This window comes from Sulfurospirillum sp. HTRB-L1 (assembly GCF_059415125.1).
In genome coordinates, this window is record NZ_JCAHZR010000002.1 from 1 (window position 1) to 57671 (window position 57671).

57 protein-coding genes, 1 other RNA gene and 1 pseudogene (1 of these 59 running past the window's edge) are annotated in these 57671 nt (G+C 42.0%); 8 read left to right on the plus strand and 51 right to left on the minus strand.

Translation table 11 applies throughout. The features are described from left to right. The 6 genes from AC5SLM_RS02690 to AC5SLM_RS02715 form a co-directional block, all read right to left on the minus strand. Positions 1 to 2065: cytochrome c biogenesis ResB family protein (locus tag AC5SLM_RS02690; protein WP_495249396.1), on the minus strand; the 2065-nt coding region annotated here is incomplete at its 3' end. 206 nt (positions 2066 to 2271) lie between these two features. Then, on the minus strand, positions 2272 to 3279 hold the full coding sequence (locus AC5SLM_RS02695) for a TAXI family TRAP transporter solute-binding subunit (RefSeq protein WP_495249397.1): 1008 nt from the start codon (positions 3277 to 3279) through the stop codon (positions 2272 to 2274). 221 nt (positions 3280 to 3500) lie between these two features. Further along, on the minus strand, positions 3501 to 4523 hold the full coding sequence (locus tag AC5SLM_RS02700; protein WP_495249398.1) for a TAXI family TRAP transporter solute-binding subunit: 1023 nt from the start codon (positions 4521 to 4523) through the stop codon (positions 3501 to 3503). A 45-nt stretch (positions 4524 to 4568) separates the two neighbouring features. Next, positions 4569 to 5015, minus strand: a complete 447-nt coding sequence (locus tag AC5SLM_RS02705; RefSeq protein WP_495249399.1) for a universal stress protein — start codon at positions 5013 to 5015, stop codon at positions 4569 to 4571. Positions 5016 to 5048: 33 nt separating this feature from the next. Then, complete coding sequence (locus AC5SLM_RS02710) at positions 5049 to 7241, minus strand: TRAP transporter permease (RefSeq protein ID WP_495249400.1); 2193 nt, start codon at positions 7239 to 7241, stop codon at positions 5049 to 5051. A 215-nt stretch (positions 7242 to 7456) separates the two neighbouring features. After that, positions 7457 to 8131, minus strand: coding sequence for a response regulator transcription factor (locus tag AC5SLM_RS02715; protein WP_495249401.1), 675 nt, complete (start codon positions 8129 to 8131; stop codon positions 7457 to 7459). 65 nt (positions 8132 to 8196) lie between these two features. Between AC5SLM_RS02715 and AC5SLM_RS02720 the strand changes: the two genes are divergently transcribed. Then, positions 8197 to 9762, plus strand: a complete 1566-nt coding sequence (locus tag AC5SLM_RS02720; protein ID WP_495249402.1) for a cache domain-containing protein — start codon at positions 8197 to 8199, stop codon at positions 9760 to 9762. A 105-nt stretch (positions 9763 to 9867) separates the two neighbouring features. On the opposite strand, the gene AC5SLM_RS02725 is transcribed toward AC5SLM_RS02720, so the two are convergent. After that, entirely contained in the window at positions 9868 to 10347 is a 480-nt protein-coding gene (locus AC5SLM_RS02725) for a hypothetical protein (RefSeq protein ID WP_495249403.1), read from the minus strand. 145 nt (positions 10348 to 10492) lie between these two features. Here AC5SLM_RS02725 and AC5SLM_RS02730 point away from each other — a divergent pair, with 145 nt between their 5' ends. Then, entirely contained in the window at positions 10493 to 11635 is a 1143-nt protein-coding gene (locus AC5SLM_RS02730; RefSeq protein WP_495249404.1) for a sensor domain-containing diguanylate cyclase, read from the plus strand. A gap of 48 nt (positions 11636 to 11683) precedes the next feature. Then, positions 11684 to 12718 (plus strand): threonine aldolase family protein, encoded by a 1035-nt coding sequence (locus AC5SLM_RS02735; RefSeq protein WP_495249405.1) that lies wholly within the window; start codon positions 11684 to 11686, stop codon positions 12716 to 12718. Positions 12719 to 12737: 19 nt separating this feature from the next. Here AC5SLM_RS02735 and AC5SLM_RS02740 read toward each other — a convergent pair whose 3' ends face one another. Together AC5SLM_RS02740 and AC5SLM_RS02745 are read right to left on the minus strand one after the other, a co-directional pair. Next, entirely contained in the window at positions 12738 to 13370 is a 633-nt protein-coding gene (locus AC5SLM_RS02740) for a DsbA family protein (RefSeq protein ID WP_495249406.1), read from the minus strand. After that, complete coding sequence (locus AC5SLM_RS02745; RefSeq protein ID WP_495249407.1) at positions 13367 to 13789, minus strand: disulfide oxidoreductase; 423 nt, start codon at positions 13787 to 13789, stop codon at positions 13367 to 13369. The genes AC5SLM_RS02740 and AC5SLM_RS02745 overlap by 4 nt, the downstream gene beginning before the upstream one ends. 154 nt (positions 13790 to 13943) lie before the next feature. Between AC5SLM_RS02745 and AC5SLM_RS02750 the strand changes: the two genes are divergently transcribed. After that, a complete protein-coding gene (locus AC5SLM_RS02750; protein WP_495249408.1) occupies positions 13944 to 15017 on the plus strand; it encodes an HD domain-containing phosphohydrolase in 1074 nt (357 codons plus the stop codon). Here AC5SLM_RS02750 and AC5SLM_RS02755 read toward each other — a convergent pair. The 31 genes and pseudogenes from AC5SLM_RS02755 to AC5SLM_RS02905 form a co-directional block, all read right to left on the minus strand. Continuing rightward, entirely contained in the window at positions 14992 to 16191 is a 1200-nt protein-coding gene (locus AC5SLM_RS02755) for a DNA polymerase Y family protein (protein WP_495249409.1), read from the minus strand. The genes AC5SLM_RS02750 and AC5SLM_RS02755 overlap by 26 nt on opposite strands. Positions 16192 to 16270: 79 nt before the next feature. After that, a complete protein-coding gene (locus AC5SLM_RS02760) occupies positions 16271 to 17563 on the minus strand; it encodes a DNA recombination protein RmuC (protein WP_495249410.1) in 1293 nt (430 codons plus the stop codon). Positions 17564 to 17569: 6 nt separating this feature from the next. Then, complete coding sequence (locus AC5SLM_RS02765; RefSeq protein ID WP_495249411.1) at positions 17570 to 18160, minus strand: Wzz/FepE/Etk N-terminal domain-containing protein; 591 nt, start codon at positions 18158 to 18160, stop codon at positions 17570 to 17572. Positions 18161 to 18220: 60 nt separating this feature from the next. Then, positions 18221 to 19075 carry an NAD-dependent epimerase/dehydratase family protein gene (locus tag AC5SLM_RS02770; protein ID WP_495249412.1) on the minus strand — a complete coding sequence of 285 codons (855 nt, stop codon included), beginning with the start codon at positions 19073 to 19075 and terminating at the stop codon, positions 18221 to 18223. After that, positions 19072 to 20181 (minus strand): glycosyltransferase family 4 protein, encoded by a 1110-nt coding sequence (locus AC5SLM_RS02775; protein ID WP_495249413.1) that lies wholly within the window; start codon positions 20179 to 20181, stop codon positions 19072 to 19074. Before AC5SLM_RS02775 ends, AC5SLM_RS02770 begins: the two co-directional genes overlap by 4 nt. After that, positions 20169 to 20972 (minus strand): methyltransferase domain-containing protein, encoded by an 804-nt coding sequence (locus tag AC5SLM_RS02780; RefSeq protein ID WP_495249414.1) that lies wholly within the window; start codon positions 20970 to 20972, stop codon positions 20169 to 20171. The genes AC5SLM_RS02775 and AC5SLM_RS02780 overlap by 13 nt, the downstream gene beginning before the upstream one ends. Continuing rightward, positions 20969 to 22090, minus strand: coding sequence for a glycosyltransferase (locus tag AC5SLM_RS02785; protein ID WP_495249415.1), 1122 nt, complete (start codon positions 22088 to 22090; stop codon positions 20969 to 20971). The genes AC5SLM_RS02780 and AC5SLM_RS02785 overlap by 4 nt, the downstream gene beginning before the upstream one ends. Further along, a complete protein-coding gene (locus tag AC5SLM_RS02790; RefSeq protein WP_495249416.1) occupies positions 22083 to 23210 on the minus strand; it encodes a hypothetical protein in 1128 nt (375 codons plus the stop codon). Before AC5SLM_RS02790 ends, AC5SLM_RS02785 begins: the two co-directional genes overlap by 8 nt. Next, positions 23210 to 24262 (minus strand): acyltransferase family protein, encoded by a 1053-nt coding sequence (locus AC5SLM_RS02795; RefSeq protein ID WP_495249417.1) that lies wholly within the window; start codon positions 24260 to 24262, stop codon positions 23210 to 23212. Before AC5SLM_RS02795 ends, AC5SLM_RS02790 begins: the two co-directional genes overlap by 1 nt. Before the next feature lie 8 nt (positions 24263 to 24270). Further along, a complete protein-coding gene (locus AC5SLM_RS02800) occupies positions 24271 to 25275 on the minus strand; it encodes a glycosyltransferase family 2 protein (RefSeq protein WP_495249418.1) in 1005 nt (334 codons plus the stop codon). A gap of 1 nt (position 25276) precedes the next feature. After that, entirely contained in the window at positions 25277 to 26137 is an 861-nt protein-coding gene (locus tag AC5SLM_RS02805) for an alpha-1,2-fucosyltransferase (RefSeq protein ID WP_495249419.1), read from the minus strand. Beyond that, on the minus strand, positions 26124 to 27107 hold the full coding sequence (locus AC5SLM_RS02810) for a glycosyltransferase family 10 domain-containing protein (RefSeq protein WP_495249420.1): 984 nt from the start codon (positions 27105 to 27107) through the stop codon (positions 26124 to 26126). Before AC5SLM_RS02810 ends, AC5SLM_RS02805 begins: the two co-directional genes overlap by 14 nt. 3 nt (positions 27108 to 27110) lie before the next feature. Next, positions 27111 to 28148 (minus strand): sulfotransferase domain-containing protein, encoded by a 1038-nt coding sequence (locus AC5SLM_RS02815; protein WP_495249421.1) that lies wholly within the window; start codon positions 28146 to 28148, stop codon positions 27111 to 27113. Beyond that, entirely contained in the window at positions 28141 to 28725 is a 585-nt protein-coding gene (locus tag AC5SLM_RS02820) for a CatB-related O-acetyltransferase (protein WP_495249422.1), read from the minus strand. The genes AC5SLM_RS02815 and AC5SLM_RS02820 overlap by 8 nt, the downstream gene beginning before the upstream one ends. A 187-nt stretch (positions 28726 to 28912) precedes the next feature. Further along, positions 28913 to 29644: a class I SAM-dependent methyltransferase gene (locus AC5SLM_RS02825; RefSeq protein WP_495249423.1), complete on the minus strand. Its 732-nt coding sequence runs from the start codon at positions 29642 to 29644 to the stop codon at positions 28913 to 28915. 10 nt (positions 29645 to 29654) lie between these two features. Further along, positions 29655 to 30458 carry a hypothetical protein gene (locus tag AC5SLM_RS02830; RefSeq protein ID WP_495249424.1) on the minus strand — a complete coding sequence of 268 codons (804 nt, stop codon included), beginning with the start codon at positions 30456 to 30458 and terminating at the stop codon, positions 29655 to 29657. 9 nt (positions 30459 to 30467) lie between these two features. Beyond that, positions 30468 to 31250, minus strand: coding sequence for a sulfotransferase domain-containing protein (locus tag AC5SLM_RS02835; protein WP_495249425.1), 783 nt, complete (start codon positions 31248 to 31250; stop codon positions 30468 to 30470). Further along, a complete protein-coding gene (locus tag AC5SLM_RS02840; RefSeq protein ID WP_495249426.1) occupies positions 31240 to 32754 on the minus strand; it encodes a lipopolysaccharide biosynthesis protein in 1515 nt (504 codons plus the stop codon). Before AC5SLM_RS02840 ends, AC5SLM_RS02835 begins: the two co-directional genes overlap by 11 nt. A 4-nt stretch (positions 32755 to 32758) precedes the next feature. Continuing rightward, complete coding sequence (locus tag AC5SLM_RS02845; RefSeq protein WP_495249427.1) at positions 32759 to 34474, minus strand: SLC13 family permease; 1716 nt, start codon at positions 34472 to 34474, stop codon at positions 32759 to 32761. Next, on the minus strand, positions 34471 to 35940 hold the full coding sequence (gene cysN, locus AC5SLM_RS02850) for a sulfate adenylyltransferase subunit CysN (protein ID WP_495249428.1): 1470 nt from the start codon (positions 35938 to 35940) through the stop codon (positions 34471 to 34473). The genes AC5SLM_RS02845 and cysN overlap by 4 nt, the downstream gene beginning before the upstream one ends. Before the next feature lies 1 nt (position 35941). Then, positions 35942 to 36853 carry a sulfate adenylyltransferase subunit CysD gene (cysD, locus tag AC5SLM_RS02855; RefSeq protein ID WP_495249946.1) on the minus strand — a complete coding sequence of 304 codons (912 nt, stop codon included), beginning with the start codon at positions 36851 to 36853 and terminating at the stop codon, positions 35942 to 35944. Positions 36854 to 36883: 30 nt separating this feature from the next. After that, positions 36884 to 37474, minus strand: a pseudogene (gene cysC / locus AC5SLM_RS02860) (adenylyl-sulfate kinase); the annotation flags it as partial. Then, a complete protein-coding gene (cysQ, locus tag AC5SLM_RS02865; protein ID WP_495249429.1) occupies positions 37475 to 38272 on the minus strand; it encodes a 3'(2'),5'-bisphosphate nucleotidase CysQ in 798 nt (265 codons plus the stop codon). It abuts the pseudogene before it with no gap. 142 nt (positions 38273 to 38414) lie between these two features. Beyond that, positions 38415 to 39686 carry a Vi polysaccharide biosynthesis UDP-N-acetylglucosamine C-6 dehydrogenase TviB gene (tviB, locus tag AC5SLM_RS02870; protein WP_495249430.1) on the minus strand — a complete coding sequence of 424 codons (1272 nt, stop codon included), beginning with the start codon at positions 39684 to 39686 and terminating at the stop codon, positions 38415 to 38417. An 83-nt stretch (positions 39687 to 39769) separates the two neighbouring features. Next, positions 39770 to 41194, minus strand: a complete 1425-nt coding sequence (locus tag AC5SLM_RS02875) for an RNA/DNA-binding domain-containing protein (protein ID WP_495249431.1) — start codon at positions 41192 to 41194, stop codon at positions 39770 to 39772. A 2-nt stretch (positions 41195 to 41196) separates the two neighbouring features. Then, on the minus strand, positions 41197 to 42165 hold the full coding sequence (locus AC5SLM_RS02880) for a GDP-L-fucose synthase family protein (protein ID WP_495249432.1): 969 nt from the start codon (positions 42163 to 42165) through the stop codon (positions 41197 to 41199). Beyond that, positions 42159 to 42494, minus strand: a complete 336-nt coding sequence (locus AC5SLM_RS02885; protein WP_495249433.1) for a type II toxin-antitoxin system PemK/MazF family toxin — start codon at positions 42492 to 42494, stop codon at positions 42159 to 42161. The genes AC5SLM_RS02880 and AC5SLM_RS02885 overlap by 7 nt, the downstream gene beginning before the upstream one ends. Beyond that, positions 42478 to 42681 (minus strand): hypothetical protein, encoded by a 204-nt coding sequence (locus AC5SLM_RS02890; RefSeq protein WP_495249434.1) that lies wholly within the window; start codon positions 42679 to 42681, stop codon positions 42478 to 42480. The genes AC5SLM_RS02885 and AC5SLM_RS02890 overlap by 17 nt, the downstream gene beginning before the upstream one ends. A gap of 35 nt (positions 42682 to 42716) precedes the next feature. Next, positions 42717 to 43838 carry a GDP-mannose 4,6-dehydratase gene (gene gmd, locus AC5SLM_RS02895; RefSeq protein ID WP_495249435.1) on the minus strand — a complete coding sequence of 374 codons (1122 nt, stop codon included), beginning with the start codon at positions 43836 to 43838 and terminating at the stop codon, positions 42717 to 42719. 1 nt (position 43839) lies between these two features. After that, positions 43840 to 45183: a mannose-1-phosphate guanylyltransferase/mannose-6-phosphate isomerase gene (locus AC5SLM_RS02900; RefSeq protein ID WP_495249436.1), complete on the minus strand. Its 1344-nt coding sequence runs from the start codon at positions 45181 to 45183 to the stop codon at positions 43840 to 43842. Continuing rightward, a complete protein-coding gene (locus tag AC5SLM_RS02905; protein ID WP_495249437.1) occupies positions 45180 to 45488 on the minus strand; it encodes a MarR family EPS-associated transcriptional regulator in 309 nt (102 codons plus the stop codon). Before AC5SLM_RS02905 ends, AC5SLM_RS02900 begins: the two co-directional genes overlap by 4 nt. A 219-nt stretch (positions 45489 to 45707) precedes the next feature. Here AC5SLM_RS02905 and AC5SLM_RS02910 point away from each other — a divergent pair, with 219 nt between their 5' ends. After that, on the plus strand, positions 45708 to 46673 hold the full coding sequence (locus AC5SLM_RS02910; RefSeq protein WP_495249438.1) for an MraY family glycosyltransferase: 966 nt from the start codon (positions 45708 to 45710) through the stop codon (positions 46671 to 46673). Further along, entirely contained in the window at positions 46667 to 48397 is a 1731-nt protein-coding gene (locus AC5SLM_RS02915; RefSeq protein WP_495249439.1) for a polysaccharide biosynthesis protein, read from the plus strand. Before AC5SLM_RS02910 ends, AC5SLM_RS02915 begins: the two co-directional genes overlap by 7 nt. A gap of 582 nt (positions 48398 to 48979) precedes the next feature. On the opposite strand, the gene AC5SLM_RS02920 is transcribed toward AC5SLM_RS02915, so the two are convergent. The 10 genes from AC5SLM_RS02920 to AC5SLM_RS02965 form a co-directional block, all read right to left on the minus strand. Continuing rightward, on the minus strand, positions 48980 to 49393 hold the full coding sequence (locus AC5SLM_RS02920; protein WP_495249440.1) for a hypothetical protein: 414 nt from the start codon (positions 49391 to 49393) through the stop codon (positions 48980 to 48982). Beyond that, positions 49390 to 49527, minus strand: a complete 138-nt coding sequence (locus AC5SLM_RS02925; protein ID WP_495249441.1) for a hypothetical protein — start codon at positions 49525 to 49527, stop codon at positions 49390 to 49392. Before AC5SLM_RS02925 ends, AC5SLM_RS02920 begins: the two co-directional genes overlap by 4 nt. Beyond that, on the minus strand, positions 49524 to 50198 hold the full coding sequence (locus tag AC5SLM_RS02930; RefSeq protein WP_495249442.1) for a hypothetical protein: 675 nt from the start codon (positions 50196 to 50198) through the stop codon (positions 49524 to 49526). Before AC5SLM_RS02930 ends, AC5SLM_RS02925 begins: the two co-directional genes overlap by 4 nt. A 173-nt stretch (positions 50199 to 50371) precedes the next feature. Beyond that, on the minus strand, positions 50372 to 50626 hold the full coding sequence (locus AC5SLM_RS02935; RefSeq protein ID WP_495249443.1) for a hypothetical protein: 255 nt from the start codon (positions 50624 to 50626) through the stop codon (positions 50372 to 50374). An 8-nt stretch (positions 50627 to 50634) separates the two neighbouring features. After that, positions 50635 to 50940: a hypothetical protein gene (locus AC5SLM_RS02940; protein WP_495249444.1), complete on the minus strand. Its 306-nt coding sequence runs from the start codon at positions 50938 to 50940 to the stop codon at positions 50635 to 50637. Positions 50941 to 51061: 121 nt separating this feature from the next. After that, entirely contained in the window at positions 51062 to 51250 is a 189-nt protein-coding gene (locus AC5SLM_RS02945; protein WP_495249445.1) for a helix-turn-helix transcriptional regulator, read from the minus strand. Between the two features lie 305 nt (positions 51251 to 51555). Continuing rightward, positions 51556 to 52785 carry a tyrosine-type recombinase/integrase gene (locus AC5SLM_RS02950; protein ID WP_495249446.1) on the minus strand — a complete coding sequence of 410 codons (1230 nt, stop codon included), beginning with the start codon at positions 52783 to 52785 and terminating at the stop codon, positions 51556 to 51558. Positions 52786 to 52972: 187 nt separating this feature from the next. Further along, positions 52973 to 53342, minus strand: a transfer-messenger RNA (tmRNA) gene (gene ssrA / locus AC5SLM_RS02955). An 11-nt stretch (positions 53343 to 53353) separates the two neighbouring features. Then, on the minus strand, positions 53354 to 54094 hold the full coding sequence (gene trpA / locus AC5SLM_RS02960) for a tryptophan synthase subunit alpha (protein ID WP_495249447.1): 741 nt from the start codon (positions 54092 to 54094) through the stop codon (positions 53354 to 53356). Further along, entirely contained in the window at positions 54091 to 54501 is a 411-nt protein-coding gene (locus AC5SLM_RS02965; RefSeq protein WP_495249448.1) for an Hpt domain-containing protein, read from the minus strand. The genes trpA and AC5SLM_RS02965 overlap by 4 nt, the downstream gene beginning before the upstream one ends. Positions 54502 to 54577: 76 nt before the next feature. On the opposite strand from AC5SLM_RS02965, the gene panB reads away from it, so the two are divergent. Next, on the plus strand, positions 54578 to 55387 hold the full coding sequence (gene panB, locus AC5SLM_RS02970) for a 3-methyl-2-oxobutanoate hydroxymethyltransferase (RefSeq protein ID WP_495249449.1): 810 nt from the start codon (positions 54578 to 54580) through the stop codon (positions 55385 to 55387). Next, on the plus strand, positions 55387 to 56394 hold the full coding sequence (gene ruvB, locus AC5SLM_RS02975; RefSeq protein WP_495249450.1) for a Holliday junction branch migration DNA helicase RuvB: 1008 nt from the start codon (positions 55387 to 55389) through the stop codon (positions 56392 to 56394). Before panB ends, ruvB begins: the two co-directional genes overlap by 1 nt. On the opposite strand, the gene AC5SLM_RS02980 is transcribed toward ruvB, so the two are convergent. Next, on the minus strand, positions 56391 to 57671 hold the 3' portion of the coding sequence (locus AC5SLM_RS02980) for a dynamin family protein (protein WP_495249451.1). It continues 720 nt past the right edge of the window; the window shows 1281 of its 2001 coding nt (coding positions 721–2001); the start codon falls outside the window, past its right edge; its stop codon occupies positions 56391 to 56393. The genes ruvB and AC5SLM_RS02980 overlap by 4 nt on opposite strands.

The window sequence follows — 57671 nt, forward strand, 5'->3', positions numbered from 1 at the left end:
CCACAAGAAGCATCCTAGCTTCCAAGGCTTCCTCGGGGGGAAATTGGGAAATGGCAGCTTTTGGGCTATACCACGTGCGTTCCATGTCATCGATTTTAGGAATGATTCTAAACACATCACCCGTGTAGACCATATACACAACATTTAACCGCTCATCTACTTTTAGCACATCCTTGTCAAACAAGTTGCGTTCAGCGGGTTTTTTACGGTTAGCCAGTTCGGCGTGCTTGGCGAGTTTGTACGCATAATCGCCCGATTGCTCGAAAAAGTCATTAAAAGAGGCATACTTTGCGCCCTCATCAATGTCAAGGATTTTCTTCAATTCAGGATGAGAGAGGCGAATCATGGGCTGGGTTTGCCAAAAAGAAGGAGAGCTCATCATCCCCAAGACTACCTGATTGGCCCCCATGCCCTCATAAGTGTTTTTGCGGTACACCTTGTTAAGCACATCATGGGCGATGGTGTCGATGGGTTTCATCCGTCCATCGGCTCCTTGAACGACGATGGTGCCAAAGTGGTTAGCGTGGGCAAGGTCAAAGCTTTTAAGAAAGGGGAGGTGTTCTTTATACTCTTGGGCGTGTAGGTGCTGAGAAGAGGCGAGAAGTCCTGCAAGGGCAATGATGGCAGTGAGTTTTCTGGCACTACCCATCTCTTTGTTGACAGAACGAACGAGTTCACCAAAGCGGCTTTTGGGGTTTAGGAGGTTAAAGAGTAACCCAACGGCGAGCAGGAAGTAGCCTAGGTAAGTGGGCCATTTGCCAGGGTCTTGGTTGACAGAGAGAATGGTACCTTTTTCATCTTGGTCGTAAGAAGACTGGAAAAAACGAAACCCGCGGTAATCTAACACGTGGTTCATGTAAATGCGCCAAGGCAAGGTAATGTTCTTTTGAGCATCCACCACTTTAACTTCACTAGCGTAAGAAGAAGGGGCGCGAGAACCAGGGTAACGGTCCAGTTGAAATTCGATGAGTTCGATTTTGAAGGGGAGTTCAAAACTCTTAGACCCCCATTCCATTTGAAACAGTTGCCCACCAACCACAGCTTGTGTTGGGTGCCCAGAACGGCCGCGACCATAACCATACAGCGCCACTTCCTTACTCTCTCCCTTGTAGCTCAACCTGGCCACGAGGGCATGAGGTTTAGGTGCTTCATTGGGCTTAGAGGGTTCGTTAACCAAGGTTTCTTTGCCTTTTAAAAAAAGGTCCTTAGGGGTAAAGCTCACATTATTAAAGGTGTAAAGCTGTGAGGTTGCAAGGCTTGTTTCTTCCATGGAAGGGTGTTGCCCTTGGGTGGAGTCGGCCATTTTAAACCACGTGAGCGCATGGGTGGGGCGCATGAAAAATGCCCCATCTTTTTGGTACATGTAAAGAGTAGGTTTTGAAGACTCCACTACTTCATGTTCACTCTTTGCAAAGGCAAACAATAACTCAGGCGTGTCAAAGACTTCACCTTGACGCATGATAATATCTCGCGGTTGTTGTTTATAGCTCACCACAAAGTTAATGATAGGCTCACCGCCCTCATCATTCACAAGGCGGGTCGTGGCATTAGGAATCAGCGCCTTATAGCGCAACGAAGCTTTTTCATTGTCAATAGGCAAATTCAAGCGAAAGCTGTTGACACCAAAAACATCCAACAAAGAGACAAGGTGTTGCTTGTCTGTGCTGTACACTTCACTTTCCTTAAAGGCCCGCAACTGCACAAAAGGCTCCATGGACACCACACGGTTTTCCATCCTTCCTTCTCGAATGTGCAAGGTGCCTTCAAAGCCATAATAGCGGGTCAGCCCAGCACCCAGTAAAATAAATAAAAAACTAGCATGGAAGACAAGGGAGGGAAGTTTTTCTTTTTTGAAGAGTTTGTAGGCAAAAGCACTGTACACTAGCCCTAGCCCCATCCACAGTTGAATCAAGGCAAACCACCACGAAGCATAAATGAGCGCCCATGCACTCTCCGTGCCAAAATCGTTTTCGATAAAAGTGGCAGTACCACAGGCAAAGGCAAAGAGAAGGAGTAAAAAAACCATGGTTGGCATGCCAAACAAGGCTTTGGTAAGTGGGGTCATGAGATTCCTTTAAGGGCCGAAAAATCTGTGGTATAGTAGCTAAGTTTCTTAAATAATTTCTAAATTTTTACTTAAAAAAGCCCCAGAAAGGACCGCTTTATCTGTTTTTTTTGGGATGGCATAGTTGTTGTATTTTGGTTGAAATACAGGCAAAGAAGTGTGTTACATGTAAGGCACCCGACCCTAGCGGGTCGGGTACAGCTAAGCTACTTTTGGCTTTCTGTTAAAGAATGGCCTTTTTCGCTCCAGTACTTTTGTGCTCCCTTATGAACAGGCGTAACCACGCCTAGTAAAGCAGATTCGACTGTCATCGCTTTTGCCGCAGCTGAAACGGAACGCATAAAGTCCAATCCTTTATCCGAATACACTTCGCTCACGGCTTTATACATGAGCTCATCGCTGATGTGACGACCCGCTACCCACAAGGCAGAATCTTGTACCGTCACAACATCATAATCGATACCAGGATAGGTTCCAGCAGGAATAGTCACAGGTGCATAATAAGGATGGTCTACTCCCAAAGTTCCCTTTTGTGCCGCCTCGTGTACTTGCAACATGCGCATTTTATTGCTTGTTGTTGCTTGAATGACGGAAGCATTAGGGAAGCCTGCAAAAACCCATAGGGCATCAATTTGTCGGTCACCAATTGCGGAAGCTCCTTGAGAGTATCCGATAAACTGGGGGTTGATTTTAGTCCAAAGACCAAGGCTCTCAAAGAAACGCTGCGCTGAAGCTGCGGCACCTGAGCCTGCTGGCCCAACTGCCACTTGCTTACCTGCAAGTTGCGCAACATCGGTGATACCAGAATCTTCACGCACGAGCAAATGGGCAGGCGCACCAAACATATACGAAACTACTTGCACGTTGCGGTAACGGTTGGTGTCATTGGTAAGCTTACCGTTAATGCCTAAATACAAGTCACCAGAGTAGACGATACCAAAGTCCGCATCTTTAGAGTTTACACGGCGAAGGTTTTCCACAGAACCCGCTGAAGCTGTATTGGACACTTCAACCTTGTCTAAACTTCGGGACATCAAAATAGAAATGCCATTAGAGAAAAACTGAAAGGTTCCCCCATCTGGACCACCAGAAAAAGCGAGCCGTTGTGTTTGTGCTTGCGCAACTGTACCTGATGCCAACGTTGCAAGTGCAACCGCTGCCATTGCGAATTTACCAACCTTAGTTGGTAGTTTAAACATTTTACCTAGTGTCATTGAAGACCTCCTTAGTGGTTTACATGGTAGATTAAAAACAGAGTAGACCTATTTTTACTGCTCACTCGGGGTGAGTACTAAAACCTTAGAGCCTTTGGCATCGCCAGTTTCAACGCGTGGCTTTACGCCATTTTGGTAGGTCTGCATGAGCGCAAACGTCACGATAACACCTGAATGTCTGTTATTTAATGCCCTCGTTTTACACCTCCTTTATAGTGGTATCAAAATGACCCTGTAAAATTCCCGTTCGCAAACAAGGTATTGAGTCCTTTTTCAGTCCAGTATTTTTGAGCCCCTCGATGAATCGTGGTAACCACACCCGTCAATGCAGTGGGGATGGACATGGTAGTAGCCGAAGGGGTTGTTGCGTGCATAAACCGCAACCCGTACTCAGCATACACATGGCCAATGGCCTCGTACACCACCTCCGCGCTCACGTGACGCCCCGCCACCCACAACGCCGAGTCTTGAAAGGTCATAACATCTCCGGGAATCCCCACATACGTGCCTCCTGGAATCTTAACAGGAATGTAATACGGGTGTTCCGTGTTAAGTACGCCTTTTTTGGAAGCTTCGTACAAATCAAGAAGGCGAATCTTTGTACTACTGGCCACATCAGAAACCGTAGCGTTGGGGAAAGTTGACACAATCCACAGCGCATCCACCTGGCGCCCTTTAAGGGCACTAGCACCTTCAACATAGCCCACGTAATGGGGCTGAATGCGATTCCACAGCCCAAGGCTTTCAAAAAAACGCCTTGCTGTTGCGGCCGCACCCGAACCTGCCGCGCCCACAGCGACCCTCTTTCCTATCAAATGCGTGACGTCTTGAATGCCAGAATCTTCACGCACAAGCAGGTGGGAAGGTGCGCCATACATGTACGCCACCACCTGAGCATTTCGGTAACGGTTGGTGTCATTTTCCAACTGGCCGTTTGAGCCCAAATACAAATCTCCCGAATACACAATGCCAAAATCCGCTTCTCCTGCATTCACACGACGCAGGTTTTCTACCGAGCCTGCCGAAGGTTGGCTCACCACTTGGGTATGAGCAATATATTTGCTCATCAGCGTTGCAATTCCTCCTGAGAAAAATTGAAAGGTCCCGCCTTTGGGGCCTCCTGAAAAAGTAAAATGCTGCTCTTGTGCAACCAAAACAGAAGAAAAGGTTGTCGCAAAAAGCACAGTTGTGATAAAAATCCTACTAAAAATGTTTAATTTTTTATCGTTTTTTTTAAAGACCATCGAAGACTCCTTGCTGCTTTTGATGGGTGTTTACGCTAATTACGCTTAGCGTTCACGCACCGTCAAAACAGGAATCTTGGAGCTTCGTACTACTTTATCAGCCGTCGAACCGACCATGACCTTAAGGCGATCAAGGCCCGTGCGTCCGTGCGTCCCGAGGATAATCAAATCCACTTGATGGATGGCAGCTTGCTCTAAAATAACCTCTTCGCTTTTCCCTACTACAATTTCTGTTGTCGCCTCAATATCGCTTAGGTACTGCTCTTTGAACTCTTGCATCTCTTTCACCGCAGCAAGTTCCACTTCACGAATCAAGGTATCCACCACGTCTGCTGGCATACGCCTTGTGTGCTTTTCAGGAAGTTCTGTGATAACATGCAACAAAATCAGGTGGGCGCCGGAGAGCTTGGTCATTGTTCGTGCCATATCGCTTGCCCGCACAGATCCCTTGGAAAAATCCGTCGCTAAAAGAATTTTTTTGATCTCAGCCATTGGTATTCCTTTTAGTATCTTTTTGATTATTTTTTAGACTATCTTAACGGGCTCAACCTCTTGCGCATCCCGTTGCAGCCACCACACAGCACTAATGAGTGCAATTCCTGCCACGTCCGATAAAAGACTTGGCCAGTATAGCAAAATAGTGGCTAAACCTAGGATAATCCATTCATAAATTTTTGTCTTACGGCGTAAGAAACCCATCGCAAATGCCCCAAAGGCAATGGTTCCAAGGGTTGCAGATAAAAATGCGGTAAAAATCTCAAAGGATGTGCCATCGAGTAATATCCCGGGTACAAAAGCAAATAACAAAGGCATGATGTAAAGCATTTTTGCAAACTTAAAGGAAGTCCACCCTGTTTTCCACGGATCAGATCCCGCGATAGCCGCCCCCGCATAGGCCGCCACGCACACCGGCGGTGTGATATTAGAATCTTGAGATAACCAATACACAATCATGTGCGCCGCAATCACGGAAACCCCAAAGGCTGCCAACGCAGGGACTGCCAAGACCGCCACAATCAAATAGGCTGCGGTTACAGGAACGCCCATGCCAAGTACCAACGAAGCTATCGCAACCAATACTAGGGCATAAAGTAAACTGTCTCCTGCCATAGAAATCACGAGGTCTGAGAATTTTAAGCCCATTCCTGTGAGTGAAATAACCCCAACAATGACCCCAATAACCCCAACCGTTGCCCCAATCATAAGTGTGTTTCTAGCACCCACTTGGATGGCTTCCCAAATCTCACGTGGCCCCATGCGGGTTTCTTTATGCACCCAACTGGTGACAACGCACGAAATTGTCGCCCAAAATGCTGCATTGCCTGCTGAGCGCCCTGTTAGCAATAAGACTGTAATGATTACCAAAGGCAAAGCGTAAAACCAACCGTTCCTTAACACCTCTTTCCAATGGGGAAGTTCCTCTCCTTGAACGCCACGGATGCCATGCTTCTTCGCCTCAAAGTGCACCAAGGAAAAGACCGATAAAAAGTACAAAAATGCAGGTCCGACGGAAAGTATCATGATTTGTGAATACGGAATCCCCGTGAGTTCTGCCATCAAAAAACCACCCGCACCCATAATTGGAGGTAAAAACATCCCTCCAATAGACGCCGCAGGCTCAATAGCTCCTGCCACATGGGGCTTAAACCCTGCCCGTTTCATCATAGGAATGGTAAACGCGCCTGAAGAAACCGTATTGGCAATGGCACTTCCTGAAACAGAACCAAAGAGTGCTGAAGACATAACCGCTACCTTGGCAGGGCCACCAATCGAACGCCCCGCAAGGGCCAAAGGAAGGTCGATGAAAAACTTTCCAGCTCCTGATTTTTGTAAAAAAGCACCAAAAAAGATAAACAAAATCACGTAGGTCGCCAAGACGCTTGCCATGACGCCAAACACGCCATTCGTGGTGATAAACAACGCCGTTGCAACGCGCTCAAATCCAAACCCACGGTGGGCAAAAAGCTCTGGCAAATAAGGGCCAAAGAGGGCAAAACAAATCATCATCACCCCAATTAACGTAATGGACCACCCAAGCACCCGTCGGCATACTTCCATGGAAAGCATAAGGCCGATGATACTCACGAGTTTGTCCAATTGGTTTTCTGCTCCGGCACGGTAATTGAGCGCTTCAAACTGGCTCATCCAGTAAATCACCGCAGCGCCAATCACAAGCGCCATAATCACGTCACTCAAGGTAGGTGCGTGGTGAAAACGGCGGGAGAGCCATTGGTCGATGGGGAGCAAGATAAGCGCAAAGGGAACCATCAACAGCAAGGTGATGCGTAAATCCCCAAAATCTTGTGCGAGGGCCACTTCCAACCCGTCGTATCCCCAAGTTTCTTGAAACAGGATGATTTGGTCATAAAAGGCCACAGGCGAAGTAAATACAAAAAAGCTGCTCACGGCTATTGCCAATAAAACGGCTGAGGATAAAGACATACACCCCACCGCAAAACGCCCACCCGCGGGATAAGCGATGAAAATAAGCACGAAGGTAATGAGCACATATACGCCCAAATGGTACTCTGTGCTGAGCGCTTGGTACCCTGCACCGTAAAAATAGACCAATACCATCACCGCGCTCATGATGGAAGTGAGCCAAAGCCAAGGGCCACTAAGCCTGCGCTCTGATTTGGCGTCTTTTTCCATGAGTTCTTTGACTTTTCGTCGCTCTTCTTCGCCCAAACCTTCTAGTGTTTTATCTAAATCTGCCATCATTGCCTCATTTATATAAAATCATAAACACCTATTGTGCATCAAACCCCAAGGGTGTCCTTTGCTGGTGTGGGATGATTATAAATGAAAGGTATGTATAAATTATGTCATTGGGCGGATTGTTACAAAAATTCCAAAAAGCAGGTAGGCTTAGTTACTAATCGAAACATTTTGAAGATAAACTTTTTAAGTTACCTTCAGTAACAAAGCAGGGATTAAAGGAGGTATCCTACCCCTTGGAGGTTTTTGAGTGTTCCCTTTGGTAGCTTTTTGCGGAGATTCTTCGCCAAAAGCCTTAAGGCATTGGGGCTCATGTATTCCCCCTCCCAAACCCCCTCTTCAATTTCCTCGTAGTGTACAACGCCTTTTTTAAAAGCCAACAATTTAAGCAGTTTGGACTCTTTTTTTGTCAAAACCAAGGGGCCTTCGGGAGAGAAAACCGTATGGGTTGAAAAATTCACTTCCCAACCCTCCTTTAGCACAAGGTTTTCTTTTTTGGGGCGCGAGGCAAGAAATTTCTCCAACGCACTTGCAAGTTTTGTTTCCGTAATAGGCTTGATAATATACCGCACCAAGGAGAGTTCGATGGCTTCTAGCATGTCATTGATTTCAGCATACGCAGAGAGAATGATCACAGGGGTTTGGTCCCCTTGGTTTCGCAAGGCCTTAACAAGGCCGATTCCCCCCAACTTTGGCATTTGCACGTCTGTGATGATTAAATCAGGATGGGACGTTTGCATTATTGCTAAAGCTTCTTCTCCATCTTTGGCAAGCAACACAGACCCAAAAAGCACCTCCAGCATCCCGCCGATGTTGCGCCGAAGACCCGGTTCATCTTCAACATACATCACGTTAATGTGGGAAAGTTGGTGGATAAGTTCAGGGGTCATTGGCGGGGGTCCCGTAGCAGAATTTTGTGTATTATATCAAAAACCCTTTACATGTAAGGAACCCCATGCGCCTTCTTACGCAGAGCAATATCTCCCATGTGATTATCGTTGCTTCCATGCTTATCATCAGCTCGCTTACCTTTTTGACGGGGTATTTTTTCATCTCCAAGCAATACGATACTATGGAAAAAGAGATTGCCGAAACCAAGCACCGCCTTGAGGAACACCGCCTTGATGAGATTAAACGAGAAGTGGACGCCCTCATAGACTACATCGAATTTCGTCGCGCCCATCAGGCAACTGGCGACACGCAAGAAGGGTTACAAAAACATGTTGTTGCGTGGATGTCCACGGTGCGTTTTGGCACGCCAAAGGAAAACTATCTCTTTGCTTACCATGTACACGACCTGCGGGGTGGGGATTTTTTTGCCACCATGCTTGCCAATCCCAACCGCCCAGATTTGGTGGGCGAATTGATTGCCACAGGGTACACGGACGCCAAAGGTGTGCCCTTTCGGCAACTTGCCCTTGAAGGTATTCGGCATCAAGGCACGGCGATTGTTCCTTACATGTACAAAAAACCAGGCTCCGAAATCCTCTCCCAAAAGGTAACTTATTTTCGCCATTATGCCCCATGGGATTGGATTATCGCCGCGGGGGCGTACATGGATGACATTGACGCCCTTTTGGAACAAAAACGCGAAGCGCTCACCCAAGACACCCGCCAAGACATCACCTCTACGGTCGTGATTTTTTTATTTTTTACCTTCATTGCCTACGGGCTTGCCATTGTTTTGGGCAAACAGATTGAGCACTTTTTTACCCAATACCGCGAAGAAGTGTTGGCTAAAACCCAAGAACTCCAAACCCTTAACCAAACCCTCGAACAGCGTGTCCATGAAGAAATCACCAAAAGCAGAGCCCAAGAACAGTTATTTATCCAAAAGTCCAAATTTATCGCCCTAGGGGAGATGATTAGCAACATCGCCCACCAATGGCGCCAACCCCTCACGGAGCTTTCCGCCTTGCTCATGGGGCTTAAATTTCACTACCTGAGCCAAACCCTCAACCCTACCCTCATCCAAGAAAAAAGCAAAGAAGCTGAACACCTCATCGACTATATGTCGCAAACCATCGATGATTTTCGCCATTTTTTTGCCCCCGATAAACAAAAAACGGTTTTTGCTATCATTGCGCGCATTGAATCTGTCCTTACCATTTGCCATGCTTCTTTGAAAAACCATCATATCCACCTCGAAGTAAAAGCGCCAAACGACGCGTACGTGCGGGGCTTTCAAAGCGAATACGAACACGTGTTGCTCAACCTCATCACCAATGCCAAAGACGCCTTGCTACTCACCAAGCCCAAAAACCCCACCATCACCTTAGAATTAACCGTAAAAGAAGGGATGGTTTCCTTACATGTAAGGGATAACGCAGGGGGCATTAGCGTCGAACCCATTGAAAAAATCTTTGAACCATACGTTACCACCAAGTCTAGTTCACAGGGCATTGGCATTGGGCTTTACATGTCAAAGATGATTATCGAGAACAATATGCAAGGAAGCTTGATAGCGCGAAACAGTGGTGAGGGTGCGGAGTTTGAAGTGAGACTGAAAGAGGAAGTGTAACGAGGAGGTGGCCCTTGCCCCTCCTCTATTTTCTAAGGAAGTTCTTATAACGCTTGCTGTCGTTGATGTAAGTATACGCCCTGGCGGTTAACGAGCGGTAAACGCTTAGTCAAAGGCAATGGTTTCGCTTTGAGGCACAGAAAAAACCTGGCGCTCTAGGGTGCGTTTTTGTGATTTTTGGGCAGGTTGTTGGGACGGTTGGGGCACAAACTGGGGTGCGGACGTTCCTTCAAGAGTGTACAGCTGAACAAGCTTTCCTTGCCCAATGTGGGCGTACACCAACGCGCCTACTCCTGCCAAAGGTGCTGTGTGCGTAAAACGGGCATGGGGAAGCTTAGCATTTGTGGTGTCTGTGCCTTCCACTTCGTACTCCCAAAGGCCCGAGCGGGCATCTTGAGTGACTTTGCGAATGACACCTTTGACATAGCCGTGCGAGAGCACTGCTTCGGCCTTGGGTGTTTCGTGTTGCACAACAGGAGGGGAAGCGGGACTCACCACGCGTACTTTTTCCTCAAAAAACGGGGTTTTTTGAAACCCACATCCACTTAAAAACACAACGGCCATGAGCCCTAAAAACGTTCGCATTAAAAGCCTTTTTTTTCGCAAGCTTACCATATTTTTTCTCTTTTTTTGGGCTTTTAAGGACTTTTTGATTATGATGGTTCGCCTGTTTACGCGGGGCATCACATGCAAACTTTAAAGACGGTAACACTAAAAATATGGGGGCACAGTGAAGCATTGGTTTTTTAATCAAAAAATTAACACTATCATTGTCCTTGCCCTGTTTTTTACCCTACTCCTTACCATCATCCTTAGCGCGTTTCTCCTCTTTAGCATGCAACACAAAGAATACCAAAACGCCCTCAAACAAGACCACCGCAACATCACCGCCCTCTTGGGTGCTAGTTTGCAATTTCCCCTGCTCTACGACTCAAAAGAGATGGCAAAAGAGGTAATCGATGCTTTCTTGCAAGATGAACGGATGGTGGGGGTCAGCGTGTGGAATAAACAAGACCATCAGCCCTTTTACCACACCTTTCTTTCTGAGCGAGTCAAGGGCACACTGTACACCCAAACCATCCCCATCATCGCCGATTCGGTGCGCATTGGGGAGGTTGCGGTCAAGCTCTCTTCTGTGACCATGGACAAAGAACTCCGCGAACTTTTTCGCACGAACACGACGTATTTTTTTATCCAGTTTTTGATGAGCCTTTTTTTACTGCTTTTGGTCTTTTACTTTAAGATTACCAAACCCCTTAAGCAACTCATCACGTTTATCCACGCCATCGGAGACCACCCCATCAGCACCCGTCAACTGTGGCCTTATAAAGACGAGATTAGTGAAATCGGGCGTGCTTTTGAGCAGGCAAAACACACTATTAGCACCGTTTCAATGCGTGACCCGCAAACGGGTGTTTATAACCACTACATGCTCACCAAGCTCTTGCAAAACCTTTTTAACCAATCCCGCCAAACCAAAACCCCGCTCACCCTCGTGCTCATTGAGATTGGTAACTTCAAGCAAGTCAACGAACACCACGGGCACCTTAAGGGAGATGCTCTTTTACTAGGCCTCACGCAAGACATTGCACGGCTAAAAAGACAAGAGCATTACCTTGGCCGTTGGGGCGGAAACACCTTTATGCTGGTATGTCCCAACGAAGAATGCCACCGTATTGAGCCGCTTATTGTCTCTTTGAACCACCATTTTGAACGCACCTTGTACGTCGATAAAATCAGCGTTTCGTGCTCTTTTGGCATTGCTCAAACGCACCCTTTGGACGAAAGTGTCGAAGAGGTTGTGCGGCGCGCTAACTTAGCCATCAATAAGGCCAGAACTAGCCAATACAGCCCCATCATCACTGAAGAATAATCAAGGGATTTCGTGGCATAATGCGCCCCAAAAAAAGGAATCCCCCTTATGCAACAACTCCACCAAGAACAATTTGCAAGCGACAATTACTCAGGCGCTTGCCCCGAGGTGCTTCACGCCCTCAACGAAGCCAACCAAGGCTACGCCAGAGCTTATGGCGACGATGTTTACACCAAAGCCGCAGCCGATGCCCTGCGTGGGCTTTTTGGCGTTCCTTGCGAAGTTTTTTTCGTCTTTAACGGCACCGCGGCTAACTCACTTGCCCTTGCCTCTTTGTGCCAGTCTTACCACAGTGTCGTGTGCCATGAACTCTCCCACATCGAGACCGACGAGTGCGGGGCGCCCCAGTTTTTTTCCAACGGCATGAAACTTTTGCTCTCCCGTGAGAGTGATGGCAAAATCACGCCCGCGTCCATCACGCGCCTTGTGACCAAGCGCACCGACTTGCACTACCCCAAGCCCAAAGTTGTCTCCTTGACCCAATCTACCGAAACAGGCATGGTCTATTCCCTCGAAGAATTGCGCGCCATCAAAGCGTGCGCTAAAACCCATGGGCTAAAGCTTCACATCGACGGAGCGCGCCTTTCCAATGCACTGGCTTCTTTACATGTAAGCCCCGAAACCTTTGTGCAAGAGAGCGGTGTAGATGTGCTGAGCTTTGGCGGAACGAAAAATGGGATGTTTTTAGGGGAAGCGGTGGTGTTTTTCGACAAAGCATTGGCGGAGGACTTTGACTACCGCTGCAAACAAGCAGGACAGCTTGCCTCCAAAATGCGCTACATTTCCGCCCAATGGCTTGGGCTTTTAAAAGATGACGTGTGGCTTAAAAATGCGCGCCACGCCAATGCCATGGCCGCGTATTTTTCAGAAGCTGTGGAAAAGATTGAGGGAGTGAAGCTGCTGTTTCCCACCCAATCCAACGCCGTTTTTATCGAACTAGACCCAAAACGCATCGAGAAGTTAGCCCAAGAGGGATGGCTTTTTTACACCTTTATTGGCACAGGTGGTGTGCGTTTTGTCTTTTCGTGGGACGCCACCAAAGCGCGCGTGGATGCGTTGATTGAAACAATCAAGAAGGGGTAAAAGCCCCTTCTTTTTTTCTTTACATGTAAGACTTGATGAGCTTCACAAGTGGGTCGTAACCAAAGCGCTCTAGGGGTGTGCCATTGACAAAAAAGCTGGGCGTTTTAGTGACGCCTAGGGCTTTTGCATCGGCGATATCTTGGGCAATGATAGCCTGGATGTCCGGGTTTTTCATGGCTTCTTTTAACGCCTCGATGTCAACACCCGCCCGCTCAAGCACAGGCCACGCGCGCTCTGGATAAACACGGTGATTAAACACCCATGCTTCTTGTTGTGCAAGTAAGGCACTGAGGGCTTCCCAATATTTTCCCTGCGCTCTTGCCGCTTCTACCATCTGCACAACTACCTCTGAACCCTCATGAAAAGGGGCATACCGAAGCACCAAACGCAACTTGCCATCGTACTCTTTTACAAGCGCTTTGGTGAGGGGAGAAAACTGTGCGCAGGTGCCACACGCAGGGTCAAAAAACTCCACCAGTGTGACCTTGGCATCACTTGGCCCCAGCGTGGGGGCGTAGGAGGGCATCAGGCGCGTTTGTTCTTCTTTGGTCATGGCTGGCGTGTTTTGGCTTGTTTGGTACTGTTTTGCTCCAAAAATAAATACGCCCACTAACAGCACCACACTTAAGCCTACTACAATACGTTGATTCATCGCGAAATCCTCCTTAAAAACAGCATTAATGCCGCAATAATAATGCTAAATCCCGCAAGCGAGAGCACGGGAATACTAATAAAACCAAGCCATTCGATGTACTTTACCGAGCAAGGCACACCCTGAGAGCAAGGCACCGCTTCTTCGCTAATGATACCCGCGTGCAATAAGGTGTGGTAGAGCGCTAACGCCCACCCTACGATGGCGATAGGCAGGGCGATTTTTGCCGATGCCCTGGCCTCTTGACCAAGCAATCCTTGGCCCAAGATAAACACAAGAGGGTACATGGCAATACGCTGGTACCAACACAAGGTACAGGGAATAAAAAACATCACTTCACTAAAAAAAAGACTTCCGAGGGTGGAGACGATGGCAACGAGCCACGCAAGAAAGAGAAAAACTTGAGTATTTTTCGTCATACAGAATGCTCCATTGGGGTCAAAATAAGGCATAACTATAACAGTTCGAGCTTAACAAAGGATAAATACAAAATATTTTTTCGTCCTTTTTCGCTTTCAGTAAGCTTAAGGCAAAAATGGGTATTATTTACGCATCTGATAGACGAGGTTTTTCATGCAACACCAAGAACACTTACCCCTACTTTTAACGTTTACAAACAGCATCCGTGTCACCACTGACTTAAACACACAACTCTCCCACCTTTCAGAACTTATTCAAAAAAATATGGATGTAGAAACGTGCTTGCTGTTTGTTCATCTTAAAGAACAGCACACGCTTTGGAAGCGACCTGAAAAAAGACGTGGCGAAATCAAAATCCACGCGGAAGCCCACGCACCTTCTTTGCCCCAAGAACAGCAAATCATCCTTGCCTTGTTTCGTGAATTTTTGGAGCCAAACCCTTCTGCCTCCTTTCACATGAACGAAAACAGCCTCACCCTTCCCTTGCTTGGGCACCAAAACGACCTTATTGGGATGGTGCACCTCCAAGGCCACCACCAAGGTAGTTTTACCCACGAAACCCTTGAGCGCTTACGTTTGATTGGCGCGTGTATTGGCGTTCCTTTGGAAAATGCGCTGCTGTACCACAAAGTGCGCGCTAGCCAAGCAAAAATCGTCAACAAGCTCTCCGAAGCAGCCGAATTTAAAGACGATGAAGCCCACACGCATGCCAAACGTGTCGGACTCTACACGGAGGTTATGGCGCGAAATCTTGGGCTTGATGAGCATTTTTGCACCCTCATCAAACTCACCGCACCCATGCATGACATCGGAAAAATCGGTATTGCTGAGAGCATCATCCAAAAACCTGGCCCCCTTAGCGAGGAAGAGTTTACCCTCATGAAGCGTCACACCCTCATCGGACACGGCTTACTGGTTGACCCCGAAGATGAAACCCTCACCATGGCCGCCAACATCGCCAGAGACCACCATGAAAAATTTGCCGGTGGAGGCTACCCTTACAACAAAAAAGGGGGGGAGATCTCCCTCGAAGGGCGCATTACCGCCGTGGCGGATGTCTTTGACGTACTAACCTCCAAGCGCCCGTACAAAGCGGCGTGGAGTATTGAGCGGGCTTTTGAGTACATCCAAAACTTGCGCGAAAAGCATTTTGACCCTGAGGTCACCGATGCTTTTTTAAAAAACCACGATGAGATTCATTTTATCCGCGTTTCTTTTGAGGATTAGGCGCCAGTTCACGCGCGGAAACGATAGCATCAAGGCCATAGCGTGCGCGGATTTGGTGCATCGAAGCTTCGACACACCGGTGTTTTTGGTCTTCGCAAAAATCAAGCAGTGAAACACTTTGGCCATGGTGTTCTAAAAAATGGCTTGCGCTTAGGCCTAGAAAATTCACCTTATTTTGCTTACATGTATCGGCTTGGTGAAAAAGCGCTAAGGCACATTGGCGCAAAAATGCTTCACTAAAAAAACGGTGTTGGGTGCACCGCTGGGTGATTTTCTCTCCGTGTTCGTACCGAAGGGTCACAGAAAAAGTTGCGGGGTGCACGCCAGATTTAACCACCAAAAAAGCGATGTGGCGCGCCAGTACCACCACGCGTCGGTGCAACTCTTCGCGAGAAACAAGGGGTTCAAAGGTGCGCGAAAGGCCGATGGATTTGCGCTGTTTAAACACTGCTACCGCTTCGTTGTCTTCCCCTGCAATCTTTCGCCACAACTGCTTTGTCCCCTCACCCCACTGCCAAAACAGGTGCTTTGCCCCATAGGCTTGGCCAAGGGTTTGGATGCCGTGCTTGTGGAGTCTTTGTTGGGTGCTTTTACCAATACCTGGGAAATTTTCAATGGGCTGGGGAGCGATAAAGGCAGGGATGGCATCTTGGGGCACGTAGAGCACTCCGTCGGGCTTGGCAGCATTGGTGGCAAGCTTGGCAATCCACTTCGCAGGCGATACGCCGATGGAAACAGGAAGGTGCAAACCCTGGGCAATGCACTGCTTTACATGTAAGGCAAACGCCTCAGGGGCTTGGGCTTCACGCATGCCTGAAATATCGCAAAAAAACTCGTCGATGCTGCACTGTTCTACCGTAGGCATGAGGGTTTGAAGCAGGGCAAACAATTGCGCAGAAAGCGCGTGGTAATAGGCATGGTCGGGGGGAAGGATGGTGAGCGTGGGACAAAAACGCAAGGCTTCTGTGATGCTCATGCCCGTCTTCACTCCACGCGCACGCGCTTCGTAGCTTGAGGTCACCACGACGCCGCGAGGTTCCTTGGAGGCGGGGGTTGCGCCAAAAATCCCCGCGCCATTGCCCCCGCCCACCGCCAAGGGAATGCCGCGCACGCTTGGGTTGCGGATGCGCTCTGCCGAACAATAGTAACAATCTAGGTCAATGTGCAAAATCATGGTGTCATTAAAGCACAAATATGCCGAAGCGGTGGAAAATATCGCACCGTGAAAACTATTTGGATACGCCTTGGTGTTTCTAGTCTTCCTTGTTTTCCAATGCTTCAAACTGGGCTTGGTCGAAGTCTTGGTGGTCGAAGGTTGCGGTGGCGTTTAGGTTTTTAGTGGTTTTTGCCCCTAGGGCTTTGAGTTTTTCCACGCGACCTAGCACGTTGCCTTGCCCTTGGGTGAGCTGTTTACTGGCATGGTCGTAGGTGTTTTGAAGGGTTTGCAGTTGCGCACCAAAGCGGTCAAAACTCTCCACAAAACCGTTCATTTTGTCGTACAGCTTGCCCGCTTCTGCGAAAAGGCGTTGGGCGTTAGACGAGGAGAGTTCGCTTTGCCAGTAGAGGTAAATGGTGCGCAAGGAGACCGTCAGCGTCGAGGGTGTGACGATGGCGATGTGCTTTTTCAGCGCGTATTCGTACAAGGTTGGGTCTTCTTGGACTGCTAGGGCGAAGGCGCCCTCGATGGGCACAAACATGAACACATACTGAAGCGTGCCTGCTTCGTAGTGGGTGTAATCTTTGGATTCTAGGGTGTCGATGTGGGCGCGAAAAGCACGCACGAGGGCCTTACATGTAAGGGTTTTTTCTTCGGGGGCTTGGGCGCGGATGAAGGCGTCGTAGTCTACCAAGGAGACTTTGGAGTCAATGATGATGCTCCGTTTAGCGGGAAGTTTGATGATGACATCAGGCCGTTTGGTGCGGCCATCTTCCCCGCGGTAACTCTCTTGGGTTTCGTAGTGCACGCCTTTTAACAGCCCTGAGTACTCCAGCACGGTTTCTAAAATCATCTCGCCCCAACTGCCTTGGGTTTGCTTTTTGCCTTTGAGGGCTTCGGTGAGGTTTTGGGCTTCTTGGGTGATGGCAAGGCCTGCTTTGGCGACAAATTCGATCTCTTTAGAGAGTTTGGCGAGTTTTTCAGTGCTAGATTCTTGGGCGCGTTCGACGCGTTGCTTGAAGGCGTCGAGGTTTTCTTTAAAGGGTTTAAGCAGGGTATCGAGGGATTTTAACGAGGTTTCATCAAACTTTTTGAGTTTGTTTTCAAGGCCTTCTTGCATGATGGCGTGGAGTTTTAGAGAGAGTTGTTTTTCTTGGGTGGCAAAGCTTTCTTGAAGCTTGACGTGTGCTTCGTTTTGGGCGTGTAGTCTGGCTTCCAAGGTGGCGTTTTGGGTGCGTTCTTGAAGCAAGGTAACGCTATGCTCCTCTTTGGCGAGTGCTAATTTTTCCTCAAGGGTTCTGATGCGTTTTTGCGAAGTGACTACCGCCCACAACAAGCCAAGCACGACGAGGAAACACAAGATGATGGCAAGGAGTTCAAAGGAGGGCATTCTTTGCTAAACCTTGGCTAAAGTGGCTTCATCTCCGCGGATAAACCGTATCAGAAAAACAAGAAAAATAGAGAGAATAAACCCCGTCACCGCACCCACTGTGACGATGAGTTGTTTTTTGGGCGTATTGATAGGCTTGTCTCCCACACTGATTTCTCCAATTTGTTTTGTCATGATAACGTTTGAGTGAAATGAAGCTTTTTCCTGGTGCCTTTCCACTACAAAGTTTACCGCCGAGCGCAACTCTTCTTTGATGCGCGAGATATCTGTACCTGTTTTTTGCACTTCCAAAACACTAATGCTTCCCGCTGGAATGGTCGCTTGGACACCCTTTTCGCGCTCTAAAATAACCGCCAAGTTTGAAGGACGCTCTAGCAAACTTGCTCCAAAATTTTCACTCTGAATCTCTCCAATCTCAACAAAAACCCCACCTTTATACAAAGGCGCTGGGTTTTGAAAAAGAGCATAGGCAATGGCCAACGCCGTCACACTACATGTAAAGAGTGCAATAAATACTTTTTTATCCCACAACGTTTTAAAAAGCTCTCGCAGGTCGATTTCGTCTTCTTGAAGGGTGGGTCTTTGGGTTTCGTTCATTGGTGTTCCTTGGTCAAACTAAAAAAGAAGTATAGTGTTTTAGGGCTTAAGCCTGCGTTTTTACAATTTGCCACACACCATTGAAATAATCCCCTCTTCTGTCGTGTAGGGGTTTTTGAAATCTAATACTTTTTTGCTTCGGGCATTGTCCACCACCAAGTCACAAAACAGCCGCCTGTACAAAGCGGGCTTGAATCGCTGCAAGAAGACGCCAAATACCTTTACATGTAAAAGATACGGCTTCTTGTTTTGGGCTTTAGCGATGAGTTCTATGAGGCGCGTTGTAGAAAGAGGCGCGTCATCACTCGCAAGGAAAATACCACCTTGCTTTTCTTGGATAATGCGCTCCACCATGGCACAAAGATTGCCCACATAGACAAAGCTTCGTTTGTTTTTTATACTACCAAAAGGGAGGATGGGCATCTTATCTATAAGTTTTATAAGGTTTTGCATATTTGCTTTGACGCCACGCCCGTAGACGATAGGGGTGCGCACAACAGAAACCTTAAAACTTTCATCTTCTAATTTTTGAAGTTCTCGCTCGGCCCTCAATTTGCTTTTACCGTACTCATCTTGAGGCTTACATGTAAAGCTTTCGGTGTAAATTTCATGGCTTTCTTCCCCATAGACCTTGACTGTGCTCATAAAGATAAAATGCTTTACACCAGCCTCCTTGACCTTTTGCGCAAGCTGTAAGGTTTGGACGACATTGACTCTTTCATATTCCTCCTCATTCGCCCCGTCCGTTTGATGCACAAGGGCTGAGAGGTGCACAAGGGCGTCAATGCCTTTTACTTGTAAGGCATTGACGCTATCTTTCCTGAAGCTAAAAGTTTGGATATCATGCTTTTCTTTATATTTGCCCACAAAGTGGCTTCCTATGAAGCCTTTTGCGCCCGTGACTAAAAGCTTCACCTTAGTATATCCGCGATAGCCTCTAGATACTTTCTTATGACTATCTTTTCATCAAATTCTCGGACCATTTTTTCTCGCCCCTTCCTGCCCATATTTGCTCTTTGGTCTTCGTCAAGGTTTAGCATCATCTCCATTTTAGCGGCCAAGTCCTCAGCATTTTTTACCACACACAAAAAGCCATTTATGCCATCATCTACTACATCTTTGCAGCCTACGTTGTCTGTGGTGATGAGTGGCTTTGCCATGCTTGCACTTTCCAAGAGTGTCCTAGGCGTTCCTTCTCCGTAAAATGATGGCAACACTATGCAGTCTGCCTTAGCCATCTCCACTCTTACATCATTACTACTGCCTAGATAATTTACATACCCTTTCTCCACCCATACACTCATCTGTTTTTTTGATATAGCTGTTGGGCTTTCAACATCCAAGTAGCCCAAAAGCTGAAACTCTACATTTTGATGGTTTTGTTTTATGGTTTTAGCTGCATCCACAAACTCTTGTATCCCTTTTGCCCAAAGCATCCTAGACACAAGCAAAAATCTAAACACTCCATCTTCTTCTTTTTTTACAGGTTGAAACCTCTCTATATCTACACCACTTCCAGGAAGCACATCACACTTTTGTTTTTGCACCAAACCCTCATCCACAAACATTTTAAAATCATCTTGATTTTGAAAAAATATCTTAGTAGCTCTTTTCTGTGAAAACTTATAAAGCCATTTTGCAATTTTTGTTACAAAATTCTGTTTAATAAAAAGCGTTCCCAGTCCTGCAATGTTGTTGATAGTTGGAATATTTAAAAAACTAGCTGCAATAGTTCCATATATATTTGGTTTGATAGTATATTGCATTATTATATCTGGTTTCACATCTTTGTATATTTTGTAATATGAATAAATTGTTTTAATATCTTCTATAGGGTTTGTACCTTTTGTGTTTATCTCCATATCTACATACCCGAAGTGCTTTTTTATATTTTCACTATATCTATCATGAGGTGAAATAAATACTACCTCATATCCCTCTTTTTGAAAAGCAAAACCAAGATTTGCTCTCATGTTCCACGCATACCATGAGTTGTTTACTGCTATTGCTATTTTTTGCATAGTTTAAACTCTACTATAGCAGTTTCATAATCTTTAAAATCCACGCCTTTTAAATACTTCTTTGCTTTATCAAGCTCTTCTTGACTAAATTTTTCTAAAACATTTATATCATATTGCAAATTATATCTTTCAAAAAGTGCTATATACTCTTTCAAAAGAACTCTGCTGGGCTGACCAATATTTCCACCCATCATATTCCAAATCTTTTCGCTAAATGTATGAAAATATAGCTCTCCGTGCTTTTTAAATCTATTGTGGCATCGTAAATCTACTTTATGGTACATGACACCATCATCATTGAGTAGTTGAGCTAATACATTGAGCAGTAAATCAAGATTATCTACATGCTCTAAAACTGCATTTGAAACAATATAATCTATAGATTCTTTTTCAATTTTAAGCAACTCCTCATTTTTACCTGAAATATATTCTAGCTTTTCTAAATCTGTCTCTAAGTCATACTTGTGAATGATTTTTAAATCATTCACATGCAAACAATTAAACCTATCATAACAGTATCCTTTAGAAACATTTGAGGTTTTAATCATATGTAAAATCGTTGTTCTTGTAAATCCAGTTCCTATTTCTAAAACATTTTTACCCTCTAAACTACCTTTATAGTTTTCAATATATAGCTCTCCTACGTTTTTGCCATGCCTATACATCTCTTCCATTGTATTGCCAAACTCACCAGAACCTGATGAATTGAGAATTTGGTTATTCTGAAGCACATAAGCCAACATCTCAACATATTTGTTTTTTCTCAACAACTGTTTTATAAAACTTTTCATCTTGTTACTCCCAGTACTTCTATATACTCTTTTATTATATTCTCTACATCAAATTTCTTACAAGATTCATATCCATTTTGTATATGTCTTTCACAAATTTCTTCATCATAAAAAATCGAATTAATTTTTTCAACCAAACTATGAACATCTCCGATTTCAATCAAAAAACCATTGCTTCCATCTTCTATGATCTCCTCAGGACCTCCACACTTTGTACTTATAACTGGTATTCCACATGCCATAGTTTCAACCAAAATATTTCCAAAACTTTCAGTCTCGGATATACATACCAAAAAATGCGAATTTTTAATGTACTTGTATGGATTTTCCACCCAACCTAAAAAATGAACTCTGCTTGAAACTTCAAGCTCTTTTGATAATCTTTTCAGATTCTCTTTTTCTTGACCATCTCCTATAAATACTAATTCAACTTCAGCACTCAATGCTGGTAAAACCTCAATCAAGTCTTTATTTCGCTTCAGTGGTATAAGTCGCCCAACAGATACAATATATTTTTTAGTTTTATCAAACTGAAAATCATCAATCTCTTCAATTGCTAGTTTTTGAATCTCATCTATATCAAACATGTTATAAATAACTTTTTTTTCATTTTTAAACCCAAATAGCTTTTGCATATCTTTCTGGACAACATTTGAAACCGATATAATCTTGTCAGCAAAAGGATAAAGCACCTTTATGAGGAACAAATTGATTTTTCCACTTAAGCCTTCATTTTTATATCTACTTATCACGCTATGATTTACCACTTGTGCTTCATGCTGACTCTTAAACATAAACTTAGCCAAGATATTTACATAATTTGCTCGAAAGAGATGGCTTTGCACCACTTCTATATTATTATTTTTTATATATTTATTTAGATTAAATGCTAAAATTGGAAAAAAAAGCAACTTCTTAATTCTACTGATATCTTTGTTCCAATCCGTCAAATATGTAACTCTGATATCATTGTCAACTTTGAAAACATTATCTTTTTCTAAACAAATCAATTCAACAGAATATCCGTCATTATGTAAATGCTCAAGCAAGTTTCTTACAAGTTTTTCAGCTCCACCACCTGCCATAGAGTTAATTAAAAAGGCAACTTTTTTAGGCATACTCACTCTTTTTATAATGGTATGTATAGATATAAATAAACAAAGGCAACCAAACTATTCTAGAATTGATAATTGGATTAAAAATTAGCGTTATAAAATCTAAAAAAATAAAAAATAGAATAAATCCAAAAAACTTGTTTTTAATATTTTTAAGAACCAAATAGCTAACAACCAAAACTTGTAGCACAAAGCTGATCAATCCAAAATTGACTATATAAGACAATATGCCGTTATGAACACTTAGGCTTGTATCAAGATTTAGTGTTGAGTGATACCCAGGGTATAAAATACTACAACCAATACTTCCAATAGCATTCTTTAGCATTTCTATCCTAATAGTATTACTAGTTGTAGAAGGGGAAAAATCTTGTAAAATTAATGCACTCGCCTGATAAAACTCATCCCAATACCCACCAAAATACACTACTAAAACTAATAACAAAACACTTATAAGCATCAGTTTTGTTTTCTTTACAATCAAAAAAACACTTAGCTGAACCCATACAGTTTTTGATAAAGTCAAAGCAAAAGGAACGACACCCAAAAACTCAATAAGAATTTTAAATCTACCGCCAACAAATAAAGTAGCTAAAAATAACATCAAAACAAGATAGTGGCCCATCTCATTAGGAGTAAGCTCACCTAGCGTAAAGCGAAAGCCATAATCTTCTGGAAAATATAACTGTCCTGCAAGCTCAAAGTATTTAAGTAAAAAAAGTATTGAATTTACAATCAACCCAAACAATAAGCTTTTTAAAAAAAAGTCATATTGCTCAGTTTTATATACATTTTCTAAAAATATGGGTAGTGTAACTATTAAAAAAATGTACTGACTAAAAAACTGCAAGGAACCTGTTAAATCATTAGTAAAATTTATCAAGATTATAGATGGTAAAAAAATAAAAATCGATATTGCTATAAAATCAAATGTAAACTGTGATACAACTATCTTATTCTTAATCAAAATGCTAAACATTATAAAAATAAGCATCAAGACATCAAAATAAAATAATTTATTAAGATATGTAAACCTATATCCTGTAATAAAACTAATAACTACACAAATTAATAAAAACTTAAATATAAATTCTTTAATTAGTATAATATTGTGTATCTTCATTATTTCTTTCTTACCCTAAAGTAAGGTTTTTCAAAATATTTATACAGATAGTACGATGCAATAATAGTAATAGATAACGAAATAGAATAGTTAAGAACTAAAATAATTGGTGATTTTTCTAAATCAAAAAATTTTATGATTTTAACACCATAAGGTATGCCAAATCTATCATGAAACAGATAAAAAGAATAACTAATAGTTCCCAGAAAAATAAAAAGATTTTTTTCGAGTAGAGATTTTAAAAGATTTTGCTCCTGCAAAAGTGAACCCAGCAGAAAAAAACAAACTATCCCAACATACAAGAAATACAAATCTTTAGTAATCCAAGATCCTACTATATCGTTTGCATAATTTCGCCACAAATAAAACGCAATGATTAACAACACTACATAAACTAGCCAATATTGGAAATATTTTTGATATTTAGCCCACTTTTCTTCATCAAAATATATTATGGCTAATATTGTTCCCAAGAAAAAAGTATTAAATCGGGTCATATTTACTATAGGGTCTAACTCTATAAGAAAAAGATTGACAACATACAAAATAAAACTTAAAATTAATAAAATTAATATAGATTCGACATATAGTAGTATCAATGCCCCCCCTACTATAAGATAAAAATACATTTCATATTCTAGTGACCATGTAACAGGATTTAAGTTTCTAGAATCAAATAAATCTAAAAATATGATATTGTCAAAAATAAGCTTTAATCCATCTATATTTAAATACTTTGAACTTAAAAAAGGGATTGTCAGCACTACGACAACAGGTGTAACTCTTAACAATCTTTTTTTTATAAAGGTAAAATAAGAGTAATTATTTTTTCGTATAGTGTAGTAAATCAAAAAGCCACTCAACACAAAAAACATATCAACACCTAAATGACCAAATTTCAAATAGCTAAATATAGCATACTCTCCACTATAGTCCTTACTTGAATAAGAATCAGCAATTCTTCCCATAAAATGAACATTAAAAACCAACAATACGGCAATAGCCCGAAAGCCTGTAAAAGCATCATTTTTGAATGACTGGATTTTATTCAAAGATAGCATTAAAATTTGGCTCTAGATATAGCAAAGATACCATTCCAAAATAGCCCATAAAAAACTGCACTCAAAAAACTAAAATCTTTCTTTTTGATTTTATAATACACCACAATCAAAAACTTTTTTGCCAAAAACTGTTCTAGATATATTTGATTAAATACTTTTGATGTTTTATTCGCATTTATTAGTTTTTTTAAATACTTATTTAAGAAATTCAAATTTATATCTTTTTTTGCTATCCGTTCATTTAGGCCTATTACAAAATGCAGTCTATTTTCTTCTTCGCTGTTTGTAATACCTAATTTTTTAATATACTTATTAAACACATCACTAAGCAACTTATATCTTAGTTCTACTTTTCGAGTATCTGTTTTAGTTGTAATATTATTTTCACTTACCCTATATCTTAGAAGCACTTTAGGTATATTTGCCATTTTAGTAACATCGGATATTTTACTCCAAAGTTCATAGTCTTGTGCGTTAGCATAGTTTAAATTATACCTCAAGCCGCACTTATCTAAGATACTTTTTCGTATCATCACCGTAGGGTGCACAAAACAAACGGAGTATAAAAGCCGTACTTTCATTTCATTATTGTTTGCAGGATACTTCATCAGCTTAGTTTTTTTGTTATCTTCAAAAAGTTCTGCCCAAGTTCCACATATTCCTACTTCAAAGTTCTCTTCCATAAACATAATTTGTGTTTCAAATCTTACAGGTAAACTTATATCATCAGCATCCATCCGAGCAATATACTTACCTTTTGCTTCGTCTATTCCCTCATTTAAAGAGTATGGCAATCCTTTATTTTCACGACTAATTAAAACTATTCTTTCATCTTGACTTTTATATTTTTCTATTATTTCTAAACTACTATCTGTTGAGCCATCATTGATTATTATAAATTCAAAATTTCTATATGTTTGATTTAAAATACTCTCTATAGCTTCTGCTAAATATTTTTCACTATTATAGACTGACATCACAATAGATACTAATGGATTATTCATATTATATTGTTATCCAACTATCCAAAGCCAAATTCTTGTTTGGTCTTGACACCCACCATATTTTTGGTGAAATCACTATTTTCTTATTATTTTCATTTAACCAAGCAGCCCACCAACTAAATGTACTATTGGCTATAATATTGTGTTTACAATTTTTCATAAGCTCTAAATCATCAAAAGCAGTTTTTGTGTTATCTATAAAAATCTTATTTTCTAAAAACTCAAAGTTTTTCTTACACCAGGTTATATCATCTGAAAAAATATAAAAAAAAGGATTTTCAACCTCTTTTAAAATATATGTTATAGCATCCGTATAATATTTTAATGTTGTAGTTCCATGTACATTATTTGCTTTTATATTATCAACATAATCTCCTCTTCTTACATGTAAAGAGATACTTTGTGTCTTACAAATATTAATTAAATGATTTTTTGCTTCATAAGATATATTGTCCCTTAAAGTAAAGTCTTTAAGTAGTTCTGTTCTTATATCACGAAAAAATCTTTCATTTTGCCAATATCCATCCAAATAAATATTATCCTTATATGCAAATACTTCTTTATCAAATACTGCTGATTCTTTTTCTATAAAATAACTATTTAATATTCTTGGACTAAATCCCATTTTTCTCTTAACTTTAAACCAAAAGTTTTGATTTCCTGCAACTTCAATAATCTCATTTTTTGTTGCCATATGCTCCTCTATATTAAATCTACTCAATTCATATTTTCTCAGAGTTTGTTTTGGATAAAATGAAATATCAAGTTTAAATTTATCATTACGATTCTCTGCTATTGCTTTTGCAATGGCATACTGAAACATTTGATTTCCAAGTCCACCTGTAACTTTAACTATTATCATTCAAATCCTTAACTATCTCATCTACTACAGTATTTGCAAAAACCTCTGCTCTAAATTGGTCTGCGTTTGTACTGTTTAAAAACTCTTCTATTGAGTCAAGATAGCTCATGTAAGTTTTTTCATCCATATTTTTCATAAAATTATAAATATCTTCAAAGCTATCAAAGTCTCTTTTATCTATAAAACACTCTTTTGGAATATATTCGCATATATTTTTTGCACCCCAATATATAGGCACACATCCAGCAAAAAAACAGTCAAATATTTTTTCCGTTATATAACCATTTTGGTCTTTTATATTTTCGTAACATATTGAAAATTTATAACTTTGCATTGTTTCATATTTTGACTCTACTGTTCCTTTATAAGATGGAAAAGATGAGGCCATTAACTTTTTCAATGGTTTAATTTTATTTAAAATTCTCCCTAGTAAAGATTTGCCAAAATTGTATTCATTCCAACCTATTCCAAACAAATCAAACTCATTTGGATATTTTTTTTCAAACCATCTTATAAAATCAACTCTTTTTGAATATAGCTCATCGGAATGTTGTTCTAGTTTATTGCCAGAGATACAACAACATAATCTTTTATTATCAAACTTTTTAGGAATAGTTTTTGGTATATCAAATGCATAATTTAACTTGAAATATTTTTTGTTATCAACAAGTTCATCATCCCAAGTAAAAATCTTTTTATATTTTTGATGTATAGCCAAGTCCCAATCATTTGGTCGTATCAATCTGCTTTCTATCATTAACAAATAAGCATACTTGGCATTACTATGTTTCACACCATTTTCAATAACAATATCAAACTCTTGAGAATGTCTCTTGTCTATAATAGAAATTAATTCTATCTTTTTTGCTTCAAAAGTTTTTTTAAGAACAAACCATCTATAGGCATAGTTGTCTCTAATTTTTTTATAATCAAACATATTCTTATTGTTAGCCCAAAATCCAATTTTCATATTTTATAAGCTCCAACCATATTTCTCTACTTCTAAATCGTATCTATCTTTTAGTATTTGATTACTTTCTTTAAATAGTGGCAATATTTTTTCTTTTATATCTCTAGGAACTACTATTTTTTTACCACTTTTGATACTTTCAGATAATTTCCTTATTCTTCCCATCATTCCCATATTTATTGAATATAATATTCTTTGTTTCTCATCCAATTCTCCATAAGAGGGGATCACACTTTCTTTAGACATTATGTCTCTTCTTAGTTTCTCTCTTTGTGATAAAAATAAATAAATCAATTTGTCCAAATTTAAAAATGATGAACGATAATTGTGATAAGTATTTCTAAACAAATTTTGAAAAATTTTTGATATGAATGCTCCATGAGTAGTTAAGCTTGAGTTGACTTCTTTGTTACTTTCTATGGGTTGAAAATTTGTATCTTTACATCCAATAAAGCTATATAGTGCTTTTAAAAAACTTTCTTTATCCTGTTTTAATTCTTCAAATAAAAGCACCAATACATTTTCTTTGCCAAATGTTTTTTGATACATCGCTATATTTTTATCATATTTTAATCTTTCTATAATCCCTTTACACTCTATAGGATCTAAAAACCAATCTTCAAAACTACGAGTACCCCCTGTTTTTAAATATTGACTATAAATAGACCCTAACATAGAGATTTGTTCTCGTATTACATAGATAATTTTTACTTCACCAAAAACTTCTTTTAATCTTTGAGCATTTCTTAAAGCATGCTCACCTGTGATATAGTTTGACTGAGAGAGTGCTTCTCTTGATATTCCAACTATTTTATTGTTTTCCTTTATCACATTATCTTCAAATCTTTTTCTCAATCTTTCTGCATCAAAATCCAAATCTCTAATATCTACTAATTCTCTTACAACATTTTTAAGTTCTTTATTTTGAAAAAAATCGCCTAAATATTGAATCTCTGGATGAAAAGGAAGCACAGTTTGTTGTAACCAAGAAGTTCCTGTTTTATAATCTCCTACATGTATAAAATCAATTATTTTATTCATTTTCTAGCCTATTAATAATTTCTTTTGCTTTTTCAACATCATAATCAAACCATTTTGCTTGAAGTATTTTTTTTATTTTATCTTTGTCAAATCTAAACCTAATTATCTTTGCAGGGACACCTGCTACAACGGCATATGGTGGAACATCCCTTGTAACTACTGAATTTGCTCCAACCACTGCACCATTACCAATAGTTACACCCCTCAATATTATTGAATCAGTACCTATCCATACATCATTTTCAATAACACACGATTTTTTTGTAAGTTGCTCATATTTATTTGTATAAAAAATTGAATTTGTAGAGATTTTTGTTAAATCATGTTCTCCTTGACCTATTGAAACATTATTAGCAATAGAACAATATCTTCCAATATTAGTTTTTGTAATATTGCAATTTTTACCTATATATGAATATGAACCAATAGTTGAGTTTTTATCAATAAGAGTATTTTTATTTATTTGAATATTCTTACCACAAATAGCTTTAGATGATACATCATAGCTCTTTATAACAGATTGATTTTTGTTACTTAAAACAAGCAAATTAAAGATATTAATTATTTTTTTTAACACTTTTAGCTCATGTACTTATTGTTTATCTAAAAAGTCTTGATGTACATATATATCATCATACTTTAATAGTTCTTCTTCTAATAATGCAAACCTATGAACTGCGTCATCCCTAGACGCATTAACTTGAAATATTTTATTATCTTGTAAATATTTCGAGACTACTAATGTTGCTTTTTTCATAACCTACCTATTTTAGTGAAATCTTAAATCTACTATATATTCTTTGTTTAAAAACATTATTATCAAATTGCCGCTTCATTTTTTCAATATAATATGCAAAATCTTTACTCCATTTTATATGAAATTTACTTGCTTCATTATCGACAATGTAAAAAAATGTATCTGGATCATTATGAATTTTATAATCAATTTTTTCATTAAACTCAAAGCCATATCCAAATGTATTTAAATTTAACGGAATGATTTTACCATTAAAATTGAACTTTATAATTAGTTCTCTAAGTTTAGTATATGATGAATTTTTTAAGTCAATATCTTCTTTTGATAAGAAATGAATTGTATTATTCTTGTCAATATAGACTAAGTTCACGTGGTATTGCACAGAAGTTATTAATTCAAAAGTATATAAAGGTACTTCTATATACCCTTTTGGAGCTACTCTACTTAATTCAGATATAAAAAAATTTATATCTTTCTTAGGAATATGTTCTAAAACATGTGAACATATAACATAATCAAACTCTTTATCTTCAAATGGAAAAATATCTTCTCTAAAATACACTATCTTTTTTTTAAGATCTTTTTTTTGAGATGAACCTGTCTGTTTTAAGGCTACATCATCATCATCAAATATTTTTTCCAGTAACACATCAGATCTGTAAAATGGTGTATAACCAGGCCCAACATCTAAAACTCTATCAGTTTTTTTTATACTTTTTATTTTTTCTGGGAAGAACATAGCAGTACTCCTATTTATTTGTATACCAGCATTTCGGAAGAATCAAGCTTTTTCCTTTTGCACAGTCAACATCTAACTCATTTGGAAAAGTTTCAATAAAACCTTGCACAGTTACCCTATCTTTTCTTACAAAAGTAAATTCCATAACTTTTGGAATTTCTAAGTCACCTTTTCCGTAAACTTCACAACAATTATTTGGATATATATGCACAACATGGTGAGTTTCTAAAAGTTTTTCAAATGCATGGCTAACCCTTTGAAACAATGCCCCGTTCCATAACATATCTAGCTCGTGAAATTCAATAACTATAATCCTAAATCTTTTCATTAAACTTTTGGGTATGCTATAGATTGCTTCATATTCAGCACTCTCAATATCCATTTGTAGCATTAAATCCGAATCAACTTCAAGATTAGATTTATTTATCCAGTTTTCTATGGACATAAACTTTTCGTTATCAAATGAACTAATATACTTTTTTTCAAAGCTAAAAAACTCATGGCTTTTGCGTGGTCCATCGACTGAAGCATCTGCCATAAAAACTTTCATACCTCTGTTTGCGCAATCAAATTCAAAATCTGATTTTGTTCCAACACCAGGAGAAAAAAGTGCTTCTATACCCTGTAAATCATCAGGTATTAGATAACCTCCATCTTCACTAGAACCCACTCTAATCAAACTTATATCTATCTTAATAGGTTTTAACTTAGAAATAAATCCTTCAATTTCTGTCTTTGTGGTTGCTCGACTAGCCTGTATATTTATGCCAAAAAGCATTGATAGTTTTTTTATTATTCTTAATAATTTTTTCATTATAGCGCCTTATTTTATAGTTTCTATGTTGTAGCCAAATTTTTTCATAGTATCTTTATGCTCAGTTTCAATTGCTTGTTGCAACTTTGTAGTTAAAAGTTCTCTCCAGCTTTCTGTTTTAGCACTTCTTAGAAATTTTGCATTTTCTATATCTCCATTTGCTAAAAATTCTTTTTTCTTTTTTTCAAAACTTTGATTTTCTATAGATTGTTTTAAAGTATTTTCATCATATTTAATATGCAAATCCTTAAGTAGTCTTTTTAGCTCCTCGTAAGTATTTTCTAGTAAATCTTCATATCTAACTACTGTTACATCGTTCATATTTGTCCAATAGTTAACATGTTCACTCCAGCTCCCTACTTTTGCCTTGTTAAATCTTCCTTTTAAAGTCCGTACTACAAGATTTTTGTAATGTTTTAAAGTTTTATTCCAACTTGTATTTAAATTCAGTATTTCAAATTCAAACAACTTTCTTTTCCAAAAACATTCGCCTATTTCTGATTCATTAATCCATCTATATAAATAAAAAAAACCAGAAACTAAACTTGCTCTCGGATCCCTTATGATATATACTTTTTTTGATTTTAAAACTTGCTCTAAGTTGCTTGTTGCATGGATTTTGTGAATTGAATAATCTCCATTTTTAGTATCACTATTTTCAGAATTGTTGATTACATCTTTTTCAGACTCAACATATATTTTTGAATTTGTAATATCGGACAAAAGCCGAGCCAACCAAGTGTTTCCAGACTTTGGGAATCCTATTACATATAAATCTTCTTTATTTTCCATTCTTCCTCATTTTTTGTAAAATTAAATTTTTTATTTGCTTATACTCAAGTGACACTATTAAACTTGTAATAACAATGCAAGAGATCAACACTTCAAGTATAAAAAAAGACCAATTAGTTTGATTAAACACTTCATGTGATATTCCAATGTAAGCTAATACCAAAAATATCATAACAAGAAGTTTTACTATTACCACTTTGCTGACTTTTACTCCTACTGCATCATTTATTTTCTTGAGCAATCGTAATGCAACTAAAAAACTGACGCACAAAAGAGCTATCGGTACACCGATTATCCCCATAAGGTTTATCAATATTGTAGACAGTAAAATATACCCAATGCCCTCTATAAGCACAATATTTGTAGCATATTGCATCTCATCGAGCCCGAAAAGCAAACTTCTAAAAAGTCTCGTCATACTAAAAGCCAATGCACTAAGACCTAAAGCCACTATCACATGCTGGTCTAAAACTATCTCTTCTCCTATCCATAAGCTCACAAAAGTATAATTGGATGCCATGTAGACACTATACCCCAACACTCCAACTAAAAAACTTCTTGTGATTATCAGGAGAGTTATTTTCTTTATTTTTTCTTTATTTCCTTCTCCCACCAAATGAGAAAAAGGCCCAAGCAAAGAGGCATTAAATACATTTAACATTTTTAAAATTATGTCTATCACTTTTCGTGTCACATCATAAGCAGTTGTCATCTCAGCACCCAAAAAGGTTGTGATGATGATGGGGTGAGATTTATTTAAAATATTATTGCCAATCGTATAGCCCAATAAATGCGGACTAAAAGAAATGTATTCTTTTAGTATAGTTCGTTTTATGCTTGATCTAATATGTAGTTGCTTATACAATACACCCACATAGATGCCACAAGACATCACGATAAGTATCTCTGTAATTAGAAGGCTAGCAGGTATGGAGAGGAGTCCTAAGCCAGAGTAGAGCAAAAAAACAACTATGCATATACCAATTATATTTGAAAAAACCATTATATATATACCCACCAACGGTCGCAGAAGTGACTGTGAAAGACCACGAAATGATGATGAAAAAAAAGTTAATACTGTTGTTGCTAAGGCCATCCAATAAGCTTGTCTTAGCAGCGATAACTTTTCATCTGAAATATCCAAAAAATTGTGTAGAAAAAATGAAATAAAATAGCCTAGAAATAAAAAAATAATTGTAATCAAGAGGTAGATAACCACGCTGTTAATAAAATAATCTCCAACAGCTTGAAAATTATTTTGCGCATACGACTTTGAAATTCTCTGCATTGCCATAGTACCGATGCCAAAATTGACAATACCAAGAAGTGCTACTATGCTTCCTATCGTTATCCAATATCCATATAATTCATACGATATAAATTGAAAATACAATGGCAGCAGGAGCAAGCCTTTTGTGATAGCAATAGCAGTGAGTGCGTAACCTCCTATAGCTTGTGTTAAAAACGCTTTTTTTCTACTTGGTTGCTTTGTTTGATATTTCATAATTCTAAAACTTAAAAAATATGGGCACAAGCACCAACACAACGCCCCCATGCACAAGCGAAACCAAAGCACCACTTTTAAGAAAAGTCTTAAAACTGTACCCACCCACGCTTGCCACCATCAAGTTCGTCTGATACCCATAGGGTGTTAAAAAACTCGCACTTGCGCCATACGCCACTGCCATTACAAAGGGGAGGTAGTTCACATCTAAAGAGAGTGCTGTGGAGTAGGCAATAGGGAAAGCCAAGGCTGCAGCGGCGTTGTTAGTGATGATTTCTGTTAAAAGGGCGGTAAAAATATAAATAGCAAAAAAGACTCCATACACCCCAAAGCCTTCAAAAGCTCCAATGAGTCCATTTGCCACAGATTGAGCTAGCCCTATTTCAATAATGACACCTGAAACCCCAAGGGCAGAGCCGATGATAAGCATAAGGTCATAAGGGAAGCGTCTCTTAATCTCATCAAAATTTAAAAATTTAAACAAAACAAGCACGACAAGTAAAATGAACAATCCCTTTATAAGAGGAAGTACTTTAAGCACACTGAGCAAAATCACACCCAAAAATCCCGCCAAAACAGCGATACTTTGCATCTGAGAGAGTTTTTGGTTGATTGCAACATCATTAAAAAAATAAAAATTCTTTTTGAGATTATCCCGCTGGTAAAAGTCATTTCCTGTAGCTAACACCAAATTATCCCCTGCGCGAAGCTCGATCTCCGCAATCTTGCCCGAAAGCTTCTCATCCCCACGCTTGATGGCCACCACCGAAGCATCAAATTTAATCCTAAAGTTGACCTCTTTTAGGGATTTACCCACAAGAGTTGACTCATGGGAAATGATGGCTTCCACGAGATTTGCCAAAAGGTCATGCTTTACATGTACAAGTTCTAAACCCTTGAATTTTTCCAAAAGGGCTATCTCTTTCACATCTCCGCTAAAAATAAGCACATCTTCTTCTTGAAGGACTTCATCTGGGTGCACGGGAGAGATGATGTGACCCTCCCTTAGCACTTCGCTTAAAAAGAGGTACTCGAGATTCCTGAGGCCATTTTCTTTGATGGTTTTACCAACAAGTGGCGAAGTCTTGGTGACTTTTGCCTCAATAAAATAACTCTCAAGAGTGTTTTGGGTTTTGTATTCAGGTAAAAATCTGGTGATAAACATCAGCATCAGTGTACCAACAACAGCCACTGGAATACCCACATACACAAAGTCAAACATTTCAAGACTAGGAAGCCCGCGCTCTAGCACAAAGCCATTGACAATGAGATTAGTAGATGTACCCACAAGAGTAATGGTGCCTCCAAAAATAGCTGCGTATGAAAGAGGAATGAGGAGTTTTGAAGGGGCGTGAAATTTATTTTGTTTCACGACACTCATCAAGGATGCCACAACAGCGGTATTGTTCAAAAAAGCTGATAATAACGCACTAAAAAAGCTAATTTTTGCCACAGATTTAGATAAAGACTTGTCAAAAAGACGCGTTGAAAGCATGGTAATAAATGATGTTTTCTCAATGGCAATAGAAACCAATAAGAGTAGTATTAAAGTCACTAGAGATTGGTTTACATAATTTTTAAGCAATACCTCGATAGAAATCAAATCCAAAAAATAGTACCCCAACACAAGCCCAAAAAAGAGCAATGCGGGCTTAAGCTTATTTTGAATCAACAAAGCCAAAAGAAGGATAATGGAGAATGCTACAAAGTATTGCATCATAAAATTTCACAATTCCATTGAGGGTAATTTCGTCTAATATAAGCATTAAGTTCAATCTCTGCTTGGGTATACTCTTTGCTCTGAATTCTAAATTCTAAACCCTGAATGCTTTCCACTATCATCCCCGCTCCAATGGTTTCATTACTATGCCTGTCAATGACAATAAAACTACCCGTGTAGCGATTGTTTTCATAGGCATCCACGGCAATGACACGGTCAAGCTTCAAGGTGCATTTGGCGATATCATTGAGTTCTAGTTGCTGGGCTTCAAGCTCCTCGAATGTATTGGCATCCTTTTTATATGCTATCTTTTCAAAAACACCGTTCATCACCGATGTTGCCCGCTTAATAACATAACTCTCATTAGTATTCATAGGTTTTTCGCTCATCCAGACAAGCATCACCGAAAAAGCATTGGACACTTCTGGAAGCTCATTGGTTTTTACTATCATATCGCCCCTTGAAACGTCTATCTCATCCTCAAGGATTAGGGTTGTTGCCATGGGGGTATAGGCGTGAATAATGGTTTCTACGGGTTCATTTTGGCCAAGGGGTTTTAACACCTTGATGTCGTTTGAGACGATTGCTTTAACTTTGCTTGTTTTTTTGGAAGGTAGCACCGTGATGCTATCGCCCGCTCGGATTTCACCACTTGCAATAGTTCCACAAAAACCCCTAAAATTCAAATGGGGACGAGTAACATACTGCACAGGAAACCTAAAGGAATTTTGAATATTAAATGCTGATTTTTGAATTTCCAATGTATCTAGTAGCTCCATAAGGGAACGACCTCTGTACCATGAGCACTTTAGAGAGTTGCTGACTATATTGTCGCCATCTAGGGCTGAGATGGGAATATAAATAGTGTTAAGTGCTAGATGGGGAGTGTTAAGATAGCCAAGGACTTCATTTTCGTACTGGGCTATGATTTCATCATATCTTTCTTGGGAAAAATCCACTAGGTCCATCTTGTTGATGGCTACGATGATATTTTTAATGCCCAATAAGCTTACGATGTATGAGTGGCGCTTTGTTTGGGTGAGCACACCTTGTCTAGCATCGATGAGAATGATGGCAATGTCAGCAGTACTCGCACCTGTGGCCATGTTGCGCGTATATTGCTCATGTCCTGGAGTGTCTGCGATGATGAATTTTCGTTTTTGGGTAGAAAAAAACCGGTAAGCTACGTCTATGGTGATGCCCTGTTCACGTTCGCTTGCAAGTCCATCTACCAAAAGCGCAAGGTCCATCCTTTCCCCTGTGGTGCCGTGTTTTTTGCTATCTTTTTCAATGGCGCTCAACTGGTCTTCAAAAATCATCTTGCTGTCATAAAGTAGCCTGCCAATGAGCGTGCTTTTGCCATCATCCACACTTCCACAAGTGATAAAACGACAAATCTCTTTGTTTTCATGCTCTTTTAAGTACGCTTCTATGTTTTCTGCGATTAGGCTTGATTGATGCGCCATATTAAAAATACCCCTCTTGTTTTTTCTTTTCCATGCTTGCATCGCTGTCAGTGTCGATGAGTCTGCCTTGGCGTTCGCTAGTGGTACAGATGAGCATCTCTTGGATGATTTGTGGCAGGGTTGTGGCTTCTGAGTTTACAGCTCCCGTGAGCGGATAACACCCAAGGGTGCGAAAGCGTACCTTCTCTTTTTTGGCTTTTTGGGCTAACTCATGCGGCATACGCTTATCATCTACCATGATTTTTGTACCCATATACTCCACCACATCGCGTTCTTTTGAAAAGTACAGTTCAGGGATGGGGATTTGCTCTAGGTAGATGTACTGCCAAATATCAAGTTCTGTCCAATTTGAGAGTGGGAAAACACGGATGCTTTCCCCTTTTTTGTGGCGACCATTGTAAATATTCCAAAGTTCTGGTCGTTGATTTTTAGGGTCCCAGCGGTGGTTTTCGTCCCGAAAGGAATAGATGCGCTCTTTGGCGCGACTCTTCTCTTCATCCCGTCTAGCGCCTCCAAAAACAGCATCAAATTTGTACTTATTAAGCATTTGTTTTAGGGCTTCGGTTTTCATAATGTCTGTGTGCATGGCACTTCCATGGGTAAAGGGTGAGATGTCTAGCTCTTTACCTTTTGGATTAGTGTAAACAATCAGTTCCATGCCCACTTCTTTGGCCCTTTGATCACGAAAAGTTATCATCTCTTTGAACTTCCACTGGGTGTCTACATGTACAAGAGGAAGCGGTGGCGGGGCGGGGTAAAAGGCCTTTTGTAAAATGTGGAGCATTACTGAGCTATCTTTGCCTACGCTATAAAGCATGGCGGGGTTTTCAAACTCCGCTACCACTTCGCGCATGATATGGATGGATTCAGCTTCGAGTTGTTTGAGGTGGGTAAGCTTGTTGCGAGAAATGATTGGTGTTCTAAGATTGAGCGTATTATTTTTGATGAAATTATTTTCCAAAAGATAGCCCAAAATTTCCTCGCATATCTCATCCACGCTCATTATGTCACTCTTTACATGTAGCTCTGGGTTGAGCGGCTTTTCATAGGGTGAATCAAGCCCTGTGAAGTCCTTAATGGCTCCTTTTCTAGCTTTTTCATACAAACCTTTTGGGTCTCTTTGTTCACACACTTCTAGGGGTGCATCCACAAACACTTCAATAAATTCCCCGTACTCCACCAAGCTCCTGGCCATGTAGCGATCCGCGATAAAGGGAGAGATAAACGCCGAAAGCACGATGTGTCCGCTGTCCACAAAGAGTTTGGCCACCTCGCCGATGCGGCGGATATTTTCCACTCTGGAGTTTTCATCAAAGCCCAAGTCTTTGTTGAGGCCATGTCGAATATTATCCCCATCTAAAAGGTAGGTTTTATTGCCATTTTGAAAGAGCTTTTCTTCTAGGGCATTGGCAATGGTGGATTTTCCACTTCCGCTTAAACCCGTAAGCCAAATGACGCAGGGTTTTTGCCTGTACGTTTTTTCACGAACCTCTTTGGTTATGGAGTGCCTATGCCACTGTATGTTTTTGTTCATTTACGCCACCACAAAACTGGGATTGAGTAGATTTTCTTTATTGTACTTCAATGGTACTAAATCTTTACATGTAAGGTAAGTTTGAGAAGTTGTGTTTTCATTATAAACGTAAACATTTTTACCAGCCTCTAGCACCACCGCATGGGCGGCTGCTGTGTCCCACTCCATGGTGGGAGCGATGCGCGGGTAGATATCTGCCTCGCCCTCAGCTATCATGCAAAGCTTTAACGAACTTCCCTTCGAGACGAGCGTTAAGTGTTTGGTAGTGAGTGCTAGATTATCCACAAAGGTTTTTGTTTCATCAGACATGTGGGATTTTGAAGCCACAACAGCTAAAGATGTTGCAAAATCACTCTTTACATGTAAGGGAAGTTTTTGGCCGTTTAAAAAAGCGCCCAAGCCTTTTTTTGCAGAATACATTTTTTGCAATACGGGAGCATATACCACGCCTAGAATTGGAACTCCATTTTGAATAAGGGCGATATTGATAGTGAATTCGCCATTTTTTTTAATGAACTCTTTGGTGCCATCAATGGGGTCAATGCACCAGTAGTATTCCCACTCTTTTCTTTGGGTGTATGCAACAGTTTTGTTTTCTTCAGAGAGAATGGGAATATCTGGATAAAGACTTGTAAGGGCGGTGCAGATAATTTCATTAGAAAGGGTATCTGCTTCAGTCAAGGGCGACTTGTCATCTTTATATGCTACGGCAAAGTCTTTGCTATAAATTTCTACGATAACTTTTCCAGCTTCCAGGGCTATATTTTTTATGTCGTTTATATTTATCCCATCCATCATACTCTTCCTTTAAACAGTCCTCTTGCGTCGTGTAGTTTGCAACAATGTAGTAAAATATTCACCCTCTGGCACACAAACACATCTCTCGTGGCACAAACTTAATCTTACATTAGGCTAATAGCAATTAGCTCATTCGCCACTCCTACAATCTCCCATCCGACCCAACCAAGATGCCCTTAATATCATACACCACAGTATTTTCAGTCTTTAGCTCTAGGGTTCTAAACACGTTGTGGGCTACCGCCAACACAACTGCGTCGTAATGTTGCATATTTAGTGTTGAATATTGAATTAAATCGAGGCTGTACTCGTGCCCAACCTCTTCTGCATCCGCCCATGGGTCGCTTACATCCACCTGACACCCAAACTCTTGCAGTTCACGGATGACATCAATGACACGAGAATTTCTAATGTCGGGGCAGTTTTCTTTGAAGGTGATACCCATGACAAGCACTCTTGCCCCATCTACTTTGTAACCTTTTTTAATCATCAGCTTAATGACTTGGTTGGCTACATAGATACCCATGTTGTCATTGAGTCTGCGACCTGCTAGGATGATTTCGGGGTTGTAGCCGATGGCTTGGGCTTTGTGGGTGAGGTAGTACGGGTCCACACCGATGCAATGCCCGCCTACGAGGCCGGGTTTAAAAGGTAGAAAGTTCCAGTTCGTGCCTGCGGCTTTGAGCACTTCGTGGGTGTCGATGCCAAGCTTGTTAAAGATGATGGCGAGTTCATTGACGAAGGCAATGTTGATGTCGCGTTGAGTGTTTTCGATGACCTTGGCCGCTTCTGCTACTTTGATGCTTGGGGCGAGGTATGTGCCTGCGGTGATGATGCTTTTGTAAAGTGCGTCAACTTTTTGGGCAACTTCTGGCATAGAACCACTGGTAACTTTGAGAATCTTTGTGACGGTGTGTTCTTTGTCACCCGGATTAATGCGTTCAGGGGAATAGCCGCAAAAAAAGTCTTTATTGAATGTCAGGTTTGAAAATTTTTCTAGCACAGGAACACACTCTTCTTCTGTAGCGCCTGGGTAAACAGTGGACTCGTAGATGACGATGTCATTTGGCTTAAGGACCTTGCCTACGGTTTCGCTTGCTTTGATGAGCGGCGTGAGGTCAGGGCGCTTGTGGCTATCGATGGGCGTAGGAACCGTGATGATGTACACGGTGCAGTCTTTAATGTCTTCGACATTGGTGCTTACATGTAAAGCATTTTTGTTTAGGGTTTTGTTGTGTGCGGGCAAGACGGACTTAAGCTGTTCGGGGCTGAGTTCTTTGGTGGAGTCTACGCCTTGGTTTAACTCATCGATGCGTTTTTGGTTGATGTCAAAGCCGACGACTTCGTACTTGCTAGCAAAGGCATGCGCAAGCGGGAGGCCGACGTAGCCTAGGCCGATGATGGCGAGTTTCATAAATGTTCCTTGTGCTTTTAAAAATTGAATTTTACACCTTTTGGTCTTTGGAGCCTCAAAAAGCGATTCCTTACACTTTTTCTTTATGCCTTATTTCTAGATGTTACATACTTTTGTTTTGGACTTTTTGGCTTGTCGGGTATGGTTAGCTCTAGCAACCCTTGTTCAAGCATGGGTTTTAGCACTGCTGACCTAAAATGCTCCCTATGCTTTAAGCCCAAGTGTTTCATGATGTCGCTCGTATTTTTTGGCTCTACGCAATACTCCAAAATAGCTTGCTCGGTAGCTTGCTCGGTAGCTTGCTCGGTAGCTTGCTCGGTAGCCTTTACATGTAAATCAAAAATAGTCGTGCTAGTGTCGAGTTCTGTTTGAAAAAGAATGGGGACACTGGTGTGCGTTTTCCACCCTTCTATCATCTTATCAAACCCATAGCCAGCATTCTCGGCTAACTTTACAGCCCTAAAAAGCCTAGCAAGGATGGGGTTTCTGGGCATAGATGTATCATTTTGCAAAAAATACTCTACAGGTTTTGGGTAGGCCCCTGCGTTAAAAAACTCTATCTTGTCGTTAAAAATCCTCACTCTTGATTTGATAGGCGAGAAATAATCCGCATGCATCAGCATGTTAACAAGTGCTTCCCTAAGCGCATCGATGTAAGGGTAGTCCTCTTTAGCAAAGCCCATATTATCTAATTTGAAAGGCTTATCTATGCGCATCGTAACCCGCTCAAATAAGATAAAAAAGTAATCCCAAAGGTTCTCTTGTTCGGGTAGTCTGTAAGTGTAGCGCACTTTTGCGTCTGTTATGCTAGAGCCAGGTATTTCAAACAAATCTATGCGAAAATCCACAAAATGTCGCTCTATGCGCTCACGCTTTCCAAAAAACAAAAGTCCAGCATAAGTAAGCTTGCCATCGACCAATACAGAAACCTTATGCAAAAACTCCTCAATGCTTAGCTTGTTGTAATGCGAGGTTGGGTTGGCTGCTTGGAGGTACTCTTTGTACTGTTGTAATGAAATAGACGAGAGGTCATCAACGCCAAAGCCCTCAATTGTTTCAGAAGTTTTCGTGCCGAACGACTGGTCGCGGTACATGGTGTCTATCTCTTCCTTAGTGGCCCTTCTGTCGCTACTTCCGCTTCGTATAAACGTATTTGCAAGGCTGTTGTAATACACGGGTTTTTGCTTGGAAATGGGTACGTAAAAAGCCAAAACTGTTTTGCCTTCAAAATCGTATTTATGGGCACTGGGACGTAATTTTAGATTAAACTTTTCACCATTGAGGGTATTTAAAAATTCATGCTCTATTTTTGCAGGGTTTTCCACTCCTACAACTTCAAACACACCATTTTTTTCCTCAATCCCAAAAAGCAACCACCCGCCACTTGTGTTGGAAAAAGCACTCACGCTTTCCCATGCACTCTTTGGCACGCCGCCTTTGGCAAGCTTAACTTCAAAGTCTTCCCATTCAATGTCGGTTAGTCGCTGGATGAGTTGTTGCTTGGTCATGGCTACCTACGCTGCCCCACATACCACCCATACACGCTACCCACTCCTTCTTCTAGCTCAACCTTATGCCTCCAGCCAAGCGCATGAAGCTTAGAAGGGTCGGTACGTTTTACCATAGTGCCATCAGGTTTTTGGGTGTCAAACACCAATTTGCCCTTAAACTCAACTACTTTTTTAATAAGCTCGGCCAACTCTTTGATACTGATGTCTTCGCCCGTACCGATGTTGATGTGGGTGTTGCGCACCTCTTTACATGTAGGGTCATAGAGATCTTTAAAGTCCACTTTTTCCATCACAAACACGCATGCATCGGCCATATCTTCAGAGTAGAGAAATTCACGCCGTGGTGCGCCACTTCCCCAGATTTCAACGCTTGGGGCGTTCTGCTCTTTGGCTTCGTGCATTTTTCGCATGAGCGCGGGGAGCACATGGGAAGTTTCAAGGTCAAAGTTATCATTTGGGCCGTAGAGATTGGTGGGCATGACGGGGATGAAATTGGTGCCATGCTGGAGGTTGTAACTCTCACACATCTTGATGCCTGCTATCTTGGCGATGGCATAAGGTTCGTTAGTGTACTCAAGAGGGCTTGTGAGTAGGTACTCTTCCTTCATAGGCTGCGGGGACTCTTTGGGGTAGATACATGTAGAGCCTAGAAAGAGCAGTTTTTTAACGCCATTCACGTAGCTTTGGTGGATGACATTGTTTTGAATAGCGAGGTTTTCATAGATGAAATCCGCACGGTAGGTGTTGTTAGCCACGATGCCACCCACTTTGGCAGCGGCGAGGAAAACGTACTCGGGTTTTTCTGCCTCAAAAAACGCACGCACTGCTTCTTGGTCTGTCAAATCAAGTTCCTCATGAGTGCGGGTGGTGATGTTGCTGTAGCCTTTACATGTAAGGGTTTTCAAGATGGCACTTCCGACTAACCCACGGTGTCCTGCTAGGTAGATTTTGCTAGTTTTTTCTAACATATTACCTCGATTTGTTTATCCAACCTTCTCCTATCAGCTTCCAAAAGAGAGCCTAGTTTACTGATTATGAAATCTCTTTCTATGGTTGCTACTGCGGATTTAAAAATGGAAGGTTTCAGTAAACCAGATTCTCTCCAGCCTTGAACTTCTAATTCAAAATCAAGTTTGTTTTCAATGTTACTAGAGATTGCCAGTATCAAAAGTGTGCCTCTACTGTTTTCATTGTACAAGTCAGATGAAACGACCACTGCAGGGCGTGCCTTATATTTTAGACTACTTGCAAATGGAAACCTCACCACAACAACATCGTATTTAGAGAAATTTGTCATACACGCTGTCCTCTTTATTATCCCAAACCATTTCTAGTGATTTTTGCGATATGTTGGTAAAATCTTTAGATTCTTTTTGCTCGTTTACTATTTCGTATTTAGTGATAATATTATCTTTAAGATTTTGTATTATATTTAGCACTATATCTACTTTAGAATCTTCTATTTCTAATTTTATTGTTTGCATTGTGCCCTCCTTTTTATTTCAACATTCTATCGTTTTTACTCGTAGTAACTCATGATTTTGTACCCACCCTCTTTGAGGTAAACATCTTTTGTCATAAGCTTTAAATCACTTGTCATCATGTCATCTACGAGGTTTTGCAGGTTATATTCGCGCTTCCAGCCTAGTTTTTGCTCGGCTTTGGTTGGGTCGCCTAGGAGCAAGTCAACCTCTGTGGGGCGGAAGTATCTTGGGTCTACCGCCACTACTTCTTTGCCAATTTTCACTTGATAGTCTGGATTAGAACAAGAGACTACATAACCCTTTTCAGCAACACCCTCGCCTTTAAACTCTAGTTCTATGCCGGCATAACCAAAAGCCATTTTTACAAAGTCTCTTACTGTGGTAGTTTGGCCTGTGGCAATGACCCAGTCTTCGGGTGCGTCATGCTGGAGAATCATCCACATCATCTTCACATAGTCTTTCGCATGGCCCCAGTCGCGCTTGGCGTCAAGGTTCCCTAAATACACTTTATCTTGAAGTCCTAGAGCGATTTTGCTAGCCGCACGAGTAATTTTTCTAGTGACGAAAGTTTCACCCCGCACAGGGCTTTCGTGGTTAAAAAGAATCCCATTGCACGCAAACATCCCGTACGCCTCGCGGTAATTTACGGTAATCCAGTAGGCGTACATCTTCGCCACCGCATAAGGAGAGCGTGGGTAAAACGGTGTGGTTTCGCTTTGGGGCGTTTCTTGGACTTTGCCGTAAAGCTCCGAGGTGCTAGCTTGATAAATTTTTGTTTTTTTCTCCAAACCTAGCAGCCGCACGGCTTCGAGGATGCGCAGGGTTCCTGTGCCATCGGCATTGGCCACGTACTCGGGGGTTTCAAAGCTTACATGTACATGACTCATAGCGGCAAGGTTGTAAATCTCATCGGGTTGGGTTTCTTGGATGATGCGCGTGAGGTTCATGGAGTCGGTCATGTCGCCATAGTGCAAAATGAGATTGCGGTTTTCCACGTGCGGATCTTGGTAAAGGTGGTCGATACGGTCCGTGTTAAAAAGCGAAGCGCGGCGTTTGATGCCGTGGACGATGTAGCCTTTTTTGAGCAAGAATTCTGCCAAATATGAGCCATCTTGACCCGTAATGCCGGTAATTAACGCTACTTTTTGCTGTGTCATATTAGTTTTGCTCCCTTTGGTAGTCATCTTCTAGTCGCACGATGTCATCTTCACCCGTATACTCACCCACTTGAGCTTCGATGATGACAAGCGGTAATTTTCCTTGGTTTTCTAGCCGGTGGATTTGGCCGGCTTTAATGTAGGTGGATTCGTTAGGGTTAAGAACAAACGTTTCATCTTCCACTCGCACTGTAGCGCACCCACTCACCACAACCCAATGCTCATTGCGGTGAAAGTGCTTTTGGAGGCTGAGGCGTTTACCGGGCTTCACCTCAATGCGTTTGATTTTATAGCCTGGCGCATCTTCGAGCACGGTGTAACTGCCCCATGGACGGTAGCCTGTGAGGTGCGTTTCTGTTAGGGGTGAGCAGGCACAGGAGAGTTGCTTTACCACCTCTTTGACTTTTTGGGATGAACCTTTTTTGGAAACAAGCAGGGCATCGCCTGTGTCTATGATGATGCAATTCTTAATATCTATGGTCTTGACAAGTTTATCAGACACTATCAGGTTATTGTTTTCATCATTGGGCAAGGTGTCTGCCAAAGCATCAAAGCTTCCCACGTCGCTCCAGCCGATGTCGCTTGGCACGACGTTGACCTTGGTGGATTTTTCCATGACGGCATAGTCGATGCTATTAGAGGGGATAGCTTCCATAAGGGAGTGTTGAATCCTTACGATTGCATTTTCAACCTTTCTGCCCTCAAACGCGGCTTTACATGTAACGTAAATTTCAGGCGAATGGGCTTGGAGTTCTTCCAAAAATACGCCTGCTTTAAACAGAAACATACCGCTATTCCAGTAGTAGTTGCCCGCTTTTAAGTATTTTTTAGCGGTATCCTCATCAGGTTTCTCGTGAAACGCCTTTACATGTAAGCCTTCTGCTTCGATGTAGCCAAAGCCAGTTTCAGCAAAGGTTGGCGTAATGCCAAAGGTAACAAGGTTGTCTTTTGATGCAAGCCCTTTAGCCACGTGGATGACACGCTGGTATTCTGTTTCGTTTTTAATGAGATGGTCCGAGGGGGTTACCAACACAAGTTCATCCCCTTCTAGCGCCATACAAGCAAGGGCAATAGCGGGAGCTGTATTGCGCGGGGTGGGTTCTAATAAAAAAGTCGGGTTTTGAATATCGGCCGTTATGTTTTCCTCAAGCTGGTCAAGGGCAAGAAAATACTGCTCGACATTGGAGACGATTAACAAGTTCTCGCAGATTTTAACGTTACGCTCTAGGGTAAGCTGAAAGAGGGATTTTTCACCAAAGAGCTTAATGAATTGTTTGGGCATAAGCGTGCGACTAAGAGGCCAGAGTCTTGTGCCAGAACCGCCACAGAGGATGATGTTGGTCATTGCCTCTCCTTCATTTTTTTCAACTCCCTTTGCAACTCTTCGTACTCGCATTTTTTGCGCGCGATAAACTTCTCCGTTAGCTTGATTTTTTCTTCGATACCTTCTTTGGTGAGGAGGTATTTGTAGTTTTTCTTTTGGGTAGAGTTGGCAAAGTTTTCGACTTTGATGAGGCCTTTGTCGATAAGAGCTTTGAGGATGTAATTGACCTTGCCAACCGAGTAGCCAATCTCACTGGCGATGGACTTTTGCGTCACAACCTTGTCCGTAAGGCGTAAGATTTTTAAAACCGCTTCTTCATTTGCCAACGCCTATTCCTTTTACATGTAAAAATGAAATTTAAAAATTGAATTTTACACCTTCTGTACTTTGAATGGCTTTAATGCTAAACCGTTTCAATTCTATTTTGCTTACTATTTGTGTAACTATAATTACTTTAAATCACGCAACAATGGGCTTCGACGCTTACCTATTTTTGAGTTTCTTCTTGTTATAATGTGCCACAACGCTTCACAAAAAGGGTTTGCTTGCTTTACTCCATTGCTTTTTTCACTGCCCTTGGACTCACCTACCTTGTCCGCCAATACGCCCTTAAAAAATCTCTTCTTGCCGAAGTTAACGCGCGCAGCTCCCACACAACCCCCACGCCCCATGGCGGTGGTATTGCTATCGCGTTAACGTGGTTTGCGGGACTGGGGTATCTTTACATGTACGACCACATTGCCCCTTCTCTTTTTTTTGCCTTGCTGTGGGGAATGCTTTTGTGTGGGGTGAGTTTTTTGGATGATGTGATGGAACTTAGGCCGCGCATTCGCCTTGGAGTTCAAGTCGTCGTCGCCCTTGGCGGGCTCTTTAGTCTTGGCGGATTTCACACACTCACACTGGGTATTTTTGACATCTCAAACCCTCTGCTTACCACGCTTTTTGCTCTTTTGCTCATCTTGTGGTACATCAACCTGTACAACTTTTTAGATGGAATCGATGGCTACGCGGGAAGCGAGGGGGTTTTTCTCGCTTTTGCGGGCTTTGTTTTGTTTGGCGGGGCGCACTTTGGGCTTTTAGCGGCGTGCATTTTAGGGTTTTTGGTCTGGAATTGGCATAAAGCCAAGATTTTTATGGGGGATGTGGGTAGCACGCTTTTGGGCTATAATGTGGCCATCTTTACGCTCCACTACGCCAACCTAGAAAGCAGTAATTTGTGGGTCTGGATTGTCCTCTTTGGACTTTTTTGGATGGACGCCACCGTGACGCTTTTGCGGCGTTTATTAAAGGGTGAAAAGCTCACTCAAGCTCACAAAAAACACGCCTACCAACGCCTCGCGCAAGCAAACTGGCGGCACGATCACGTAGTGCTTGGCGGCATGATGGTCAATGCCTTCCTACTCGCCACTCTCATCGTTTTGCCCCTTTGGGCAAGCGTTACATGTAGCCTTTTCCTTCTTGGGCTTGTGATGGTTTTTGTAGAAAAACAAAAAAGGTTTACTTCATGCTAGGAGTTGATAAGCGTATTTTAAATTTTCTAGTCATTATTTTTCTCTCTTTGGGCACCTTTTGGTGGACCTTTCTTATTTTCCACGTTTCTTTTCATTGGCAGGCAGTTGCGCTTGTTGTGGGTGTGCGCTCCTTGGCCTCTTTACTCATTTTTAAAGACTACTCTTTGAGTTGGTCGCGCGCTTCACAGCTAACATTTTTGCTCAAAAGCGTTGTGTATTTGGCCGCCTTTGCGGTATATATGCCGCTGCTATACACCAAGATTCCCATCGCCCTTTTGGCCTCGGAGCTCTTCTTTTACCTCTTTAGCATTAATTTTGCCATGTACCTTTACAGCTATCTGGTCAACAAAAATAAAATAAACAAGACAAAGCATGTGGTCATTTTTGGTGCTGGCAAAGCAGGCATGAAACTCGAAGAAGAGTACCGTGAGAGCGAGTTTAAAGTAAAATACTTCGTAGACGATGACCCCGTTTTACACAAACGCTCCATCGACAGCATTCGCATCCTCTCTCCCAAACAACTCAAAAAACGCTTAGGTAGCACCAAACTGGACTTGCTTGTCATTGCCATGCCCTCCTCCCCCAAAGGACGCTCCAAAGAGATTTACACCGAGCTTTCACCTTATTTCCATGCGGTCAAAGTGCTCCCCTCCTTGGATGAAATTCTTCGCAACAAAGGCTTTGCAACCCAGCTCAAAGACATCTCCGTTGAAGACCTTTTAACCAGACGCCCCAAAGACTTAGACACCAAGGCCATCGAAGAGTTTGTTAAAAATAAAAAGGTGCTCATCACAGGTGCAGGGGGAAGTATCGGCAGTGAAATCAGTCGCCAATGCGCCAAATACGGCGCAAGTAAACTCATTTTACTCGACCACAGCGAGTACAATCTCTACGCCATCGCCGAAGCACTGTGCGAGCACAAACCCACGCTGGTTATGCAATCAGTCACTAACCTTGACCTTCTTACCCAAACTTTCCAAACCCATCAGCCCGACATCGTTATCCACGCCGCAGCCTACAAACACGTCCCTTTAGTAGAAGAAAACATCACCGAAGCCATCCTCAACAACATCCTAGGCACCAAAAACGTCATCGACTGTGCCATCGCGCACAACGCCCAAAAATGCGTCATTATCTCCACCGACAAAGCCGTACGCCCCACCAACGTCATGGGGGCAACCAAGCGCGTCTGTGAGCTCTACGCTCAAAACATCAACACACCCCAAAACACTGAAATCGTCGCAGTGCGTTTTGGCAATGTCCTAGGCTCAAGTGGCAGTGTTATCCCCAAGTTCAAAGCTCAGATCGCCGCAGGTGGGCCCATCACTGTAACCCATCCTGACATCACCCGCTACTTCATGCTCATCCCCGAAGCGTGTCTTTTGGTACTGCAAGCTGCAAGTATTGGCAAAGGGGGTGAGATTTTCATCCTCGACATGGGTGAACCTGTGAAAATTGTAGATTTGGCTAAAAAAATGATTGAATTAAGCGGCAAAAAAGAGGTAGACATCACATTCACAGGACTCAGATCGGGAGAAAAGCTGTACGAAGAGTTGCTCATTGAAGGTTCAGAAACCGCCACTAAGTACGAATCCATCACCATCGCCAACCAAACGCTTTACCCCATCGACCAACTAAATCAAGATATTACAATGCTAGTAGAAAGTGAGGATAAGGTCAAGCAGCTACAACACATCGTGCCAGAATTTGACCACAAACCCTAAAAAATGGTGGAAGTGTGGTCTACCGTATAATGCTATTTAGTCCCCTGAATTTAGGGCTTTAAGGTTTAAAATAATTTTTATATGTATCAACTTATGTAGCATAAAATCAACGCTAAGGGCTTTTGAGGTTCTTAAAAGTGAGGGAGTTGCTTTAGAGTTCTTAGGGGTTAGATGAGAGGATTGTAGCACGTTTTCCCTTTGAGTTCATTTTGCCAGTAAAAAGAAGCTTCTCAGGTGTCGCCATTTTGTCGAGACGTAACAAGTGTTGATTTTTGGTCTTGTTTTAGTGGCGTTTAGTGCTTTGGCTGTTGAGTTGTGCCAAACTTCTTTTTGATACTTCTTGCCTCTTTGTGCGTAATGTGTAGCTCTTCGTAATTGTCCACTATCTTCATCAGGTGTAATGCTTCCATGATACACGCTCTACAATCGCCCTCAATCGCTCCATCTAAAATAAGTTTGGATTGATACAGTAAAGAGACACTAAGGCTTATAAGTTCTATTTGGCTTGGGCATGAGGTGCTTTTTGTTTTGTGTAATGGCTGGAGTAATGGGGGCGCATTTATGCCTTTAATGGCGGGTAGTTTAGTCAATTTCATTGAGTTTTAGGGTCAATGCTTCTTTATAGCCTAACTCATTCGTGGTGGTCACATGGGGGTTAGTGCTAACTCTCTTCTCTAAACTTTCAAGACGTGCCAAAATATCGTTTTTGATTGAGAATAAATCTTTAACGGGCGCACTTGCTAAATCAGCCTCCAAGATTGCACCCTCTACTTTGTCAAGCTGTTTAAGTAGGGCTTCGTAGCGTTTGCGTGTGGTGTGGGTGTAGGCTTCTTTGATTTTAATAAATGCCTCAAACTGCAAAGCCTTTATCTCTTCTTCAAATAGTTTGCTCCATTGTATCAAGGTGCTTTTACCTGTTTTTAGTTTTTGGGCGATTTTATCAAATGCTACTCCATCGGCTCTTAAGGTTATGAAGTCTCTTTGTTTTTCGGTCATGTCTTGCCTTTTTGTTTTGATTGTAGCGTGTCGTTTTGCTTGTCTCTCGTCTCAACCTCAACCCGCACACCTTTAAAAGCAGGGTCTTGGGCTAAAATCTCTTTTATGGTCTTTTCCACTTGGGCTTTGGTCATGGGGTTATCCTTGTAGGGTCTATGATAAAGGCTTTAAGCTCCCATAATGGTAATGCAAGCACTTTACTGTTTGGTATGGTTATCGTGGCTTCTATGCGCCAAAGCGTGCGATTAAGTGCGTTCTTTTCCCCCTTGTTGTAGATACAAATGCGCTCTATGGTGTCAATGGGCGGGGCGTTAATGTAGTAGGTGTTGGTGGGTGCGCCCTCTTTGGTGTGGTATTGCTTTACATGTAAGCCCCTTTGTCGTAGTGCTTCAAAGTTTGGGGCGTGGTTGAGGTCTGTGCATAGGTCAATACTTGTAATGTCTTTTATGATGGCTAAAATCTCTTTGACTTTTGATTGTGTCGGAGTGGGTTTATGGTATTGCTTCATGCCAAAAATGACAAGTTCGGCTCTTCTGTATTTTGGCGGTTCGCTTTTGTTGTAGTAGTAAATGTTTTCATCTTCTAAACGCCATGCGCTTGTTATCTCGGCTTCACTCAAACGCCTTTTGAGTTTGGCAAGTATGTTGCTACTCTTTTGCACTTTGCGCCACCGACCGACTTTTTTTAGCTTCTCTAATTTGTGCTGTTTAGAGAAAATAACTCTCACCGTATCAATGGCAAAATCTTCATCATGAGAGGCGTTAAAAGTGCTGATAAATTCTTCTACTTGGTGAAGCACATTCATAGCTTTTTCTCACTCACATTAAGGAGGTCATTTCTTAAAGCCCTATCACGCACCATAAGCAAATCCCCCACCTGTGGTAGGCGGGGCGTGTTTGAGGGGGTCTTAGCTCCCTCTTGGTCTTGCATTGATTTAGAGTGATTTATAAGGGGTGTTTTTTTCAACCTTAAAGCCCTCTAACCCTCATTTTTTTGGCGTTTTTTGCACTTGTATTTAACTCTAAAATCAAACTTTGGGTTTTTCTCCAAAAGCTTGTTACGCACCCTTGAAACTGCGGCTAATGAACTCATGGCTTTAAAGTCCAGTTGTATCACCTCTAAATGCCCGTGAAACTCTTGTAAAAAGGTGTTCATAATGGCGGGGTTGCCTTTGTCGCCTCCAAACAAACGAGGGTTAGACTTTAGGCGGTCATACGTCCATCGGTAAAGCATGTTACCCCTCATAACACACCGCCCGCTACAAGTTCAGCATAAAGGGCTTTTACCTCTTTTCGCATGGCTTTGTTGTGGCGTAGTAGCTTCTCAATCCCTTGGGGAGTGAAGTAAATATCTAAAGCGGGGTGCGCTCCCATGCCATCATGCACAACGGCAAGAACGGTCTTATAATCCTCATCAAACTTTAGCGCATGGAGAAAATTTACCCCGTAGAGGTGGGTAGCTGTTTGGGGGTCAAAGAGTGCGCCTTGCCCCGCTTTGGTGTAGTAGTCTTGTGTAATGTTGTACTTATCAATGAGTGATAATTTCATGTTTTAATCCTTTACATGTAAAGCCCGTGGGCTTATTGAAAAGGAAGAGGCTTTGTGCTATCATCTGGTCGCCAAACTAAATAATTGCACGGTCTCTTCCAAACTATTTTTTGAGACCGTGTTATTTTGCTTCATTCATTACTTCACCTCCATTGAAAAATGCTTCCACCTCTTGCACGTCAAAAACAGTAGCACCCGCTGTTATCTTGTGTGCCTTTAGCTTCCCTTGTCGGACGTAATGCCAAACGGTGCTTAAGCCTATCCCGTAAAGGGCGGCTACATCTTTGGCTCTTAACTTCCTTTGTGTCATTTTTTAACCTCCATTGTTTTGATATGGAGTATTGTAGCATAAAAATAATACACGTTTTCACGCTAAAGCCCTAAAATAGGTGATTTAAGTGTGATTTAAATAATGGTGGTGTACTGTTAATATTACTAAGTAATACGTATTTTTAATCAATGAAGCGTTAAATATCGGTGATTTGTTTAGTTTGTGGGCTTTTCGTTTGTGTGGAGTATTACAATCCAAGATTACTTTAAGTTTTCAAGTCTTCAAGTGTGAATAAAAACTTTTTACATTTTTTTTAGTGCTTTTTTAAAAGTGCATATTTTTCTCTATTTTTGAGATAGATTTTCTATAAAATCGCTCCACCATTGCAAAAGTTCACGCATGGCGGGGGTGTGGTCGGCTTGGTCATTATATGCCCGTGTAGTTTCACTATCGATTTGGTGGTCTAAGATAGCTTCTTTTACTTCAAAGCTCGCCCCGTGTTCGTCTTGGTGGGTATCGGCAAGGCTTCTAAATGTTCCCCTGAAACTGTGTAGCCGTTGCTTTCGTTCTCGGCTCTCATCATTAAAGCCCATGCGCTGCAAAGCTCGGTTGGGTGTCTCTTCGTCCAAATGCCCGCCATCTACTGCAAAAACATACTCACGCCCTGCTGTGTAGCTTTCTTGGTCTTTGAGGATTGCAAGGGCTTGGGTAGTAAGGGGTATTTTAAAATCTCTTCCATTTTTGCGCTTCATTTCAGCCCGTGGAATGGTCAAAAGTGCATTTTCAAAATCAACCCATGCCCACTTCAAGCCTACAAGGTTACTCGCCCTTAATGGAACGTGAAGCACAAAGCGTAAAGCGTTGCGGGTCTCAATCTTGCCGTGGTATTTTTCAACAGTCCTATAAAGCTCTCCAAGGGTAGCAAGGTCGGTTATTTTTGAGTAAGTCTTTCTAATGCGCTTGGGTAGTGCGGTTTGGGCGTGTATGTTTTGAATAATGTTCACTTTAGCCAGTCCAAGGCTACAAGCATACTTCCAAAGGTCGTTTAGGTCGTGCATTAATCGCCTCGCTACTTCGGGGCTTTGCTTTGCTTTTATCTGTAGGGCTTTGGTGATTTCACCGTGGGTAATGTCGTTAATGTTGCGCTTTCCAAAGGGGGCTATTATCATCTTTTTAAAAAGCCGTTCTTTGCGTATGTAGGTCGAGGGGGCAAGCTTTCCCTTTTGATACTTCAACCACTCACTACACACCTCAACCATAAGCCCGTGCTTTTGTGCTTTAACTTCATTCTTTTTTTCTTGGGTGCGGTCTATGGGGTCAATGCCTGAATGAATAAACTCCCTGTACTCTTGCGCTCGGTCTCTTGCTTGTTTAAGTGAAACTATGGGAAAACTCCCAAAGCTTGTTTTTCTTCTTTTGCCATGCGTGGGTGAGGTGAATATGAATTGCCATTGCTTCAATGTGCCATCAATCAACAAGGAAAGCCCCCCGCCATCTCCGACCGTGTACGGCTTCTCTTTTGGCTTTAGGGCTTTAATCTCGGTTGTGGTTAGCGGTGTGGGCTGTTTGGGCATTTTCCCCTCTTTTATGCTACATAAATTAAAGGGTTTTTTGGCTCTTATGTTACATGTCGCTTATCATGTTACATAAAATCAAAGCTTCCTTTGGCTTATTTTAGCCTAATTTAGAGTGATTTTGCAAGGGCAAGCCCTATTTTAAGGGCTTTTTTAGAGGGTTAAGAATTGATTTAAATGGGGGGAATGGTGGAAGTGTGGGGAATCGAACCCCAGTCCAAAAACAAACTAACCTCGGCGTCTACATGCTTAGCAGAACTGTTAAATTTCATCTAATGTCGTACAGTTCCCAAAACTTCACCAGACTAAGACCTAAGGCTCAAAATGCGCGCGGTCACGTCGCATCTCAAAGCTATCTTTGGGGGTTAACCTCGCTGAAACTGCCTAGATAGCATCCGCAGAGCGAGGCCTCCTAAAAGGTTACTTACGCAGCTTTAGCGTAAGCAGGAGCGTAATTTGTATTGTTTGCGTTTAAGTTTATGTGAACGGTTTTACGCCAAATTCAAGGCGGCATGCAACCAAAGCCAACCTGCTCCTGTCGAAGCCAAGTCACTCCCACAAAAAACCGCTAAGAATTGATAACATCCTTGATGGTTCGCGCGAGGGACGATATCTTACTCACTTTCTGCCCTCCTGTCAAGCGCTCATCCAAAAGCACCTTCACAAAGGCACTTCCGACGATAACCCCGTCCACCCCTTTGGCCTTTGCTTTAGCAGTTTTCTCATCCACCCCAAACCCTACGTAAATGGGCGTCTGGGTGATGCTACGAATGGTTTCAATCGTCGGCGCCAAGTCTTCGGCTGCTCCACTTCCGGTGATGCCCGCGTACGCCACAAGGTAGATAAATTTTTGGCTCTCTTTGGCCACCATGGCAATGCGCTCAGGTGAATGGGTTGGGGCAATAAAATCAATCAAATGCAACCCTGCGCCCTCAACAAACCCCTTGTACCCTTGGGCTTCTTCGTAGGGCAAATCAGGGATGATAAATCCATTCACCCCCGCGTGTCTTGCCTTGGCGATAAAATAGTCCATCCCTTTGTGGTAGAATGGATTAAAATACCCCATCCACATCGTGTCTATTTTGGGTGCTATTTGCGCGGAAATCTCAAACAAATGCTCAAGCTTGAAGCCCTGTTGCAAGGCTTTCAAATTTGCCGCTTCAATCACAGGACCGTCCGCCACTGGGTCAGAAAAAGGAATCCCAAGTTCTAGGGTGTCTACCCCGTTTTCTTTCAGGCTTAACGCCACATCAATACTCAACTGCACATCGGGGAATCCCGCTGTAATATACGCTACGAGGTGTTTCACATTTTTTCCAATTCTAAGGGGACTTTAATAACATGAGGATTGAGCATCGAAAAGTAAGAGGCGTCATTTTCGACATCTTGGCGGTAGAGTGCAAACTGATCACTCACGAGCAACAACCAGTCGATAAACGCTTCAGTAGCGGGACCTTTGAGTACTCTGGCTTCTTCTACAACTTCTTCACACAAAGAGGCAAGTTTAACGATGGGGTCAAGGCGCACAAAGCCTGCTGCGGATTTGATGTTGTGGAAAATGCGAAACAATTCGCCAATATTTTCCTCATACAGTCCTTGCTTGGCAAGGCCAATGATGAGGGGTTCCATCGACTCACACATGATGCCATAGTGAGACATAAAATCCTCAACAATTTCAAGGTCAAAATCAAGTTCCATTTGTGAAAAAATACCCATCAAACCTTCCTTCCAAAGAATTGCAATTGTACCATTTTTTTGCTAAAATCCATTCACTTCAGCCAAAGGCAACCCCATGAGCATGGTCTCAACAAAGACAACCAAACATACGATTTTATCGATAAAAAAGAAAAAAAACAACGCACCGATTGTGATGATCACCGCCTATGACGCGCTCTTTGCCTCCCTCTTCGCCCCCCATGTGGACATGCTCCTTGTGGGAGACAGTTTGCAGATGAGTTTTGGGGGCCAAAGCGACACGCTAGGTGCAACCATGGACACCATGCTTTACCACACCAAAGCCGTGTGTCAAGGGGCACCTGAAGCGCTTGTGGTGCTTGATATGCCCTTTGGCAGCTACATTACCCCCGAACTTGGGCTCGCTAATGCCATGCGTGTGTACCAAGAAAGCGGCGCTACGGCGGTGAAAATCGAAGGCGGAAAAGAGCGTGCAGGGCTCATTTCCCACCTTACATGTAACGGTATCGCCGTCATGGGTCACATCGGCTTGCTTCCTCAAAATGTGCGCGCTGAAGGGGGTTACAAGGTCAAAGGCAAAGATGCCAACCAAGAAGCCGCGCTCATTGAAGACGCAAAAGCCCTAGAAGAAGCGGGCGTGTTTTGCATGGTGATTGAGGGCGTCGTGGCCGAAGTGGCTACCAAGGTTGCCCAAAGCGTCAATGTCCCGCTCATCGGGATAGGTGCGGGCAATGGCGTGGATGGGCAAGTGCTCGTGTGGAGCGACGCCTTTGGGTTTTTTAAAGAGTTTAAACCCAAGTTTGTCAAACGCTACCTCGAAGGGGCGTCGCTCATCGAAGAAGCCATGGCAACGTATGCCAAAGAAGTTACCGCACGCCAATTTCCAGATAGCACCACGAGTTACTAATGGAACGCATCATTGAAATCGAGAAAATGAGCTTTGAGAGCGAATACGAAAGCTCTTTGCGCCCTAGTACGTGGGAAGATTATATCGGCCAAGAAAAAATCAAAAAAAACCTCCAAGTCTTTATCAAGGCTTCCAAAAAACGCAATGAAGCCCTAGACCACGTGCTTTTCTTTGGCCCTCCAGGGCTTGGAAAAACCACGCTGGCGTATCTCATCGCCTCTGAAATGGGCGCCAATATCAAAATCACCGCCGCGCCCATGATTGAAAAAAGCGGGGACTTGGCCGCCATTTTGACCAACCTCGAAGAGGGCGATGTGCTCTTTATCGACGAAATCCACCGCCTCTCTTCCTCCATCGAAGAGATTCTCTACCCCGCCATGGAAGATTTTCGTTTAGACATCATCATCGGTTCAGGCCCAGCGGCACAGACCATCAAAATCGACCTGCCCCGCTTCACGCTCATCGGCGCCACCACGCGCGCAGGAATGATAAGCTCACCGCTTCGGGACCGCTTTGGAATGCACTTTCGTTTGCAGTTTTACACCCCCGAAGAGCTAGGGCGCATCGTTCAAAAAGCGGGACAAAAGCTTGAAAAACCTTGCCTTGATGAAGCCGCGGCCGAGCTTGCTAAACGTGCGCGGGGAACGCCACGCATCGCACTTCGGCTACTAAAACGGGTGCGCGATTACGCAGATGTGGAAGATGAAGCTGTCATTAGCCTAGAGCGCGCCCAGTACGGGCTAGACGAACTGGGTGTCAACGACATGGGGTTTGATGAAATGGACTTGCGGTTTTTGCGCATTTTGCTTGAATCCAAAGGGCGTCCTTTGGGGCTAGGCACCATCGCTGCGGCCCTGAGTGAAGATGAGGGCACGGTGGAAGATGTCATCGAGCCCTACCTCATCGCCAAAGGGTACATCGAACGTACCGCACGTGGGCGCATCGCTACGCCCAAGTGCTACGAGGTGTTTCGGCTGACACCCGGAGGGAAAAATCTCTTTGTTTAATCCTTACATGTAAAGGCTTCAAGAGCCGCAATATGCTTTACATGTAAGGCTTTTTTCTCTTCTAAAAAGGCGATTTTTTCTGCTTTTATCTTGGAAAATTGGCGCATGAGCCAGTCGTAGTTTTTGTTCAAAAACGTGTTGCGCGAATGCATCATGTTTTCCAATTCGTACAAGTGAAAACTGGTGCGCAAACGCGTTTTAATCTCCTCAAGTTTAGGTTGATAGAGGGGAAACTGGCTTGGGTTTTCCTCATACAGCTTAATAGACTCGCTGATTTTGCGCTCTAAAAACCCAACGCTCACTTCCGTAGCATTTTGGTAGTTAAAACTCACCGCCGAACTAAGGTGGTTAAATTGGGATGAAATTTGCGCAAAAGAGCCTCTGATTTCATCGTTAAAGGGCTTCAAAAAGGTTTCATACGCCTTGGAGGCAAAGCGGCGTAGCGCGGCAAAAGCTTCCTTGCTGTGCAGTGCATCTTGGGGCGTTTTGGCTTCATACGTTTTTTGCCACCCTTGTACGGCGCGCTCAAATTCTTTGTAAATCAAGCTGTTTTCTTGGTTGACTGCATCTTGGATGACGCGCAGGTTTTTGACGTATTGTTTAAACATTTTGCCAATCAAATCTTCATCGTAAAACAACACCTTATACACTTGGTCTGCATGAATCTTCGCCACGCTATATTCGTGGGGAATGTACGTTGTTTTGCCCTTTAAGAGGCCTGTTTTTTGCGCGCTGTAGCGCACACGCGTTTCACTGTCGATGTGCGTAAAAATCTCTGAGGCAATCTTGTCAATGATGTTTTCGATTTTCACAAACGCCAAGCCAAGCTCTTTGCCAAAACGCGCTTTTAGGCTTTCAAACGTTTGTTGCGCCCTAGCCTCAAAGGTTTCCAAGATGGCCTCAAGGGCCTCGTGAGCCGCCACCATTTCACGGTGCTGGGCAAGGATGCGCCCGCGCAAAGAAGTCAACTCTTTTTGAATCGCATACACCTTAGCCTCTTGGGCTTGCGGGCGAATCTCTTTGGAGATAAACCCCAACACCGCTTCGATATTGGAATCTTGCAACAAAGAAGCGTTGCTTGCACTGTCTGAAGCAGCGATGCGCGAAACCCTTTGCAAATACCCCTCAATCTGCGCCTCTAGCGCCTCTTTTTGCGGAAGAAACTGGGTTTGTTTACATGTAAGCTCCAGCCCCTCAAGCAAATCCTCAAGGGTTGCCTCAAGCTGCGCTTCCTGACTGTGCGAGCGCGCTTCAAGGGCTTGTTTGGCAGAAATCGC

Bases quoted from the DNA above. Each gene is read 5' to 3' on its own strand.
- ruvB (WP_495249450.1), top strand. From the start codon at position 55,387: ATGGAACGCATCATTGAAATCGAGAAAATGAGCTTTGAGAGCGAATAC.
- AC5SLM_RS02830 (WP_495249424.1), bottom strand. From the start codon at position 30,458: ATGAAAAAATTATTAAGAATAATAAAAAAACTATCAATGCTTTTTGGC.
- AC5SLM_RS02945 (WP_495249445.1), bottom strand. From the start codon at position 51,250: ATGACACAAAGGAAGTTAAGAGCCAAAGATGTAGCCGCCCTTTACGGG.
- AC5SLM_RS02755 (WP_495249409.1), bottom strand. From the start codon at position 16,191: ATGATTTTGCACATTGACCTAGATTGTTACTATTGTTCGGCAGAGCGC.
- AC5SLM_RS02800 (WP_495249418.1), bottom strand. From the start codon at position 25,275: ATGAATAATCCATTAGTATCTATTGTGATGTCAGTCTATAATAGTGAA.
- AC5SLM_RS02890 (WP_495249434.1), bottom strand. From the start codon at position 42,681: ATGCAAACAATAAAATTAGAAATAGAAGATTCTAAAGTAGATATAGTG.
- AC5SLM_RS02695 (WP_495249397.1), bottom strand. From the start codon at position 3,279: ATGACACTAGGTAAAATGTTTAAACTACCAACTAAGGTTGGTAAATTC.
- AC5SLM_RS02700 (WP_495249398.1), bottom strand. From the start codon at position 4,523: ATGGTCTTTAAAAAAAACGATAAAAAATTAAACATTTTTAGTAGGATT.
- AC5SLM_RS02880 (WP_495249432.1), bottom strand. From the start codon at position 42,165: ATGTTAGAAAAAACTAGCAAAATCTACCTAGCAGGACACCGTGGGTTA.
- AC5SLM_RS02720 (WP_495249402.1), top strand. From the start codon at position 8,197: ATGCGCCTTCTTACGCAGAGCAATATCTCCCATGTGATTATCGTTGCT.
- AC5SLM_RS02845 (WP_495249427.1), bottom strand. From the start codon at position 34,474: ATGATGCAATACTTTGTAGCATTCTCCATTATCCTTCTTTTGGCTTTG.
- tviB (WP_495249430.1), bottom strand. From the start codon at position 39,686: ATGAAACTCGCCATCATCGGCCTAGGCTACGTCGGCCTCCCGCTTGCG.
- AC5SLM_RS02935 (WP_495249443.1), bottom strand. From the start codon at position 50,626: ATGCTTTACCGATGGACGTATGACCGCCTAAAGTCTAACCCTCGTTTG.
- AC5SLM_RS02840 (WP_495249426.1), bottom strand. From the start codon at position 32,754: ATGAAATATCAAACAAAGCAACCAAGTAGAAAAAAAGCGTTTTTAACA.
- AC5SLM_RS02965 (WP_495249448.1), bottom strand. From the start codon at position 54,501: ATGGGTATTTTTTCACAAATGGAACTTGATTTTGACCTTGAAATTGTT.
- cysQ (WP_495249429.1), bottom strand. From the start codon at position 38,272: ATGATGGATGGGATAAATATAAACGACATAAAAAATATAGCCCTGGAA.
- panB (WP_495249449.1), top strand. From the start codon at position 54,578: ATGAGCATGGTCTCAACAAAGACAACCAAACATACGATTTTATCGATA.
- AC5SLM_RS02710 (WP_495249400.1), bottom strand. From the start codon at position 7,241: ATGGCAGATTTAGATAAAACACTAGAAGGTTTGGGCGAAGAAGAGCGA.
- AC5SLM_RS02725 (WP_495249403.1), bottom strand. From the start codon at position 10,347: ATGCGAACGTTTTTAGGGCTCATGGCCGTTGTGTTTTTAAGTGGATGT.
- AC5SLM_RS02885 (WP_495249433.1), bottom strand. From the start codon at position 42,494: ATGACAAATTTCTCTAAATACGATGTTGTTGTGGTGAGGTTTCCATTT.
- AC5SLM_RS02875 (WP_495249431.1), bottom strand. From the start codon at position 41,194: ATGACCAAGCAACAACTCATCCAGCGACTAACCGACATTGAATGGGAA.
- AC5SLM_RS02790 (WP_495249416.1), bottom strand. From the start codon at position 23,210: ATGAAGATACACAATATTATACTAATTAAAGAATTTATATTTAAGTTT.
- AC5SLM_RS02715 (WP_495249401.1), bottom strand. From the start codon at position 8,131: ATGACCCCTGAACTTATCCACCAACTTTCCCACATTAACGTGATGTAT.
- AC5SLM_RS02705 (WP_495249399.1), bottom strand. From the start codon at position 5,015: ATGGCTGAGATCAAAAAAATTCTTTTAGCGACGGATTTTTCCAAGGGA.
- AC5SLM_RS02750 (WP_495249408.1), top strand. From the start codon at position 13,944: ATGCAACACCAAGAACACTTACCCCTACTTTTAACGTTTACAAACAGC.
- AC5SLM_RS02785 (WP_495249415.1), bottom strand. From the start codon at position 22,090: ATGCCTAAAAAAGTTGCCTTTTTAATTAACTCTATGGCAGGTGGTGGA.
- AC5SLM_RS02825 (WP_495249423.1), bottom strand. From the start codon at position 29,644: ATGTTCTTCCCAGAAAAAATAAAAAGTATAAAAAAAACTGATAGAGTT.
- AC5SLM_RS02780 (WP_495249414.1), bottom strand. From the start codon at position 20,972: ATGAAAAGTTTTATAAAACAGTTGTTGAGAAAAAACAAATATGTTGAG.
- cysN (WP_495249428.1), bottom strand. From the start codon at position 35,940: ATGGCGCATCAATCAAGCCTAATCGCAGAAAACATAGAAGCGTACTTA.
- AC5SLM_RS02900 (WP_495249436.1), bottom strand. From the start codon at position 45,183: ATGACCAACATCATCCTCTGTGGCGGTTCTGGCACAAGACTCTGGCCT.
- AC5SLM_RS02950 (WP_495249446.1), bottom strand. From the start codon at position 52,785: ATGCCCAAACAGCCCACACCGCTAACCACAACCGAGATTAAAGCCCTA.
- AC5SLM_RS02760 (WP_495249410.1), bottom strand. From the start codon at position 17,563: ATGCCCTCCTTTGAACTCCTTGCCATCATCTTGTGTTTCCTCGTCGTG.
- AC5SLM_RS02740 (WP_495249406.1), bottom strand. From the start codon at position 13,370: ATGAATCAACGTATTGTAGTAGGCTTAAGTGTGGTGCTGTTAGTGGGC.
- AC5SLM_RS02735 (WP_495249405.1), top strand. From the start codon at position 11,684: ATGCAACAACTCCACCAAGAACAATTTGCAAGCGACAATTACTCAGGC.
- AC5SLM_RS02920 (WP_495249440.1), bottom strand. From the start codon at position 49,393: ATGACCGAAAAACAAAGAGACTTCATAACCTTAAGAGCCGATGGAGTA.
- AC5SLM_RS02915 (WP_495249439.1), top strand. From the start codon at position 46,667: ATGCTAGGAGTTGATAAGCGTATTTTAAATTTTCTAGTCATTATTTTT.
- AC5SLM_RS02745 (WP_495249407.1), bottom strand. From the start codon at position 13,789: ATGACGAAAAATACTCAAGTTTTTCTCTTTCTTGCGTGGCTCGTTGCC.
- gmd (WP_495249435.1), bottom strand. From the start codon at position 43,838: ATGACACAGCAAAAAGTAGCGTTAATTACCGGCATTACGGGTCAAGAT.
- AC5SLM_RS02930 (WP_495249442.1), bottom strand. From the start codon at position 50,198: ATGAATGTGCTTCACCAAGTAGAAGAATTTATCAGCACTTTTAACGCC.
- AC5SLM_RS02810 (WP_495249420.1), bottom strand. From the start codon at position 27,107: ATGAAAATTGGATTTTGGGCTAACAATAAGAATATGTTTGATTATAAA.
- AC5SLM_RS02940 (WP_495249444.1), bottom strand. From the start codon at position 50,940: ATGAAATTATCACTCATTGATAAGTACAACATTACACAAGACTACTAC.
- AC5SLM_RS02775 (WP_495249413.1), bottom strand. From the start codon at position 20,181: ATGCAAAAAATAGCAATAGCAGTAAACAACTCATGGTATGCGTGGAAC.
- AC5SLM_RS02835 (WP_495249425.1), bottom strand. From the start codon at position 31,250: ATGGAAAATAAAGAAGATTTATATGTAATAGGATTCCCAAAGTCTGGA.
- AC5SLM_RS02805 (WP_495249419.1), bottom strand. From the start codon at position 26,137: ATGATAATAGTTAAAGTTACAGGTGGACTTGGAAATCAAATGTTTCAG.
- AC5SLM_RS02925 (WP_495249441.1), bottom strand. From the start codon at position 49,527: ATGACCAAAGCCCAAGTGGAAAAGACCATAAAAGAGATTTTAGCCCAA.
- AC5SLM_RS02815 (WP_495249421.1), bottom strand. From the start codon at position 28,148: ATGAATAAAATAATTGATTTTATACATGTAGGAGATTATAAAACAGGA.
- AC5SLM_RS02765 (WP_495249411.1), bottom strand. From the start codon at position 18,160: ATGAACGAAACCCAAAGACCCACCCTTCAAGAAGACGAAATCGACCTG.